This is a genomic window from Streptomyces sp. NPDC001514 (assembly GCF_053597075.1).
Genome location: NZ_JBSFHO010000004.1, coordinates 128,135 through 185,805, shown reverse-complemented (window position 1 = coordinate 185,805; position 57,671 = coordinate 128,135). Strand labels below are relative to the sequence as shown.

Here is a 57,671-nt window from a genome sequence, read left to right as displayed (position 1 = left end):
ATGTCCATGACCTCGCGGAACAGCCGGTCCTGCACCTCCGGCGCGAGCTGCGCATCGGTGGCGAAAAAGGTGAGCAGCGTCGCCATGTCCGGCTCCAGCATGCCCACCCCCTTGGCGATACCGGTGATCGTCGCCTCGCCTACGCGGGCCGTGGCGATCTTGGGGTGGGTGTCGGTGGTCATGATGGACCGCGCGGCCGCCTCGAAGCCCCGGTCCTCCGGGAACGGCCACCCGAGCGTGGCGACATGGGCCCTGATGCTCTCCATCGGAAGATGACGGCCGATCACGCCGGTGGCGGCGATGAGCAGTTCATCGGGCGGCAGGCCGAGCGCCTTGGCAACACTGTCCCGTACCTCCAGGGCGTTGGCCGCACCCTGCGCGCCCGTGGCGACGTTCGCGTTCCGCGCCACGACCACCACGCCTCGTGCGGCGCCGTCGGCTGCGGCCTCACGGGAGAGGAGCACGGAGGGACCGGCGAACCTGGACCGGGTGAACACCGCGCTGACCTGTGCAGGCTCTGTGGACAGCAGCACGGTGAAGTCGTCCCGGCCGTCGTCACCCGCGCCGACCGGCGCCACATGGACAGCGAACCCCCTGGGCGTAGCGACCATGAGTCACCCCTCCGTATAGCCATGCGCTTGTACTCATACCAATGCAGTCTGGTGTGAGCCTATACGGTGACCGTCCCGGGGGCCTCTCGTTTGCCGTTCTGCGCGCCGCGAGCCGTCCGGCCGCCGCCGGTGCCCGACTCCCGTATGGCCTGCCCCAGGGCCCGCCCCTCGTCGCCGGGCGGGCCGGCCGGCAGCCGGCGTGCCGCGCACTCGATGAGCAGCGTGGCCGCGGCCATTTCCAGATGTGGCGTCACCTCCGCCTGCTGCGCAGCCCCCTTCACCGGCGACGGCGGCTCGTCCGTATCGGCGCAATCGGCGAACGGATCGGCCGCCGCTTCGAGAGCGCGCCGCGCCCGGCCGACGAACGCGGACCGCAGCTCCTGGTCGGCGCCGTCCGCCTGTCCCAGCGCCAGCGGCAGCGCTGCCCCGAATGCGCGGAGGATCGACTCGGCGTGGTCCCGGAGAAGAACGGACGCCGCATTCGGCCTGCGTGCCGGCTCCGGATCGGTCCTTCTCGGTACGCCACGGAAGCTCATCTCCCTCCCCCAGGAACGCGCCTGGGTCCGTGCCCTCCTCGCCCGCCGCCCGGCAGTCCGTTGGGACCGGCTGCTGTTCAGCGCCAAGGAGAGCGTCTACAAGGCGTGGTACCCGCTGACCGGGCGCTGGCTCGACTTCGAAGAGGCCGTCATCACCCTGGACCTGCGCGCCGGGACCTTTCGCGCGGGCCTCCTCGTCCCGGGCCCCGAGGTCGACGGCGTACGGCTGACGGGCTTCGACGGCCGCTGGCGCGCCGGTGCCGGACTGGTGGTGACAGCGGTCGCGGTCCGCCCGGTGCCGCGCGAGCGCTCGGCTTCGCTCCTCCACCGGGCCCCGGCACACACGACCGCGGACGCCGGCGGCTGAGCGGCTGAGGCGGCAGAAGCGACCGAGATCGAGAGCACCCGCGAGAAGGTGTACGTGTGCGGCGGGCGCTCTCAGTCCGGGGCGCCGGGGGTGAACGTGACGGGCAGGCTCAGGGGGCCGCGCAGTCCGCCGGGCCGCCACCGGAGCTCGCCCGGAGGTACGGCCAGGGCGAGCCCGGGCAGGCGGCGCAGGGCGGTCCCGATGGCGACCTGGCCCTCCAGGCGGGCCAGCGGCGCCCCCAGGCAGTAGTGGATGCCGTGCCCGAACGCGAGGTGGGCGTTGTCCCGCCGGGTGATGTCCAGACGGTCGGGGTCGGGGAACCGCGCCGGGTCGCGGTCGGCGATGGCCGAGGCGATCAGCACGGTCGCGCCGCGCGGGACCGTCACGCCCGCGATCTCGACGTCCTCGCGTGCGAACCGGGCGATGCCGGGACTGACCGGCCCGTCGTAGCGGAGGAACTCCTCGATGGCGCCCGGCAGCAGCTCCGGATCGGAGCGCAGCAGCTCCAGCTGGTCGGGGTGCGCGAGCAGCGCGGCGATACCGCCGCCGATCAGGTTGACCGTGGTGATGTAGCCGGCGACCAGCAGCAGGAACGCCATGGCGATCAGCTCGTCCTCGTTCAGCTGCTGCTCCTCGTCCCGGGCGGTGATCAGTGCGCCGAGCAGGTCGTCCCCGGGTCGCGCCCGCTTCGTCTCCAGCAGCTTGTTCAGATACGTGCGCATCTCCTGCCAGGCCGCGTTCATGACGGCCGGGTCCGGCATCTCGGCCCCTCGCATGATCATGTCGTCGGTCCACCGCTGGAATTCGTGCCGGTCCTCCACCGGCACGCCGAGCAGTTCGCTGATCACGGTGACCGGGAGCGGCAGCGCGAAGTCCGTGACGAGGTCGGCGCGGCCGGTCGGCACGACGGCGTCGAGCAGTCCGTCGGTGATCCCCTGGATGCGGGGCCGCAGCTCGGCCACCCTGCGCGCGGTGAACGCCTTCGAGACCAGGCGGCGCAGACGGGTGTGGTCGGGCGGGTCGGAGCGGAGCATGTTGCTCAGCATCGACTCCCGCTCCGTCTCGGGCAGCTGCTGCAGGAGCCGGTGGTCCGACGCGTCGTGTACGTCGCTGCTGAGCCGGGGGTCGGACAGGGCCGCGAGTCCGTCCTCGTAGCGCGTGACCAGCCAGGCCTCCAGGCCGCCCGCGATGACGGCGCGGCGCACGGGGCCGTCCTCGCGCAGCTGCCGGTAGAGCGGGAAGGGGTCCGCGACGAAGGCCGGGTCGGCGTAGGGGAGAAGGACCGGCTGCTGGCTCATGATGCCTCCCGGAGTACGTCGCCATCCCCGCGGCGACTTATCAGAGCCTGAGGGTATATGTCCCAGTGTGGTAGATCCCGGGATTTCGCCGAAGGGAGGGGGCGCGATGGAGCGGACCACGTGCTGTGTGGTGGGGGGCGGCCCCGCCGGAATGGTCCTCGGCCTGCTGCTGGCCCGGGCAGGCGTGGCGGTCACGGTCCTGGAGAAGCACGCCGACTTCCTGCGGGACTTCCGCGGCGACACCGTGCATCCGTCCACCCTGGCGCTGCTGGACGAGCTGGGACTGGCCGAGCGGTTCGCACAGCTGCCGCAGCGGCGGGTGAGGACGGTCCAGCTGCCGCTCGGCCCGGACCGTTCGCTGGTCACCGTCGGCGACATCGGTGCGCTGCCGGGCAAGTACAACTACATCGCCATGGTGCCGCAGTGGGACCTGCTCAACCTCCTCGTGGACGAGGCCGGGCGGGAGCCGTCCTTCTCCGTGCGGATGAACACCGAGGCCACCGCCTTCCTGTACGAGTGCGGACGGGTCACAGGGGTGCGCTACCGCACGTCCGACGGCCGCACCGGCAACCTGCGGGCCGGCCTGACCGTGGCCTGCGACGGACGGGGCTCGCTGGCCCGGTCCCTGCCCGAACTGGGACTGCGGAGTTTCACCTGCCCGATGGACGCCTGGTGGTTCCGGCTGCCGCGGCGCGACGGCGACCCGCACGGGCTCGTGGGAGCCGTCGGCGACCGGTTCTTCAGCGCCATGATCGACCGCGGGGACTACTGGCAGTGCGCCGCGCTCATCCCCAAGGGCACCGACGCCGCGCGCCGCGCCGCGGGCCTCGAACGGTTCAACGCCGAATTCACGGCGGCCGTCCCCTGGCTCGCGGACCGGGTCCACGCGATCAGGTCGTGGGACGACGTCAAGCTGCTCGACGTACGGCTCGACCGCCTCCGGCGCTGGCACCGCCCCGGCCTGCTGTGCATCGGTGACGCCGCGCACGCGATGTCGCCGGTCTTCGGCATCGGCATCAACCTCGCCGTCGAGGACGCCGTGGCCGCCGCCCGGTACCTCGTCGGACCGCTGCGCCGGGGGGTGGTCGGCCTACGGCACGTACGCGCCGTCCAGCGCCGCCGCTGGCCGACCACGGCCGTGACCCAGGCGCTGCAGCGGACCGCCCATGCGCGCGTCATCGCACCGCTGCTCGCGGGCCGCCCGCCCGTCGGCAACCCCAGGCGGGCGCAGCGGCTGACCGAGCTGCTCACCACCTCGCGATGGCTGAACCGGGTGCCGGCGTACTTCCTCGCCTACGGCGCCGTGCGCGAGCGACCGCCCGCCGCGTCGCTGCGGTGAGCGGCGGCCCCGACCGGTGAAGGGCGGCCCGGCCGGTGAGCGGCGGCCCCGGCCGGTGAACGGCGCCCCGAACGCCTGTGCAGAGCCCCGGCACGGTGGGGCAGGCGCCGAGCCGGGGCGCGGTGTATTCAGGACATATGGTTCCTCGACGGCTCCGCGGAGCTCATCGCCTGTCATGGGAGCCACACCATGCCCTGCTGGCGGTACCGATCGCGCTGATCGCCCTCGTCACGGTGGTCGACATCCTGGCCCCGCCGGAGGTTCACCTCGGCCCCTTCCTCGTCGCTGCACCCGCCGTCACGGCGTCGTTCGCCGGAGCCCGGACGACCGCGTTCGTCGGTGCGCTCGCCGTCCTCGCCCAGGTGGTGGTCGCGATGGCGCGCACCAACCTCACCGATCTGAACCACTCGTTCCAGATCATCGCCCTGATCCTGATCTCGGGGTTCGTGACGTTCTTCGCCCACCTGAGAGAACGCCACGAGAAGGAACTGACCCAGCTGCGCACGGTGGCCCAGGCGACACAGCAGGTGGTACTGCGACCGCTGCCGCAACGGATCGGCCCGCTGCGCATCGCCTCCGTCTACCTGGCTGCCGAGAGCGAGGCGCAGATCGGCGGCGACCTGTATGCCGCGGCCCGCACGGCCGACGGAACCCGGTTCGTCATCGGTGACGTACGGGGCAAGGGCCTGGAGGCGATCGGGGACGCCGCCCTCCTCCTCGGCGCCTTCCGGGGCGCCGCCCACCATCAGGCCGACCTGTCGGTGCTGGTGGCGCACCTGGAAGGAACCGTCTCCTCGGACCTGGACGACCCCGGAGCCTTCGGTGACGACATCGAGGACCGGGGGGAGGCGTTCATCACCGCGGCCGTCCTGGACGTCCCGGACAAGGAACCGGACCTTCGACTGATCAACTGCGGTCACCCCCCGCCGCTGCTGCTGCGCGACGGCCTGGTCGTCCCGCTCGACGTGCGCCACCGGGTGCCGCCGCTGGGCCTCACCGAATTCGTGCAGTGCGACCTGTCCGAGGAGACGTTCGCCTTCGAGCCCGGCGACATCGTCCTGCTCTACACGGACGGCGTCATCGAGGCCCGCGACCGGGCCGGAACGTTCTATCCCCTGGAGGAACGGGTGATCACCTGGTCCGCCAGGGGCCCCCATGCACTCCTGAGCCGTCTGTGCAGCGACCTGCTGCGCCATGCCGGCGGACATCTGGGGGACGACGCCGCCATGGTGGCGATCGAGCGCATGCCGGAGTGAGGCGTATCAGCGGGCCGTCGCAGACCCCAGCGTTGCCGCGACCAGCTCCGCCACATCCCGCGTGCGGCCGTCGAGGCAGAAGTGCCCGCCGGGAAACATCCGGAACTCGCCCGGCACAGCGGAGTGCTCCAGCCAGCCCCGCGCGTCCCCGGCCGGCACAACCGGATCGGAGTCTCCCACCAGCACCGTGAACGGGACGTGCAGCGGCGGCCCCGGCACCCACGCGTACGTCCTGAGCGCCCCGTAGTCCGCCCGCAGCGCGGGCAGCACCATCTCCAGCAGTTCCGGCTCGTCCAGCACCCCGCTGTCGGTGCCGCCCAGCCGCCGGATCTCCGCGATCAGCGCGGCGTCCCCGAACAGCCGGTCGCTGCTGCGCGGCCCTGGGGTCGGGGCGCCCCGACCCGACAGGAACAGCCGCACCGGACGCCGTACGGCCTCCCGCGCCTCCGCCTCCAGCAGGCGGGCCGTCTCGTACGCGATGGCCGAGCCCATGCTGTGCCCGAAGAACGCGTACGGACGCGCGTCCTCGTCGAAGGAGGCGATCAGCTCACCAGCGATCAGCTCCGCCAGCCCGGTGATCGACTCGACCGGCGGTTCATGCCGGCGGTCCTGACGGCCGGGGTACTGGATCGCCACCACCTCGGCCGCCGTCGCCAGCGCGCGGGCGAGCGGAACGTACGTGCTCGCCGCGCCCCCCGCGTGGGGGAAGCAGAACAGCCGGTGCCCGCTCGCCGAGGCCCGCTGGTACTGCCTGAACCACTGGCTCCTCAGGACACTCACACCCTCACCTCGGCCGCCGGGGGAAGCCCGCCCCGACGAGGAATTCGACGTGCTTCTCGAAGAGCCACGCTCCGACGTATCGACCGGCTGTCGGAAGGACTCGTTGTCGAAGGGCATCATCGCGAAGGATTCCAGCAAGGGCAGCGTCACATGGCCGGGATCCGACTCGACGCGCCGTCGCCAGGCATCCGTATCGGCCTTCTTCGACGGCGCGTCACGCGCAGCACGACGACGGCTGCACGCCCCACCCCAGCTCCGCGCCGTGCCGAACGCGGCTTCGAAGACCTCGTCCCCGAGAGCCCGTTGTGTGCGTCGGTCGCAAGTCTGCACCCGGCCTTCACCTCCGGTATGTCCAGGATTTGACTGGCGATCGGATGCGGGTCGCCCGGCTCGGCGGTAATGGCCGACGGCCCGTGCGATGACACCACCACCGCCACCGGGCTCCCGCGCATCCGCGTGCCGCGCAACACACCCCGGAGGACGTGTGCCACCTGCTGCCGAGGCCGTGCCCGCCCAGAGCGAGCGCGTGAGTCCCACAGGCGAGCGACCCGAGACGGCGGACGAGGCCACGGGCGAAAAGCCCGGAGGCCCCGGCGCCCCGGGCGGCCCCGGTGGCGTGCGGGGGCTGATGCTGCGGTCCCGGCGCAGTGTGCGGCTGCGGGCGTCGGCCGGTGCCGCCCTGCTGACCTGTGTCGTCTTCTGCCTCGGCGGACTGCTGGCCGGCAGCTATCCCTTCGGGCCGACCACCCGCAACATCGTCGACCTCGGCCAGCAGTACCTGCCGTACCACGCGTACTGGCGGAGGATGCTGCTCGGCGGCGCCGAGGGCGACATGTTCCTGAACTGGACCTCGGGCTTCGGGTCCAATTTCCTCGGTGACTTCGGCACCTATCTGAGCAGCCCGTTCGACCTGATGGTCGTGCTCTTCCCGGCGGACCGGATCGAACTCGCCCTCTACGTCATCACCGTCGCCAAGATCACCGCGGCCGGTGCCACGATGTCGGTCCTGCTGCTGAAGCTGCGCCGCGGCCCGTGGCCGGTGGCCGCCGTGCTGGGGACCGCGTACGCGCTGTCCGGCTGGACCTTCAACTACGCCGCCACCGTCCCGATGTGGCTGGACGGCCTGCTGGCCTTCCCGCTGCTGTGCCTGGTCGGCGAGTGGGCACGTGCCGGACGCCGCCCGGTGCTGGGCCCGCTCGTCGTGGCACTGGCCTGGGTCGCGAACTTCTACACCGCGTACATGGCGACCATCGGCGCGGCCGTCGTGCTGGCGGTCCGGCTGCTCACGGCCGACGACAGCGGCCGCCGTCGCCTGGCCGGCCTGCTGCGTGCCGCGCGCGGCGTGGCCGTGGGCATCGGCCTCGCCGCACCGCTCGTCGTGGTCGTCTACATGGGCACCCGCGTCGCGGATCCGACGCCCGAGGTGACCTTCTCTGCCGTCGCCTGGGCGGATGTCGTCGCCCGCCTGCTGCCGGGCACGTCGAGCGTGGCGACGCCCGCCCTCTACATCGGCACCCCGGCCCTCGCGCTGGCACTGACCCTGCCCTTCAACCGGGCTCTGGCCCCCCGGGTCCGCATTGCCTGGACGGCCGCGATCTGCCTGGTGGCGCTGTCCCTGCAGTGGGAGCCGACCCATCTGCTCTGGCACGCCGGCGCATCGCCCAACGGCATCCCCTACCGCCAGACGTTTGTGCTCTGCGGCCTGCTCCTGATCGCGGCCTGGGTGTCCACCGCCCGGGGGCTGCCCCGGACGTCGGCGCTGCTGGGCGCCGGCGCGCTGCTTGCCGTGATGGTCTTCGCCACCCGGGGGACCCCGGACATCGACCGCTGGACCTACCCCGCCTTCGGCGCCGCAGCCGTGCTCGCCGTACTGGCCGCAGTGGTCGTCCTGCTCGCCAGGCGGTACGGCGTCGGCGCACGGGTCCTGCCGGTCGTGGCCGTCGCCCTCCTCGTCGTCGCCCAGGCCGGCGAGACCGCGATCTCGGGGGCCCGTATCGAGCAGCGCCAGCTGGAGCGGGTCTCCTGGGTCCCGCGGCTGGGCCCCTGGCACGAGGACATGGCACAGGCGACCGAGCAGAAGGATGCCTGGCCGCAGCACCGCACCGATCCCGGAGAGGTGCCGGGCGGCAATGACGTCCTGCTGGTCGGCGGACAGGGTGCCGACTACTACAGCAGCCTGACCTCGGAGGTCTACACCCGCACGCTGGCCTCCCTGGGCTTCGGCTACTACGCCAAGGGGCGGCACCCGGTCAGCCTGGACAACCCGGTGACCGACGCGATCTTCTCCATCGGCACCCGTATGCACTCGTCACCCTCAGCGCCGGTGCGGGTGGACACGCTCCCCGAGGCCGCCGTCACCTCCACCGACATGGCGGTGCCGCCGCTGGTCACCGTCCGCCCGGGCCTGCCGCCCGCCGCCCGGGGGATCCGCTTCGGTGACTCCGTCTTCGCCAACCAGGAGTTGCTGCTCGGCGCCACGGTCTACGACGTTCCGGAGGACCTGAAGCGCACGAGCGAGTCCACCGAGTCCGAGGACACGGTCACGCTGACGGCCACATGCCCTGCCGGCTCACAGGTCTACTTCTGGGCCCCCGAGTACCAGGGCACTGCCGCGCTGCGCGGACAGCGGCCCGTCACGTTCTTCGGCAAGCTGCCGGCCGTGCAGGGCGCCATGCAGTCCCTCGGCACGGTCCCGGCGTCCGGCTCGGTACGGATGGACCTGAACCCCTCGGCCAAGGTGGTCCTGCCGCGGCAGCCGGTCGGCTGTCTGGTCCGGGACCGGCTGGACTCGGCCGTACGACAGCTGACGGCGACCGGCGCAACCGGCGTCCGCGTCTCCGGCCACACCATCTCCGCCGAGCTCCCGGCCGGCAGCACCGGAACCGCCGTCATCGCCGCGCCGCGGATCTCCGGGTGGACGTGCGCCGCGGGCGACGCGGATCCTGCGCCCGCCGAGCGGTATCTGGGCCTGCTGGCCGTCCAGCTCGACGGCAAGGCGACCTCGATCAGCTGCACGTTCCGGCCGCCGGGGCTGCGGTTGGGCGGCGCGGTCGGTGCCGCCGCTCTGCTCTCCCTGCTTGCCATCGGATTCTGGCACCGGCGCTCGCGCAGGCCCTCGGGGGCGGGAGCGGGGGCGGGGGCGGCCCGGGAGTGAGGAAGCCGACCCGGAAGCCGACAGCGGTTCCTTCGGAGGACGAAAAGAATTCACCTGGAATGCAAATCCGGCTCGTTCTGCCGGATAGCAGGGTGCTTACTCTGCAGTCAAGACTGGTGTTCGAGTGTTGGGAATCTGTGTGCCGAAATTGTCCGTCATAGTCCCGCTCCACAATGTCGGGATCTATGCGCCCGACACCATGCGCAGCCTCGCGCGCAATGCGGATCCGGACTTCGAGTTCCTGCTGGTCGACGACTGCTCGACGGACGCCACACCGGAAGTGCTCGACCGCTGGCAGAGCCGGATTCCCAACGCCAGGGTGATCCGTCACGAGACGAACCGCGGTGTGGCCCAGGCGCGCAACACCGGTCTGGACGCGGCGACCGGGGACTACATCACGTTCCTGGACGGCGACGACTGGTACGCCCCCGGCCATCTGCGCGCCATGGTGCAGGGCATCGAGAGACTGGGCTGCGACTTCGCCCGTACCGACCATGTGCTGGCGACCGGCAAGTCGCGCAGCATCCGCTACGCGCCTGCCAAGCTGCGCGACACGGTGATGGACCCCCGGGACGGAATCGCCCCTGCCACGATGGTGACGATGGTGGACTATCCGTTCGTCCCGTTCGGTATCTACAGCGCTCGCCTTTTCGCCGACGGCGAGTCGCGGTTCGAGACGAAACTGCGCACCGCGGAAGACCGCCTGTGGATCTGGCGCCTGCACCTGAAGGCCACGTCGTACGCGGCTCTCTCACTGCACGGGGCCTTCTACCGGCGCGGTGTCACCACGTCTCTCACGCAGATCACGGACAACCGCCAGCTGGACTTCATCCCGTCCTACGACATATTGCTCGAGGAAGTGGCCCAGGACGCCGAGGCCGACCGCTTTCTCCCGAAGGCCGTTCGGACCTACTGCGCCATGATCGCTTTCCATATGGCCAAGGCGGACCAGTACGAGCCGACCGTGGCCAAGCGGCTCAAGCGCAACGTCACCGAGGCGCTCGGGCGTATGCCCCAGCAGGTGCTGGACCGGACCCTGGCGACGATGGACACCAAACGCAGCACGATGCTCCAGAGTCTGCGCGATACGAGAAGGGCCGCCTGACCCATGGACACGCACCGGATGGACACGCACCGGCGCACGCAGATCTTCGAGGTGTCGACGCTCTACGGAGCGGCCACCCTGGCGGCGGCACTCGACACCGGGCAGTTCGGCCCGCGCGAGGAGGTCCGCCGGCTCCTGCTGGTCTCGAACAACGCCGAGGTACCGGAAACGGCACTGCGGCTCGACGCGATGACCGGCTACGACCGTATAGCCGCCCGGTTCGACGAAGTGATCGACTGGAACGAGGCCATCCGGCCCCAACACCCGGGCTCCTGGGGGCCCCGCACCGACGAGGCACCGCTGTGGCAGCGGGCCTTCCGGACGACATGGGGACTGGGCAGCGGCCCTGTCGAGCTGATCGTCGAGTCGATCCAGGTCAACCCGGCCCGTGCGCTCGCCGCCATCTTCGCCGAGAGCCCCGTCCAGGTGTACGCCGACGGTCTCATGAGCTACGGCCCGACACGCGACGAGCTGCCGCAGCAGATCGCGTGCCGCATCCAGCGGCTCCTCCACCTCGACCTCGTCCCGGGCCTGCGTCCGCTGCTCCTGTCCGAGTTCGGCGTCGAGCCGGAGCTCGTACCGGACGACGCCTTCCGCAAGGTGCTGGCGGAGATCGCCGAGTCCGCCGCAGAGGACCGGCAGCTGACGCAGGCGGTCGAGGCCGCTCCCACCGCCCTGCTGCTCGGCCAGTACATGGCCGCGCTGGGCATCATCACGGGCGAGGAGGAAGAGGACCTTCACGTCCGCATGCTGCGCGGGGCCGCGGCGGCCGGGCACCGGTCGGTGATCTTCAAGCCGCACCCGACCGCGCCCGCCCGTTACTCCCTCGCCCTCAACGAGGCGGCCGCGGAGACCGGCGTGAAGCTGACCGTCCTGGACGGCCCGCTGCTCGCCGAGACCTTCTACGAGCGCTGCCGTCCGCAGCTCGTCGTCGGCTGCTTCTCCACCGCGATGCTCACCGCCGCCGTGTACTACGACATCCCGGTCGCGCGGGTGGGCACCGAGACGGTCCTGGAGCGGCTCACGCCGTACGAGAACAGCAACCGGATGCCGCTGGTCATCGTGGACCACGTGGTGCCGGACCTGGAGCTGGGGGTTGCCCCCGCCGTTCCCGGGGCGGCGCCCGACACTCTGGAGCCGCTGGTCCGGGCGGTGGGCTACTGCATGCAGCCGAATCTCCACCGCGGCCTGCGGGGCGAGGTCGTCGGCCTCCTGGACGAGGGCCGCGGCGACGAGAACACAGGTCGCTACTTCCCGCGCGCCCGGCTGACCGACCTCGAGCTGCCGGGCGGCGCCGCTCCGAGCCCTGCATCCCGCCTCCGCCGGACCCTGGTACGGGGCAAGCGGGGCTGACCTTCTCCGACCCGTACGACGACTACGAGTACGAGTACGAGTACGACTACGACGACGCGGCCTCGGCCGGCTTCAGGGCCTGCCGGGGCCGCGTCGTCGTGATTCCACCCTCGTCTGTCAAGCCCCGAAAAGTAGCGGCGTGACGCGATCCGAGGGCCGGGGCCTACTGGAGACGCGGGCTCACGTAGAGCAGGTGGCCCTTTTTCTCACCGGAGGAGACTGACCATGATTCACGTGGAGCCCATAATGGATGTAGAGAGGGCGGACGCGAATAAACATCATCTTCCGGATCCCCTACGTTCGGGGAGAGCGTCGTGAGCTCCATACCTCCTTCATCCGAACGCCCCACCGGTCCTCCGTCGGGCCCGCTGTCCGGCCGGCCGACGGATCCGCAACTGCCGGGGCCGCCGCCTCCACCGCCACCGTCGGTGCCGCCGCCCCCACCAGGACCTCCCGGTCCGCCGGCCGACTTCGGCGGACCGGGTGAGCCGGGCGAGCCGGGCGAGCCGGGAAAGCGGGGCCGCCGCCGCAGAGGAGGACGGTCCTGGTGGCGGTCGCGCGGCACCCTGGCGAGTGCCGGCACTGCGATTGTTGTGGCGCTGGCGGTGATCCTCGCCTACACCTTCGTGGGCGGGAGCAAGGCCGAAGGAGTCGTCGTCCTCCAGAGCACCTTGTCGGCCGGCTCCGATCCGTTCACCCCGTCGACGGCCACGAACGCGGAGACCGCCGCAGCCCATTCCACAAGGCCCGGCACGTCCAAGGCCGGCGCGAACGGCACGGGCACCCTCGAGGTCGACGGTTCGCACCCGGGGCTGTACGGCGGCACGCCGAACGTCGCGAGCTGCGACGTCGAGAAGCAGATCACGTTTCTCATGCAGAACAGCGAGAAAGGAACGGCATTCGCCGCCGTCCTGGGGATCCAGCAGTCCGAAATCCCCGCCTATCTGCGGTCATTGCTGCCCGCTCGGCTGAGCTGGGACACCCAGGTCACCAACCACGGGTACAAGGACAACGTGCCCACCAGCTACCAGGCGATCCTGCAGGCCGGCACCCCCGTCCTGATCGACGCCCGCGGCGTACCGCGCGTCCGCTGCGCCTGCGGCAACCCCCTGACTCCGCCCGCCGAGATCAAGGGCGAGCAGAAGATCACCGGTCAGAAGTGGTCCTCCTTCAAGTCCTCCAACATCGTTGAGGTCAAGCCCGCCGAGAAGCCGATGAAGACCGTCGCGATGTTCGACCACGACCGAAAGGTGTGGTTCGAGCGCTCGAGCGGAGACGTGCAGGGCAGGCAGGACCACGAGGTTCCGCCCCCGAAGGGCCAAATCCCCGGATCGTCGTACCCGACTCTGCCCTCGCCCGAGGAGGGAGCAGAGGAGGAGGAGACGGGCAAGGACGAGAAGAGGGACGAGAAGAGGTACGAGGACGAGGAGGACCCGGAGGAGGAGAAGGGCAAGGACGAGAAGAGGTACGAGAACAGGTACGAGGACAAGGAGGAGAAGAAGGAGGAGAAGAAGGAGGAGAAGAAGGACGAGAAGAAGGACGAGAAGAAGAAGAACGAGAAGAAGAACGAGAAGAAGAACGAGAAGAAGAAGGACGAGAAGAAGAAGGACGAGAAGAAGAAGGACGAGAAGAGGTACGAGAACAGGTACGAGGACAAGGAGGAGAAGAAGGAGGAGAAGAAGAAGGACGAGAAGGTGACGGAGGAGAAGAGGAAGGAGGAGAAGAAGGAGGAGAAGAAGGACGAGAAGAAGGACGAGAAGGTGACAGAGGAGAAGAGGAAGGAGGAGAAGAAGGATGAGAAGGTGACGGAGGAGAAGAAGGAGGAGAAGAAGGAGGAGAAGAAGAACGAGAAGGTCCCGGACCAGCCGGTGGCTCCGGACAAGCCGCAGGCCCCGCAGCCGAAGACCCCGGACCAGCCGGTGGCTCCGGACCAGCCGGTGGCTCCGGACAAGCCGGTGGCTCCGGACAAGCCGCAGGCCCCGCAACCGCAGGCCCCAGATCAGAAGCAGGCCCCCGATCAGAAGCAAGCCCCAGATCAGAAGCAGGCCCCCGACCAGAAGCAGGCCCCCGACCAGAAGCAGGCCCCCGACCAGAAGCAGGCCCCAGATCAGAATCAGGCCCCCGGCCAGGCGCCGCAGGGCTAGCGTGCCTGCACGACGTCTACGCCTCGCCCGCTAGGGTCCCCCAAGGCGCTGGGCGCCACCGTCCGTGCACCGGGGTGAGGGCAGTGTGTCACGCGGGGGTCAGTGTCACTTCGACTTGGCCGACCTTGGCCGTCCATCGCTCTCCCCGTTCCAAGGCCGCGCGACCATCGCTGAGCATCTGGGCGCGGATGGTTCGCACCGATTCACCCAGGGCCGCAGCCTCCACCGGGGTCATGGCGCGTTCCTGAATCCGCTGCACCGACTGATCGAGAGCCGCTACAGCGCCCTCGATGTCGTCGAATTCCTCACCCGCCGAGGTGATTGGTGAGACGCCCCAGGCCATCCATAGAGCCATGGTCGAAGCGTAGGAGCAGGCCGGGGAGTACGCACTGTGTGCAACAGGAGCCGCCGGTCGGATTCACCGCGGCCGTCGTAGCGGGCGCGCCGACCGGAGACGCTCCACCCGAGGTGGCCACGATGGCGATGGACGTCGCGGAGGTCCGACAGCCTGAGGAAGACGCCGAAAATCAGTGGCGCGAGCTGTTTTTCCACACGGCTCAGCTTCACCCATCGCTGACGAGAATTCTTCGGGAGCACATCAAAAGGAGGGCTGAAGCGGGGCGATCTCCTTTTTCAGGGCGAGAAGGGCGAAATGTTGGCGGGCTCGGTCATCCGCCGAGCTTGGCGCAGCACCCGAGAGAAGGTACTCGCCCCGGAGGAATTCGCGTCGTCGCTCGGTAAGCGGGTGAACGACCTGCGGCACGCCTGCCTGACGAACTGGCTCAACGCCGGCACCCGGCCGCGCAGGTCGCCGGATGGGCGGGCAGCAGTGTCCCCGTTCTGCTGGCCATCTACGCCTGGTGCATCTCCGGGCACCTCAGGGACCTCAAGCAGCGCATCATGGCCCGTGAGGGCCTCCCCGAGGTGCCCGGCCCGCTGACGGAGCCCGAAAGCGCCACCGCGTATCCACCGTGGCCACCCGCAGAAACCCGGTGACAGCCGGACAACGCCGGAGCCTTCCCAAGATCCATAAGGGAGGGTCCGGCGCTTACGCGTCCTCTACGCCTCGCCCGCTAGGGTCCCCCTGACCAGCAAAAAGGCCCTCCTCGTCGGAGGGCCGATCGGTCGCGCGACGTGTGCGCCCCCGGCAGGACTCGAACCTGCGGCCAAGCGCTTAGAAGGCGCCTGCTCTATCCACTGAGCTACGGGGGCCGGATGTGGCCTCGGTGGCCTGGAGCCCCTGGTGGGTCGTCCGTTGACCTTGCCGGGACAAGGATAGGGCTCCGATCGCCTTGACCCGGATGCTTCACCTGCGTGGCACGATGTGGAGGTTCGGTGAAGCGAACCGATAATCGCAGGCAGGTGCGATTCTCGCAGCGCTTTTTTCGTCTCACGCCTCGGGTGTTGTGCACTCGTTATGCCTGTGCCCCGCTCGTCCCGTCTGTCCCGTCTGCCTGATCGGCGCGCGCAGGGGTGCCAATACGCTTCAAAAAGCCGCCAAAATTGGGCATTCTTCGCATGTGGTGACCATGGAAGTACGGCCTCAGCTGATCGACGCACTCTCCGCCCTGCGCGACCGTGTCGCTGCGGTGCGTCTTCCACTCCCCCTTCCAGGTGCTCCGCGGGCGCGGCGGACCAGGGACGAGCTGCTCGCGCAGCTCGACGACTATCTGGTGCCCCGGCTGAAAGACCCCGAAGCCCCGCTGCTCGCGGTGGTCGGCGGGTCCACGGGGGCCGGGAAGTCGACGCTGGTCAACTCCCTTGTGGGGCGGCGGGTGAGTGAGGCCGGGGTGTTGCGGCCAACGACGCGGACGCCCGTGCTCGTATGCCACCCGGAGGATCACCACTGGTTCGCGGGCATGCGCGTGCTGCCCAACCTCACGCGCGTGTGGCTGCCGCAGCAGGAGGAGATCGAGGCCGCGGGCGGTGAGCGCGGGCCGGTGGAGGACAACGCGCTGCGGGTCGAGACCGCCGGGTCGCTGCCCCGCGGGCTCGCCCTGCTCGACGCGCCCGACATCGACTCGCTCGTCGTCGGGAACCGCATGCTGGCCGCCGAGTTGCTCTGCGCCGCCGACATCTGGGTCATGGTCACCACCGCATCCCGGTACGCGGACGCCGTCCCCTGGCACCTGCTCCGTACGGCGAAGGAGTACGACGCCACGCTCATCACCGTCCTCGACCGGGTGCCGCACCAGGTGATCGCGGAGGTGTCCCGGCAGTACGCGGCCCTCCTCACGAAGGCCGGCCTCGGGGACGTACCGCGGTTCACGATCCCGGAGCTGCCCGAGTCCGCGGGCGGCGGCCGGGGGCTGCTCCCGGACTCCGCCATCGCCGCGCTGAGGGACTGGCTGGCACACCGGGCCATGGACCCCGCCGCGCGGCAGCAGACCGTCGTACGGACCGCCGCCGGCGTCATCGACTCGCTCAACGCCCGCATGCCGGAGCTCGCGGGAGCGGTCGCCGCGCAGTATGCCGCCGCCGTACGCCTCTCCGGCGCGGTCGAGGAGGCGTACGCGCTGGAGGCCGAGCGCGTACGCAAACAGCTCGGCCGCGGCGCTGTGCTCGCCGGGGACGCCCGCACCCGCTGGCGCGGCTACCCGCGTGACAGTTCCGCCGCCGAGCTCCTCGACGCCCTCGCCGAGAGCCTCATCGCGCTGCTCCAGTGCGCCGTGGCCGCCGCCGACGAGCGGCTCCAGGAGGCGTGGCGGCGCGAGCCTGCCTCGGGAGCGGTCGGCGGCGGGTACGCGGCGGCCGACAGGGAGGCCGCCGAGCGCATCGGGATGGCGGTACGCCGCTGGCGGCGGGTCCTGGAGGAGCTCGCGGAGGAGGTGGTGCGGGGCATGGAACGTTCCGTCGCACCCGACTCCGAGACCGTCGCCGCACTGCTCGCCGCCTCCCTGCTGGGTGGCCGCCGCGCCCGCGCCGCGGGGGAGCTGCTCGCCGAACGCATCGGTGCCCAGGGCGCGCTGCGGCTGCGCGACAAAGGCGGCGAGCTCGTGACGGCGTACGTCGAACGCGTACTGCACGAGGAGCGCGACCGGCGGCTCGCCCCGCTCGACGCCCTCGATGTGTCCCCGGAGCCGCAGGCAGAGCTGATCGCCGCGCTGTCCGTACTGCAGAAGGAGAGGTGACCGCCGGTGACCGCTGTCGCTGGGGAGACCGAGGGCCACCCGGAGGCCGGTTCCGAGGCCGCTCAGGCGGAGGGGGCCGTGGAGGGGTCCGCCGACGGCACTGCCGTGGGGCCCGCCGAAGAATCCGTGGACCAGGTGGAGCAGCCCGTGGAGGAGCAGTCCGTGGAGCATTCCGTAGAGCCGCCCGTCGTCGAGCCCGCCCCGAATGCTGACGAGGCGGCCTCGGGCGAAGAGCCCGTCGCGGAGAGGGAGAGGGAGAGGGAGAGGGAGAGAGTGGGGGTGGGCGGAGACGCAGGTGGGTCCGCCGGTCCGGGCGAGGCCCGCTGGGACGACGGCCTCATCGCCCGCCGCGCCGCCGAGCCCTCCGACTTCGACGAGGACACGTCGGCCGAGGAGCCGCACGTCCCCATCGGAGGCCCGTACGCCGCCCCGCTCCGCAACCGTCTCGAGGCCCTGCGCGAGCTCATCGGCCTCTCGTGCACCCGGCTCGACGGCCGGACCCTCGCCGAGGCGGGACGGGTCCTGGACGAGGCGGCCGCTCGGCAGCGGCTGTCGTCGCAGCACACCGTCATCGCCATCGCGGGCGCCACCGGCAGCGGAAAGTCCACGCTGTTCAACGCCCTGGCCGGGGTGCCCATTTCGGAGACCGGGCTGCGCAGGCCCACCACCTCGGCGCCGATCGCCCTCAGCTGGTCCGAGGGCGCCGCCGGGCTGCTCGACCGGCTCGCCATCCCCGGGCGGCTGCGCCGCAGACCGCTGGCGGGCGGATCGGGGGACGACGATCTGCAGGGGCTCGTCCTTGTGGACCTGCCCGACCACGACTCGGCGCTGACCGTGCACCGGGAACAGGTGGACCGGGTGCTGGCGCTGGTCGACGCGGTCGTCTGGGTCGTCGACCCGGAGAAGTACGCCGACGCCGCCCTGCACGAGCGCTATCTGCGGCCGCTCGCCGGGCACGCCGAGGTCACCTTCGTCGTCCTCAACCAGATCGACCGGCTGCCCGGCGAAGCCGCCGACCAGGTCCTCGACGATCTGCGCCGGCTCCTGGACGAGGACGGAATCGCCCTCGGTGAACACGGCGAGCCCGGCGCCACGGTCCTCGCCCTCTCGGCCCTCACCGGCGAGGGCGTCGGCGATCTGCGCGAGCTGCTCGGCCGCTTCGTACAGGAGCGCACCGCCGCAGCCCGGCGCATTTCCGCCGACGTCGACGCGGCCGCGGCACGGCTGCGTCCGGTGTACGTCGCCGACGGACGGCCCGGACTCGGCGAGCGGGCCCGCGAGGACTTCAACGCACGGCTGGCGGGCGCGGTCGGTGCCACCGCGGTCGGTGAGGAGGCCGAACGCCAGTGGCTCAGGAACGCCGGGCGTGCTTGCGGCACGCCATGGCTGCGGCTGTGGCGCTGGTACGAGCGCGTCCGTACGCCGGGCGGGGGGCTGCCGCAGCCACCGGAGCCGGTGGAGGAGGAGTTGACGGCACGGCAGCGGGTCGAGCAGGCCGTGCGCATCGTCGCGGACGGCGCGGCACACGGGCTGCCCGCGCCCTGGGCGCAGGCCGTGCGCGAAGCGGCGGTGCGCGGGGCGGAGGGGCTGCCCGAGGCGCTGGACGAGCTCGCGGCCACGCTGGGCACACCGAAGGCCCGGCCGCCGCGGCCGGCATGGTGGCCGGTCGCGGTTCTTGCGCAGGCCGCCATGACACTGCTGCAGATCTACGGCGGGCTGTGGCTGACGGGGCAGATCATCGGGGTCCTGGAGCCGATGCTGGTGCCCCCGGTGCTGCTGATGCTCGGCGGGATCATCGGCGGGCCGCTCGTGGAGTGGGCGTGCGCGGCTGCCGCGAAGGGGCCGGCACGGCGGTACGGGCAGGACGCGGAACGGCGGCTCAAGGAGGCCGCTGCGGGCTGCGGGCGGGCGAGGGTCCTCGATCCGATCGCAGCGGAGCTGATGCGGTACCGGGAGGTGCGCGAGCAGTACGTGGCGGTGTCCGGACGCTCGCACCGCTGACCCGGCCGGCCCTGGCCCCGGTGACCCCGCCACTCGTACGGGTGGCGGGGTTTTCCCCATGTGCGGCGCCTTCCACAGGCGTCGGCGGGAATCCGCGTGCGGGACCAGCATGGGATCAGTCAGTCGGGACCGGTCAGTCGGGACCAGTCAGTCGGGATCAGTCGGGATCAGCCGGGATCAGCCGGCTGGGATCGGCCCGCTGGAACCAGTCGGTCGAACGGGAGGGGAGCGGTCATGAACGAGGCGATGGTGACGCTGGTCGGCAATGTGGCGACCGGCGTGGAGTACCGGGAATCCGCGAACGGGGGGTATGCGCGGTTCCGGTTCGCGGTGACCTCGCGCCGCTGGGACCGGCAGCGGGAGCTCTGGGCGGACGGGCCCACCAGCTTCTACACGGTGTGGGCGTGGCGCGCACTCGCGCTGAATCTGGCGGCCTCGGTCTCGGTGGGTGAACCACTCGTGGTCCACGGCCGGTTGAGGGTGCGGGAGGAGGAACGGGACGGGGTGCGGCGGACGTCCGTCGACATCGACGCGGTGTCGGTCGGGCACGACATGGCGCGCGGTACGTCCGCGTTCCGGCGGGTGGCGAAGGGGGAGCCGTATCTGACGGACCGTCCGGGCGGTGGGGCGGGCGACAGTCCCGATGACGGGACGGGCGACGGTATGAGCGGCGGAGCGGGTAACCGGACGGGCCCGCCAGGACTGTCCCCCGTCTCCGCCGGTCAGGGCAGTGCTGACGGCCGCGACCGCGTGTCCGCGGCGGGAGCGGCCACCGCATCCGTCCCCTGACCTGCGGTTGTGGAGATTTGTCGATAGTTCGTCAGGGGTGCGGAGGCCGCGATAACGATTCCGATTCGGAATGGTTATCTCATGGCATGACGGGGCATCGGGTCGCGCTGCGTCCCTAGGATTCCCCAGTACTCACGGGGCACTTGAGTCTGCTGGCGAGGCACTCCCCCCACGCATCCCACGCGAAAGCGCCTCGCCCGGAGGGGAATTCTGTGTTTTCTGCGTTCTCTGTACGTGGGCGGGGAGCCGCCCGTACGGCCGTGGCGGCCCTGGTGTTCGGGCTGTCCGCGGCGGGCTCGATAGTCAGCGCGGGACCGGCCGTCGCCGACGAGGCCCCCCAGCATGCGGGCGGAGCCTCCGCCACCCTCGACGGCCTGACCACCTTCGACCGCGCCGTGCTGCATGACGGCGGCCGCGACCAGGAGCTGCCCGCCGGCCTCTTCGAGATGACCGTGGACGGCGGCGGCAAGCTCAAGACGTACTGCATCGACATCCACAACCCCACCCAGGAGCAGGCCAAGTACCTGGAGACCCCCTGGGACCAGACCTCGCTCGGCGCCAACAAGAACGCCGGCAAGATCCGCTGGATCCTGCAGCACTCCTACCCCCAGATCGACGACCTCACGGGGCTTGCCGACCGGGCGGGCACCGGTCCGCTCAGCGAGCGGACCGCCGCGGCGGGCACCCAGGTCGCCATCTGGCGGTACTCGGACGCTGCCCAGGTCGAGGCGCTCGACCCGGCCGCCGAGAAGCTCGCCGACTGGCTCGAGAAGGAAGCGCGGAGCGTCGAGGAGCCCCGCGCCTCGCTCAGCCTGGAGCCGAACGCCGTCTCCGGGAAGGCCGGCGGACGGCTCGGGCCGGTCACGGTCCGCACCGACGCCAACAGTGTCACGGTGACCCCGCCCGCCGATGCCGCCGCCAGTGGCATCAAGGTGACGGGCAAGGACGGCAAGCCGGTGACCTCCGCGGTCAACGGCAGCGAGCTGTACTTCGACATACCCTCCGGGACCGCCGACGGCTCCGCCTCGCTGACCGTGCAGGCGACCACCTCCGTGCCGGTCGGTCGGGCGTTCGCCGGGGTGACCAAGAGCCAGACCCAGATCCTCGCCGGGTCCAGCCGGTCGACGGTCTCCGCGACGGCCACCGCCACCTGGGCCAAGACCGGCCCGATCCCTGCGCTGTCGGCGGAGAAGAACTGCGCCAAGGGCGGCATCGACATCACGGCCACCAACAAAGGCGACGAGGCGTTCACCTTCGAGCTGATGGGGTTCAAGCACTCCATCGCCGCAGGCGAGTCCCGCACGGTGACCGTCCCGGTTCCCGAGGACCAGGCGTACGACTTCACGATCACCGGCCCCGGCGGGTTCTCGAAGAACTTCAAGGGCGTGCTCGACTGCAAGACCACCGGAAGTGCGGGCCCCACCCCCAGTCAGCCGTCCTCCCAGCCCAGCCCCGCCTCGGCGGGCGGCACCTCGGGCGGTGACGAGAACCTCGCCGAGACCGGCACGTCGAACGCCACCCCGGTCATCGCGGGCATTGCGATCGCCCTTGTCGTGATCGGCGGCGCCGCCGTCTTCCTCGTCCGCAGGAAGAAGACCCCTGCCCCCGAGGCGGCATCCGCCACGGAGGCGTCCTCCCCGCAGGACTGAGCGACGCACGGTGAGCGCCCGGTGACGGTGCGCTCGCGACGGCCCCGGATCGCCTGCGAGCGCCGGGGCCGTCGGTGTCGAGCCCGGTCATCGTGCGACCGCCACCGGGGATAGCCTTCCCATCCGTTCCCAGGTCCCTGGAGGCTCCCCGTGCACACCACCGTTTTCCTGCTGCGGAGCGCGCTGGGTCTGGGTGGCGGTCTGGTGGGCGCCTGGGAGCTGACCCGCCAGGCTTCAGGGCCGGGCTGGAGGAAGCCGCGGTTCTTCTCCGCGATGGCGGCTTTGCTTCTCGCCGCGCTGCTCGGCGTCTAGGGGGTGTCCGGCGGATCTTGCTGGGCTCCCTGCCTCAAGATCCCTGTCGGGGTTCGGAGGAGGGCCCGGGGCGTCTGCGGGCCGTCTCGGAGCGACCGGGCCCGACCGACGGCGACCGGCGATGACGGTTCGTAGAGGGGCAGGTCCAGGTCGGCGGCGTGAGCCGGGCCACTGACCTACTGGTTCGCTCCCAGGGGTGGCGGTCAGGCAAGATGGGGTGTATCTGCCCACTCACATATTGCCGGACGGTTTCTCTTGGCTGAGTACATCTACACCATGCGCAAGACGCGCAAGGCGCACGGCGACAAGGTGATCCTTGACGACGTCACGCTGAGCTTCCTGCCCGGTGCGAAGATCGGTGTGGTCGGCCCGAACGGCGCCGGTAAGTCCACCGTGCTGAAGATCATGGCTGGTCTGGAGCAGCCGTCCAACGGCGATGCCTTCCTCTCGCCCGGCTACTCGGTCGGCATGCTCCTTCAGGAGCCGCCGCTCGACGAGTCCAAGACCGTCCTGCAGAACGTCCAGGACGGCGCGGCCGAGATCATGGGCAAGCTCCACCGCTTCAACGAGGTCGCCGAGCTCATGGCGACCGACTACTCCGACGCGCTGATGGAGGAGATGGGCAAGCTCCAGGAGGACCTCGACCACGCCAACGCGTGGGACCTGGACACGCAGCTCGAGCAGGCCATGGACGCGCTGGGCTGCCCGCCCGGCGACTGGCCCGTCACCAACCTGTCCGGTGGTGAGCGCCGCCGCGTCGCGCTCTGCAAGCTGCTGCTCGAGGCCCCCGACCTGCTGCTGCTCGACGAGCCCACCAACCACCTCGACGCAGAGTCGGTGCAGTGGCTGGAGCAGCACCTCGCCAAGTACCCCGGCACCGTCGTCGCCGTCACCCACGACCGGTACTTCCTGGACAACGTCGCCCAGTGGATCCTGGAGCTCGACCGGGGCCGCGCCCACCCGTACGAGGGCAACTACTCCACGTACCTGGAGAACAAGGCGTCCCGACTCAAGGTCGAGGGCCAGAAGGACGCCAAGCGGCAGAAGCGGCTCAAGGAAGAGCTGGAGTGGGTCCGCTCCAACGCCAAGGGGCGCCAGGCCAAGTCCAAGGCCCGTCTGGCCCGCTACGAGGAGATGGCGGCCGAGGCCGACAAGATGCGGAAGCTGGACTTCGAGGAGATCCAGATCCCGCCGGGCCCGCGTCTGGGCAGCGTCGTCGTCGAGGTCGAGAACCTGAGCAAGGCCTTCGGCGAGAAGGTCCTCATCGACGACCTCTCCTTCACGCTGCCGCGCAACGGCATCGTCGGCATCATCGGCCCGAACGGCGCAGGCAAGACCACGCTGTTCAAGATGCTCCAGGGTCTGGAGAAGCCCGACGCCGGTCAGATCAAGGTCGGCGAGACCGTCAGGATCTCGTACGTCGACCAGAGCCGCGAGAACATCGACCCCAAGAAGACGCTGTGGGCCGTGGTCTCCGACGAGCTGGACTACATCAACGTCGGCCAGGTCGAGATGCCGTCCCGCGCCTACGTGTCGGCGTTCGGTTTCAAGGGGCCGGACCAGCAGAAGCCGGCCGGGGTCCTCTCCGGCGGTGAGCGCAACCGCCTCAACCTGGCGCTCACCCTCAAGCAGGGCGGCAACCTGCTGCTCCTCGACGAGCCGACCAACGACCTCGACGTCGAGACGCTGTCCTCCCTGGAGAACGCGCTGCTGGAGTTCCCCGGCTGCGCCGTGGTCGTCTCCCACGACCGCTGGTTCCTCGACCGCGTCGCCACGCACATCCTGGCGTACGAGGGCAACTCCAGGTGGTTCTGGTTCGAGGGCAACTTCGAGTCCTACGAGAAGAACAAGGTCGAGCGGCTCGGTGCGGACGCGGCTCGTCCGCACCGCGCCACCTACAAGAAGCTCACCCGGGGCTGAGGCTGTCAGTGGCTCGGCATATTTACCAGTGCCCCCTGCGCTGGTCGGACATGGATGCCTTCGGGCACGTCAACAATGTGGTCTTCCTCCGCTATCTGGAGGAGGCCCGCATCGACTTCATGTTCCGGCTCGCGCCCGGGGACGGTTCACCGTCGTTCTCCGGCGGGTCCGTCGTGGCCCGGCACGAGATCGACTACGTACGGCCGCTGGTCCACCGGCACGAGCCGGTGACCGTCGAGTCGTGGGTGACGAAGATCGGCGCGGCGTCGCTGACGATCGCGTACGAGATCAAGGACCCGGACCAGGTGTACGTCCGGGCCTCGACCGTCGTCGTGCCCTACGACCTGGCGGCGGCGCGCCCGCGCCGTATCAGCGCCGAGGAGAAGTCCTTCCTCCAGGAGTACCTGGACAACGGCGTGGAGGGCGCGCTAGCGGCATGACAGCGCCCGTGCAGACCCTGCGGCTCGCCGACGCGAGGGAGGCGGCGGATCTCGCCGCCTTCCTCGGCCGGCTGATCCACTACGACCGGGCGGCCGCCGTCCGGATCCAGGCCGGCGGCGGCGCGCTCGCCGTGTTCGGCAGGCCGCCGTCGTTCGACGTCCTCGCGATCCGTACGGCCCGGCTCGCCGGGCCCGACGATGCCGTCCGGCTGGATGTGACCGTCTCGGCCGGCGAGCTGCTGGAGTCCGTGCAGGGCGCCGAGCTCGCCGTCCCGGCCGCGGTCACCGGACCGCCCTGGGCGGGGGTGCTGCCCCCGCGCGGCGGCTGGCGGGAGCTGCAGGGACTGCCCGGCGTCACCGAGATGCGGGGCGCGGTCGCGGCAGCGGTCGCCGAATTCCGCGCCCGCGACGAGGCGCTGCCGCACGAGCGGCGCACCCGCGCCGAGCGCGACCGGATCGGCCGCGAGATCTGGTCCCGCACCCTGGGCGACACCGACCTGCCGCTGCGGGCCGTGCACGCCGCCCAGTCGCTGGGCTTCCTGCGCCCGACGCCGGAGGGCGTGCCCGGGGCGGCGCTGCTCGCGGCGGGCAGTTGGCTGCGGCTGCGTACGCCGTTCGGTTCGATCGCCGTACGGACAGCCGGACTCGGCGGGCTGACGGTCACCCCCACCTGACACCCCCCACCTGACACCCCGACCGACCCTCGCCCGAGACTCCACCTGAACCTCGCCCGGGCCCAGCCCGGAACCTCCTGAGGAAACTCGTCCGCATAAGGTCTTCCGGACCGGGCAGATGAGCCGTCAGCGCGATCCGTGCAACGGGAGTGCGCCATGCGCAACATCTGCCTCAGGGGGCCCCTTGCGATGACGGACAAGGCAAGTGCCGTGCAGTCGGTGGACCGTGCCGTGAGCGTCCTGGAGAGCCTGGCCAGGCACGGCGAGGCCGGGGTCACCGAGATCGCCGACGAGCTGGGCGTCCACCGCTCGACCGCGTTCCGCCTGCTCGGCGTGCTGGAGAACCGCGGCCTCGTCGCCCAGTCCAGGGACCGCGGCAAGTACTACCTCGGCGCAGGGGTGCTGCGGCTCGCCGGGGCCGCCGCAGTCCGGCTCGACATCTCCCAGGAGGGCGTGCCGCTCTGCCGCGAACTTGCCGACGAGATCGGCGAGACCGTGAACATCGCCGTGCTCGACGGCTCGGCCGCCGTCAACATCGCCCAGGCCCGCGGCCACGCCTCGGTCACCACGTACAACTGGCTCGGCCGCCGCACCCCGCTGCACGCCACCTCCAGCGGAAAGGTGCTGCTCGCGCACGGCCCGGCCGCGGTCAGGGACGAGGTACTCGCGGGCCGCCTCGAGCGCTTCACGGAACGCACGGTCACCTCACCGCAGGCGCTGAAGGAGCAGCTGGCCGCCACCGCCGAGCATGGATTCGCCACCGCGGTGGAGGAGCTGGAGATCGGGCTGAACGCCGTCGCCGCACCCGTGCGCGGCCACGACGGAGCCGTGCTCGGTGCGCTCAGTACCTCCGGGCCCGCGTACCGCCTGGGTGAGCAGCGGCTGCCGGGGCTGGCAGACCGTACCGTCGCAGCGGCGCGTGAGCTGTCGCGCCGTCTCGGCCACAGCAGCTGAACCCGGCACCGGGCCTGTCGCGGATCGCCCCCCGCCCGGTCTCCGACGATCCCCGTCGGCCATTTACAAAGGGTTAACCCACGACTCTTGACGGTCACCGCGCCGCGTTCCCACTATGGCTCCCATCGTCTCCCATCGCGCAATCCGTCGTGCACTACGCAACAACGGAGGGGTGTGATCGTGCCCAGAACGCGAGTGGTCGTCATCGGTGCCGGGATCGTCGGCTGTGGGCTCGCGGACGAGCTCACCGCACGCGGCCGGTACCACGTCACGGTCCTGGAGAAAGGCGCGCTGCCCACGCCGGGCGGCTCCACATCCCACGCCCCCGGACTGGTCTTCCGCACGAATCCGTCCCGGACGATGAGCGCGTTCGCGGGCCGCACCATCGAGAAGTTCACCGAGCTCGGAGCCTTCGACCCGGTCGGCGGCCTCGAGGTCGCCACCACCCCGGCCCGGCTGGCCGACCTGCATCGCAAGGCGGGCCTCGCCGCCTCCTGGGGAGTGCGAGGCGAGATCATCGGGCCCCGGCGCTGCGGCGAGCTGTGGCCTCTGCTCGACACCGACCGGATCCTCGGCGGCTTCCACACCCCCGACGACGGGCTGGCCCGCGCCGTGGACGCGGCCGACGCCATGGTGCGGCGGGCGGCGGCCCGCGGGGCCCGCATCCTCGACCGCCACACCGTCACCGGCATCACCCAGGACAACCACCAGGTCACCGGCGTCGTCACCGACCGGGGCAGCTTCCCCGCCGACATCGTGATCTCGGCGGCCGGGTTCTGGGGGCCGGTGATCGGGGCGATGGCCGGGGTGACCGTACCGCTGCTGCCGCTCGCCCATCAGTACGCCACCACGGTGCCCCTGCCCCAACTGGCGGGCGCCACGAACGAGTTGCCCATCCTGCGTCACCAGGACCGCGACCTGTACTTCCGCACGCACGGTGACCGCATCGGCATCGGCTCGTACGCACACCGACCCATGCCCGTGGACCCGTTCACCACCGATGGCTCGGAACTCCCCTTCACCGACGAGGACTTCGCTCCCAGCTGGGACGACGCCGCCGCGCTGCTGCCCGCCCTGCGCGAGGGGGCAGGGACAGGGGACGGGGCCGGGGCCGTCGACCACGCCTTCAACGGGATCTTCTCCTTCACCCCCGACGGCATGCCGCTGCTCGGCGAGTCCCGCGAGCTGCGCGGATTCTGGCTCGCCGAAGCCGTCTGGGTCACCCACTCCGCCGGAGTCGCCGAAGCCGTCGCCGGTTGGCTCACCGACGGCTGCCCGCCCCTCGACCTGCACGAATGCGACCTCGCCCGCTTCGAGACCGCCCAGCTCACACCCCCGTACATCGCCGGGCGCAGCGCGCAGAGCTTCATCGAGGTGTACGACATCGTCCACCCCCTCCAACCCCCCGAGCAGCCGCGACCGCTGCGCACCAGCCCCTTCCACCCGCGCCAGCGTGAACTCGGCGCGTACTTCCTGGAGGGCGGCGGCTGGGAGCGGCCGCACTGGTACGAGGCCAACGCCCCGCTCGCCGCCGGACTCACCCTCCCCGCCCGCGACCCGTGGTCCGCCCGCCACTGGTCGCCCACCGCCGCCGCCGAGGCACTGGCCACGCGCGAGCGGGTCGCGCTGTACGACATGACACCGCTACGGCGCCTCGAGGTCACCGGACCCGGCTCGCTCGGCCTCCTCCAGCGCATGACGACGAACCAGCTGGCCCGCAGGCCCGGCGCCGTGACGTACACCCTGCTCCTCGACGAGGGCGGCGGGATACGTTCCGACCTGACCGTCGCCCGGCTCGGCCCCGACCGCTTCCAGATCGGCGCCAACTCCCCGGCCGACCTCGACCGGCTGGCGCACCACGCCCCCGACGGCGTCCATGTCCGCGACATCACCGCCGGCACCTGCTGCATCGGAGTCTGGGGCCCGCTCGCCCGCGAGCTCGTCCAGCCGCTCACCGACGACGACTTCTCGCACACCGGCTTCGGCTACTTCCGCGCCAAGGAGACATACATCGGCCATGTGCCGGTGACGGCGCTGCGCGTCAGTTATGTCGGTGAGCTGGGCTGGGAGCTGTACACCAGCGCCGACCTGGGGCTCCGCCTCTGGGACACGCTCTGGGACGCGGGCCGGGACCTCGGCGTGATCGCCGCGGGGCGCAGCGCCTTCAACTCCCTCCGCCTGGAGAAGGGTTACCGGGCCTGGGGCCAGGACATGACCGCCGAGGACACCCCGTACGAGGCCGGACTCGGCTTCGCCGTCCGTCCGGACAAGGGGGACTTCATCGGACGCGACGCCCTTGAAACACAGCGGATCCGCCGCCGCCTCACCTGTCTCACCCTCGACGATCCCGCCGCCGTCGTCCTCGGCAAGGAGCCGGTGTACGTCGACGGCGAGGCCCGCGGTCACATCACCAGCGCCGGTTACGGCTGCACCATCGGCCGCTGCGTCGCGTACGCCTGGCTCCCGCCGCTGCCGACCGGCACCTCCGTCCACATCGAGTACTTCGGTGAGAAGATCGCCGCGACCACGGCCGAGGAGCCCCTGGTCGACCCGCAGATGGACCGTATCCGCAGGTAGAGGAGTACTCCGTGGCACCGTCAGCGTCCTACGACGTGATCGTCCTCGGCCTCGGCGGCATGGGCAGCGCCGCCGCGCACCATCTCGCGGCACGCGGCGCCCGCGTCCTCGGCCTGGAGAAGTACGGCCCCGCGCACAACAAGGGCTCCAGCCACGGCGGTTCGCGCATCACCCGCCAGTCGTACTTCGAGGACCCCGCCTACGTACCGCTGCTGCTGCGCGCGTACGAGCTGTACGAGCGGTTGCAGCGCGACAGCGGCCGGGACATCGCCACCCTCTGCGGCGGGGTGATGATCGGCCGCCCCGAGTCCCGGCCGGTCGCCGGGGCGCTGCGCTCGGCCCGGCAGTGGGATCTGCCGCACGAACTCCTCGACGCGAAGGAACTGCGCGACCGCTTCCCGACGTTCACACCGCAGGACGACGAGGTCGCCCTGTACGAGGCGAAGGCCGGGCTGCTGCGGCCGGAGAACACCGTCGCCGCCCACCTCCAGCTCGCCGCTCGCGGCGGCGCCGAGCTCCACTTCGAGGAGCCGGCGACGCGCTGGCAGACGTACGGCGAGGGAGTGCGCGTCGACACCGCCGACAGCGTCTACACGGCGGGACAGCTCGTCATCTGCCCGGGCGCCTGGGCGCCCGAGCTGCTCGCCGACCTAGGGGTGCCGATCACCGTCGAGCGGCAGATCATGTACTGGTTCCAGCCCACCGGAGGCACCGGCCCGTACACCCCCGACCGGCACCCCATCTATGTGTGGGAGGACGCCGACGGGGTGCAGATCTACGGCTTCCCCGCCATCGACGGCCCCGAGGGCGGCGCCAAGGTCGCCTTCTTCCGCAAGGGCACCGTCTGCACCCCGGAGACCATCGACCGCACCGTCCACGACGACGAGGTACGGGCCATGGCGAACCAGCTCGCACCCCGTGTCCCCACCCTCCCCGGCACCTTCCTCAAGGCCGCCACCTGCATGTACTCCAACACGCCCGACGAGCACTTCGTGATCGCCCGCCACCCCGCCCATCCGGAGTCGGTGACCGTCGCCTGCGGATTCTCCGGACACGGCTTCAAGTTCGTCACCGTGGTCGGCGAGATCCTCGCCGACCTGGCGCTGACCGGCGCGACCGCGCACCCCATCGACCTGTTCGCTCCAGGGAGGCCGCTATGACCGCCATGACGTCCGGCCCCAGCCTCATCGCGACGCTCCCCGGGCGGGCGTACACCGACCCCAAAACCTTCCGCCGCGAACAGGAGCGGATCTTCGAGGCCCTGTGGTTCTGCGCGATACGCTCCACCGAACTGGCCGGGCCCGGCGCGTACCGCACGGTCCAGGTCGGCACCGAGAACGTCCTGATCACCCGCAACGCGGACGGCGCGCTGCGCGCCTTCCTCAACGTCTGCCGGCACCGCGGCGCACGGCTGTGCTCCGAGCCCGCGGGTGAGGTCCGGCGCACCCTGCGCTGCACCTACCACGCCTGGACGTACGACCTCGACGGCACGCTCGTCGCCGCGCCCAACCTGGCGAGGATGAAGGACATCGACCGCGAGGCGTACGGGCTGCGGCGCGTGGCACTGCGCGAATGGCTCGGCTACGCGTGGGTGTGCCTGGCCGACGAACCCCCCTCCTTCGAGGACACGGTCATGGAGGCGGCCGTGGAACGGCTCGGCGAGGCCGCGGCGATCGACCGCTACCGCACCGAGGAGCTCGTCGTGGGCCGCCGCATCCGCTACGACGTCGCGGCCAACTGGAAGCTGATCGTCGAGAACTTCATGGAGTGCTACCACTGCGCCACGATCCATCCCGAACTCACTGATGTGCTCCCGGAGTTCTCGCGGGGGTACGCCGCCCAGTACTACGTCGGACACGGCGCCGAGTTCGCCTCCGCGGCGCAGGGCTTCACCGTCGACGGCAGCGAGGGCTTCGGCCGGCTGCCGGGGCTCACCGATGCGCAGGACCGGCGCTACTACGCCGTCACGGTGAAGCCGCAGGTCTTCATCAACCTCGTGCCCGACCACGTCATCGTCCACCGGATGTTCCCGGTGAGCGTCGCCCGAACGCTCGTCGAGTGCGACTGGCTGTACGCGCCGGAGGTCGTCGCTTCGGGGGCGGACGTGTCCCGGTCGGTGGAACTGTTCCACCGGGTGAACGTGCAGGACTTCGAGGCGTGCGAGCTCACGCAGCCGGCGATGGACTCCCGTGCGTACCGCGCGGGCGGGGTGCTGGTGCCCAGCGAGCACCACATCGGCGCGTTTCATGAATGGGTGACCGGGCGGCTGGGGTAGGGGCGGGCCTGCGGCGGGAACCTGGGCTTCGCCCCAGACCCCCGAGCGCGCCCGGTACCGCCGGGTGGCCCGCTTGTCCGTCCTCGAACGCCGGACGGGCTCAAAATGAAGGGCCTGCCCCAAGCGGCTAGCGGGAGGCGTCGTCCGGCCACACGCCGATGTGGTCCTGTTCCAGCTCCAGCATCACCCGGTGTTCCATGCCCAGCGCCGCCGTGTACTCGGCGGGCAGCTGGAGCCGCCCCGCCCGGTCCAGCGTCGCGTATTCGCGTGCCACCACCGACTCCCTGCCCTCCGCGTCGATCTCCGTGCGGCGCAGCACCTCCGAGGACGTCCGGCCGTCACGGATCGCGACGGTGCGGCGGACCTCGCTCGCGACCGCCTGGTCGTGCGTGACGATCACGATCGTCGTGCCGAGCTCCTCGTTGGCCCGGCGGAAGGCCGCGAAGACCTGTTCACCGGTCGCGGAGTCCAGCTCGCCGGTGGGCTCGTCGGCGAGGAGGACGGCAGGGGAGTTGGCGAGGGCGACGGCGATCGCGACGCGCTGCTGCTGGCCGCCGGACATCTGCTGCGGGCGGCGGTCGCGGCAGTCGGCGACACCGAGCATGGCCAGCAGCTCCTGTGCGCGTTCGGCCTTCTTCTTCGTACGGCCGCGCAACTGCATGGGCAGGGCAACGTTCTGGGCCGCCGTCAGGTAGGGGAGGAGGTTCCTGGCGGTCTGCTGCCAGACGAAGCCGACGACGTCGCGGCGGTAGCGGAGCCGGGCCTTCGCGTCCATCGCGAGCAGGTCGCAGCCCGCGACCTGCGCGGCGCCCGCGGTGGGGACGTCCAGGCCGGCGAGGATGTTCATCAGCGTCGACTTGCCGCTGCCGGACGCACCGACCAGGGCCATCAGCTCGCCCTCCTGGACGAGCAGATCGAGCCCCTGGAGGGCCTGCACCTCGACGCCGTCCGTCCTGAAGATCCGTACGAGCCGGTCGCAGGCGATCAGCGCGTCGTGTCCGTACGCGGGCCGGTCGCGGCGCGCCGCCGCCCGCTGCTCCAGCTCCGCGAGGCTGGTGTCGGTCATCGCATGTCTCCTGCCCTGAGTTCGGTGATCGATCCGCGGCGCCCCGCCCACCATGCCTGCCCGGCGGCCACCGCCCCCGCCAGCGCGACCACGCCCGCCGCGGGCAGCGCCAGCGACCACGGGTCGGCGCGCAGCGACGCGCCGTCCACCGGTGCGACGCCCGGTGCCGTGGCCAGGGCGAGCCTGCCCAGGTCGATGCCCGGGGCGAGGAGCAGGATCGTGGCCCAGCCGACGAGGATGCCGCCGCCGGCGGCGAGCAACGCCTGGGGCAGTGACTCCAGGCCGAGCAGCTGACGGCCCTGGCGGGTGGTGAGGCCCATGGTGCGCAACCGGGCCAGCAACGCGGCCCGTTCCGGTGCGGTCTGCAACAGGGAGAGCAGCAGGGCGAGTACGGCGTAGCCGGCACCGGCCGCGATGGCCGCCGCGTAGATCCGCTCGGCGCCCGACTGGAGGGGCGAGTCGGTGAACGCCGCTCGTTCCTGGCTGCGGAGCGCCACGGAGAGGTCCGTGCCGGAACCGCGCACGGCCGCCGCCCGCAAGGCCTTCGCCTCCAGACCCTCGCCCGTGACCAGCAGCGTGGTGGGGGCGGACGGCTTCAGGGCCGCACCGTCGACCAGCAGGAAGTCCGATCCGGGCGCGGCCGGGGTGCCGGGGCGCACCGCGACGATGCGTACGGTGACGTCACCCGCCAGGGACGTGATCCGGCGCGGCGCCGTGCCGAGTCGCTCGGCGACGCCGGGTGAGGCGACGGCGTCCAGCACGCCACCGGTGCTCTTCAACGCGTCGGGCGGGAAGGCCCCGAGATCCAGCTGCCGGGCCAGCCCGGCGTACGGCCCGGGCTCCACCCCGATCAGCGTGAGGGGCTTCCTGTCTCCGGCCCCCTCGTCGGGCCCACCGCCGGCACCGGGCTCGCCGGACGCGAGCTCCGCCATGCGGTCGATCCGTACGGCCGTCACGTCCTTCACGCCCGCGACCTCCCGCACCGCACCTTCCGCCCCCGCGGGCAGCGGCGTCGTGTCGCCGGGACCCGAGACCCGCGCGTCCGCGCCCGTCGCCAGCAGCGCCGCCCGGTCGCGGGCGTCCGCGACCCCCGCGAGTACGGAGCCGCCGAACGCCGCCGTGGTCAGCGCCATCAGCAGCGCCAGCAGCGGCAGCGCACCCGTCGCCGACGAGCGGCCCGAGCGGGCCAGCGACAGGAAACCGACGGCTCCGCGCAGCCGCCCGGCCGGACCGGCGGCCCAGCGCAGCGGCAGCGGACAGAGCCGTACGAGCACGAGCGCCGCGATCAGCCCGACCAGCACCGGAGCCGCGCTGACCAGGTGGTCCCCAGCGACGGCCGTGCCGCGCCGCCGCAGCGCCACCACCGCGCCGACGGCCACGACCAGCAGGGTCAGTTCGGCGACCGTACGGCGCTTGCCCGGCCTTGCGTGGGCGAGGTCGTCGCGCTCCCCGTGCGCCCGTGGTCTGCGGTGCAGCACGATCGCCCGCACCGGCAGCGCGGCGCAGGCCAGCAGCGCCACCGCGCCCGCACCGGCGACCGCGGGCAGCAGCCGGGCCTCGTCCACGGCGAGGACGGCGAGCAGCAGACCGGCGGCGGCCGCGGGCAGCGCGACCACGGCGGTCTCGCCGAGAAGCCGCCCGCCGATCCCGCGCAGTGAGCCGCCGCGGGAGCGCAGCAGCGCGAGCTCGGCGGCACGCCGCGCGGCGAGCAGCCCGCCGGTCATGGCCAGGACGACCGCGGCGACCGCGCCGATCCCGAACGCCGCCACCGCGACGACGGGCGCGATCGCCTCGCGCATCGTCGTGTACGAGCCGAGGACCGTCTCCAGGCCCGTGCTCAGGGCTGCTGTGCCACCGGCGATGTCCCGCAGCTTCAGCAGCTCCGGCCCGCCTTCGAGGGACGCGACCCGGTCGACGAGCTCCGGCACGTCCTGTGCGGTGAGCTGTCCGGAGGCGGGCGCGAACCGCCAGTACGCCTCCGGCTGTGCCTGCGTGCCGAGGAGTGCGGGAGCGGCGTCGGGTGCCAGGAGCAGGGCTGCCTCCCAGTAGTACTGGGGCGGCTTGGACGGTACGGCCGCCATACCCGGTGCACGGAGCACGGGCTCCGCCGACCAGTAACTGCCCTGCGGCTGACGGGGTTCGACGATCCCGGTGATGTGGACGGCCAGCGGGACGGAACCGTCGCCGGCGACGTGGACGACGGAACCGATGCCGAGGTGCAGTGCCTGGGCCGTCGCCACGGTCGCGGCGCCCTCCACGACCTTGGTGTCCGACGTCACTTTCCCGGCGGCGACGGGCAGCCGGCCCATCCGCAGGGTGGCGTGGGCGGCAACGTCCGACTGTGCGGCCAGCGTGAAGCGAGGCGGCAGCGCGTCGGGGCGCGGCAGCCATTTGTCCGTACCGACCAGCGTCTTGGAGGTCCGCACCCCGAACGCCGACTGTCCGGCATCCGCCCGCACCGGCGCGGGCAGCGCCTCCATCGCCTCGCGGTGGACGGCCGCGAGCGCATTCGGCCGCACCACCTCGTCCCGCGCGGCCTGCGGCAGTTCCAGTCGCGGCTGCGGCGAGGTCAGCTCCAGCACCGTGTTGCCGGGCGGGGCGCTGCCGACGTCGTGCCGGAGCCCTTCGGCCTCGTACGCATCGACGGCCCGCGGCAGCACGGCGGCGAGGAACGCCGTGACCAGCACGAGCATCCCAAACGCGACGGCCGCCACGGGCGCGGTCCGCAGCCGCGTGCGGATCCACGGCGCGACACTGCGCTCACGCGCCATGACGGCCTCCCGTGCTGCGGCGCGCCGACGCACGGCCGAGGCCAGGACCGCGGAGGTCAACAGGGCGCAGGATCATGTCAGTTGTCCCCCTGGTGGCGGAGTGAGACGGCGGGATCCGCGCGGCGGACGGCGATCGCGGCGGCGATCAGCAGCGGGAGTGCGGCGACACCCGCGAGGAGCAGGGCCACGTGGGAGACGGGCAGTTCGACCAGGACCCGCGGCACCGGCTTGGTGGCCTGCCCGGTCAGGAGGACCAAGGGCACGACGGCCCGGGTGAGGACGGCTCCCAGGCCGAGGCCCACGAGCAGACCGATCCCGATCAGCAGACTCTGCTCGGCGGCGACCAGCCGGGCGAGGCCCCGGCGCGGCGCGCCCAGGGCGCGCAGCACGGCGAGTTCGGCGGAGCGCTCACGGAGCGAACCGGTCGCGCTCACCCCGAAGCCCACCGCCGCCAGCGCGGCCGCGGCCAACGCGACCGCCATCAGCGCCGCGCGTGGACCTGCGCCGAGCGGATCGTCCAGCAGCTCGGCGGCGACCTCGTCGCGGACGAGGACCTGGTCCGGATCGATGTCAGGGCGTGCCCGCAGCGCGGACGCGACCTGCGCGGCCTTGCCGGGGGCGGCGCTCAGCCACCACTCGTTGGGGCCGAGCGGGGTGCTCGCCCGATCGGCGAACACGGCGTTGACGGTGCGCAGATCGAGCAGCAGCGCACCCCCGTCCTTGGCGCCGGGCCCGCCACCGGCGTCGGATCCCGCTCCGGGTCCTGTTCCGGTTCCCGTTCCCGCCCCGGCCCCGGCTCCCGGCCCCGGTCCGGTCGTCGGGAGCTCCCGTACCGTCTTCACGATCGTCACACGCAGCTGTTCCCCGGCCAGCGTCACATCGATGCTGTCGCCCCGCTGCGCCCCGGCCGCCTGCAGAAAGCCGTCCGTCGCCACGGCCGGGATCCGCGCCGGGGGAGCGGTGCGCACGACGGCGGTGCGGACACTGAACTCCGTCGGCTCGGGGAACCAGTCGTCGGGCGTGGGCGCAGTGAGCCCTGTGCCGTACGTGACCGTCAGCGGCACCGTCTCCGAGGCAGCAGCACTCAGGGCCACCGGCGGGCGGGCCTCCCCGCCCTCCGTCTCGTGCTTGCTGCCCTGCCAGCGCACCCCGGAGGACGCGGGGACCGGGCGGGCGGTCCCGCCGGGGCCCGTGGCCAGCAGCCGTTCGACGCGCAGCAGGTGCCGCTCGGACTTCCTGTCCGGGGCCCGGCAGTCGAGCTGCAGCCCGCTCAGTGCCAGCGGCCCGGCGGGTGCGGTACGGGCCCCGGACGCGGACACGTCGAGATCGAGGGTGACGGGATGGACACGCCCGTCCACGGGCACCTTCCCGGCGCTCAGCCGGTACGGGATGCCGTAGCGGTCCTCGACGACGACGGTGACCAGCGGTGCGAGCCCCGCGCGGGAACGGCCGGACGGCGCACCCTCGTCGGTGATCCGCAGGTCGAGCGTGAGCCGCCGGGTGCCGTCCGGAAGCGGGACCGCGCGAGAGCCGGCGGGGGCCTTGGGCGGCGCGACCGCCCGGAGCAGCCCCTGCGCCGGCTCGTCCGCGAGATCGCCCCGCAGCAGCATCCCCTCGTCGGCGCGCGCGGTGTCGAGCGCGAGCACCGTCGCCGTACGGTCGCCGGGCAGGTCCACCGTCGCGCGATGGGCGGGCGCGGCCTCGCGCACCCCGGGGAGCGAGGTGTACAGCCCGGCCTGCCCCGGCCCGCCGGGCCTGCCGTCGAGCACCCGTACCGAAGCGCCCGTACCGAAGTCCGCCTGGTCGCCCTGCGACCGCTCCCACGACGCGCTCTGCCCGATCGCCAGCATGCCCATCGCCACGGCGAGCACCAGCAGCAGCACCGGCCCCGCCCCGCGCAGCGGCCGGCGGCTGAACTGCCAGCCCGCCAGCGCCGTCGGCAGCCCCCGGCCGCTCGCGGCGCGCCGTTCCGCGAGCCGTGCCGCGGGCGGCAGCAGACGCAGCGTCAGCACGGTGCCGGCGAGCAGCGCCAGGGCGGGCGCCGCGACGAGCAGCGGATCGATGCCCAGGTCGCCCTCGCGGTCACCGCTGAGCGCGCCGGTGCCGGACGAGCCGGTCTGCCGGTCCAGCTGCCAGTACGCCACCGCCGCGATCACCAGCAGGCCGACATCGGCCCCGGCGCGCACGGGCGCGGGCAGCGCCGCGGCACGTACGCGCCGCAGGCGCCCCGACGTGTCCGCCGTCGCCGCGAGCGCGGGCGCGACGACCGCCGCCGCGCAGCACACCGCGACCCCGGCCGCGACCAGCCAGACCTGGCCCGTCGGTGCGTCGCCGAGCCGCAGCCCGATCCGGTCGAGCGAGGACGTCCGCGCGAGCAGCCGGGTCAGCGGACCCGACAGCAGCGGGGCGCACACCGCGGCCGGTACGGCCAGCAGCAGCGCCTCCAGCGCGGCGAGGCCGGCGATCCGGCGGCGCGAACCCCCGCGCGCCCGCAGCAGATCGGTCTCGCCCGCCCGTTCCGTACTGAGCAGCCGGGCCACCAGCAGCAGCGCGTACCCGGCGAGCAGCACCAGCTGCACGGCCACGATCATCAGCGTGGACCGGGCCACGAGCAGCGCCCGCCCGGTCCGGTCGAGGACGGTCGGGAGCGCCGTCGTCACGGTCGCGCCGCCGCCGAACGCCGGGTCCTTGTGCAGTGCTTCGGGTCCGCGCGCGGACGCCTCGCGCAGCGCGCCGATCCGGTCGGTGGTGATGCTCCGGTAGTCGGCGCCCGCCACCCAGGCGGTGGTGCCGGCGGAGGTGCGGCCGGAGGCGAGGACGGACGGGTCGGTGAGCAGCGGGCCGTAGGTGGTGAAGACGACGGTACGGACCCCGCGCCCGCCGAGCGTGTCCAGCTGCCAGTACGGATCGCCGGTGTCGGCGGCCCGGTAGACGCCGGTCACCCGGACCGTCAGCGCCGCGCCGCCCAGCCGGTCGGTGAGCGCGATCAGCGCACCGGGGCGCAGCTTCAGCCGCTCGGCGGCGGCTTCGGGCAGGGCGACGGGTACAGGGGCGTTCCCTCGCGGCCCGGGGCCCGGCAGCGTGCCCGCGACGAGCCTGATCCGGGACCGGTCCAGGGCGGCGAAGTGGGTGAGGTCGGGCTCGCCCTTGCGGGCATCGGAGGTCCGGAGGGAGCGCGGCAGCGCGTACGGGCCGGAGCGCTCCAGCTTCCGCACGGTCACCGGCAACCCGTCGAAGGTCTGCCGCGCGCCGCGGACCGCGGCCTCCTGGGCCGCGTCCCGCCGGTCCCGCGGCACGTCCGCGCTGATGACCAGCGAGGCGGAGGCGGCGGCCGGGCCGCGCAGGACGTGCCGGAGCGCCGCGTCCCCGACCGAGCCCTGGAGCGCGGCGAGGGCGGCGAGGACGGACGTCGTCAGCAGGACCGCGAGGAGCGCGGCCGCGAGCAGCAGCCGGTGCGCTCCCACGCGCAGGAATATGAACCCCGTCACCCGTCCCCCCGTCCAGCCCCCGTCGAACGCCCCCCGTCGAACGTTCATCGGATGCTTTCAGAGGGCACCCGGACGGGAAAACGCTTCCACGGCGATACGGGCCGACCTTGACGCGATCGTGATCAGTGCCGGGTGTTCAGCCTGCGGTGTTGACCATCGACGCGGCCGCGTAGGTGAGGTAGTTCCACAGCTGCCGCTCGTGCTCCTCCGAGAGGCCCAGCTCGCCGACGGCCACCCGCATGTGCTTCAGCCAGGCGTCGTGCGCGGCCTTGTCGACGGTGAACGGCGCGTGGCGCATCCGCAGCCGGGGGTGGCCGCGGTGATCGCTGTAGGTGCGCGGGCCGCCCCAGTACTGCACGAGGAAGAGCGTGAGCCGCTCCTCGGCCGGGCCCAGATCCTCCTCGGGGTACATCGGGCGCAGCAGCGGGTCCTCGGCGACACCCTCGTAGAAGCGCCGTACCAGGCGCCGGAAGGTCTCTTCGCCGCCGACCTGCTCGTAGAAGGTCTGCTCCTGAAGTGTGCCCCTCGGAATCTCGTTCACCGTTCCATGGTCTCAGACCGGTCGGCGGAGGACCCGGGCCCTAGGACTACGCGCCAGGTGCTCGCCTCCCGCGCGGGCGCGCAGGAAAGTGGAGATATGGGTGCACAACGGGACGCTCCTCCGGCCCGGGATCCCTTCGCGGGCCCCGCCGCCGAGGTGCGGCGTGCGCTGGTGCGGCGCATCGCCGCGACCGGCGCGCTGGAGGACCCCGCCTGGCGGGCCGCCTTCGAGGAGGTGCCGAGGCATCTGTTCGTGCCGTACTACTACGTCTCCACCTTCGCCGGGTACGAGCGGCTGTGGTGCGCGGACCGCGACCCGGAGCGGCGCGAGCGCTGGCTCAGGGGTGCGTACGCCGACGGGCCGCTCGCCACCCGCGTACGGGACGGACAGCTCGTCTCCTCCAGCAGCCAGCCCTCGCTGATGGCCCGCATGCTGGCCGCCCTGGACGTACGGGACGGGCACCAGGTCCTGGAGATCGGCGCCGGCACGGGCTACAACGCGGCCCTGCTGTCGCACCGGCTCGGCGACGAGCTGGTGACGACCGTCGAACTCGACCCGGAGATCACCGAGTCCGCGCGGGCCCATCTCGCGGCGGCCGGCTACCACCCCACCGTGATCACCGGCGACGGTGCGCGCGGCTGCCCCGAGCGCAGCCCCTTCGACCGGATCATCGTGACGTGCACCCTGCCGTCCGTACCGCAGGACTGGCTCGCGCAGTGCCGCCCGGGCGCCCGGATCCTCGCGCCGCTCGCCACCGGGCTGGTCGCGCTGCGGGTGCGGGACGCCGACCATGCGGAGGGGCGCTTTCTGCACACCGCTGCGTACTTCGTCCCGCTTCGCGGCGGCAAGCCGGTGCGCTCGCCGGTCCCGCACGCCGCGGGGCTGCCGCGGCGGGTCGCCGACAGTGAGCTGTTCCACTTCCTGCTCGCGCTGACCGCGGGCAGCCTTGATCCGCACGAAGCGCTCTCGCTCTGGCAGCGCGAGAAGCTGCCGGAGCGGGAGCGCTTCGGTGTCACGGTCAGCGGCGGACGCCAGTGGGCCTGGCTGGACGACCCTGAAGGGCCGTACGCCTGGTCCCTCGGCGACGCTACTGCCCCCGACGAATGGTGATCGTCGTCCAGGCGCCGACGTGCACCCGGTCGCCGTCCCTCAGCGGGACGGGCACGTAGGGCTGGATCGGCTCCTCGGCGCCGTTCACCGTGGTGCCGTTGGTGGAGTTCTGGTCGACCACCGCCCAGGTGCCGTCCGGCTGCTGGACCAGGACCGCGTGCTGGTGCGAGACGCCCGGGTCCTCCGGCGGGACGGAGAGGTCGATGTCGGGCGACTCACCGGTGGAGTGCCGGCGGCGGCCGATGGTGACCTGGTTGCCGGAGAGCGGACGCGTCTGCTCCGGCGAGTACGCGGGCAGATTCAGGCCGGCGGCCTCGGGGCCGCTGCGCTGCATCATCGCCATGAAGTACTCGCGGTCGGGCGCGAAGACCGCCGTCCAGCCCGCCGGGGGCTGGTACTGCTGCTGCGGCGGCCCCTGCTGGTGCATGGACTGCGGCGGCTGCGGTGGCTGCGCCTGCGAGGGCGGCGGGAGCACCCAGTCGTCCCCGCCGCCCTGCGGCTGCTGGGGCCCCGGCGGCGCCGGGGCCGGGACGGCCTGCGGGAATCCGGGCTGGGAGGGCATCGCGGGCTGACCCGGCTGCTGGAACGCCTGCGGCGGGGCGGGCGGTCCTGGCTGCTGGAACACCTGCGGCGGTGCCGGCGGACCGGACTGCTGGAACGCCTGCGGGGGCGCGGGCGGCCCCGGCCGGTGTGGCTGCGGGGCCTGCGGCGCCGACGGGTCGCCGGTCAGCGGCTCGGCAGGCCGGTTCATCTGCGAAGGCCGGGAGCTCTGGTACTCGAACGGGTCCGGCGGGCGCGGCGGCTGCTGCGCCTGGAAGCCGGGCGGAAGGTTCAGCCCCGGCACCGGACCACCGGGTCCACCGGGACCACCGGGACCACCGGGGGGACGGCCGGGCGGGGCCAGCGGCGTGTACGACGTCGCCGTGTTCGTGAGGAAGTTCCAGCGGCACTCCTCGCAGAACGGCGCCATCGCCTCGCGCGGCGTACGGCACTGCGGGCACAGCTCTGCCTGGGCCGTGGCACCGGGGGCGCCGGGGCCGGGGTAGCCGTATCCCGGCGCGGGCGGGGAGGGAGCCGGCGGCGGGGGTGGCGGAGGCGGCACCGCGCCCGCCGGAGCCCCCGCCCCGGCCATGCGATGGCCGCAGACCTCGCACCAGTCGTCGGAACCCGACTGGTGTCCGTTCGGGCAGGTCGGCATGTCGGTGCTTCCCCCTCTCCTTACGTCAGGCCCGCGCAAGGGCCGGACACGTCCTACTGCTTCGCGTTCTGCTGCAACGCGTTGCGCTTCATGTCTACTTCTTGACGCGAACTGTCTTCGTGGAGCGCGTTTCGAGGGTCATCTCGTCCGCCTCCGCAACCTTCGCCTTCAGTCGCACAGTACCCGTCGCCACATCGACGACGTCCACCACCTTCGCAAGCAGTTTCGCAGTCCCCTCGTTCCCCGAGGCCGCCGCCAGCTGTACGGCACGGCCCAGTTTCGCCGTCGCGCCGTCGATGTCCCCCGACTTGCGGGCGTCCAGCCCCTGCTGGATGACCTGTGCCAGTTCGGCCTGCCCGGTGTAGTGCGCGACCTGCGGATTGATCGACGTCGACGCCGCCATGTCGTCCGTCCACACCGCCCGCACCAGACCCTGGGCGAGGGCCTGCGGGGTGCCGCCCGCCGGATCGGGGAGGATCAGCGACACCCGGGCCGCGAGCATCTCCTGGCCGATGTTCGCCTGCGGCACCTGCACACACACGTGATAGTCACGGGACTCGTCGCCCCACGAGCCGGTGGGGTAGTCCCCGGCACGGGGACCGGCCTCCGTGCGCCGGGCGGTCAGCTCCTCGACCGTCGGCGCCACCTGCTTCACGAACTTGATTTCCACGCCGACGGGCGTCCACAGCCGCAGCGACACGTCCGCGACCTCCTTGCCCATCGCGTTCTCCATCATCCGCGTGAAGTCCGCGGCGAGACCGGACGGGTCGGCCACGATGTCGGCGCTGCCGAGGAGCGCCGAGGCGATGCCGGTGACCTCCTTGACCTCCCAGTCCGTCCCCACGCCGCGGGCGTCACAGGTGAAGCGGCCCGCGCAGACGTCCAGGGCGGCCCTGAGGTCCTGCGGCGACTCGTGCTCGTTGCGGCCGTCGGTGAGCAGGATGCCGTGGCGGATCGTGACGTCCTCCGCCTGCAGCAGCCGGTCGGCCAGGCGCAGCCAGGTGCCGATCGCGGTGCCGCCGCCCGCGCTCAGCTTGCGCAGGGCCTCCTTGGCCTGCGCGCGCGTCGTCGCATCGGCGACCGCGAGGCCGCCACCGCCCGGGTAGACCTCGCTGGCCACATGCGTACCCGCGACCACGGCGAAGGCGGTGCCGTCGCGCAGGGTGTCGATGGCGGCGGCCGTGGCGTCGCGGGCGTTGCGCATCTTCGTCGGCGGGTAGTCCATCGAGCCCGAACAGTCGACCATGAGCACCACGGCGGCGTTCGGCCCCCGCCCCGGTACGGACGAGGGCGAGGCGGCCGCCCCGGTGAGTGGGACACCGCCGCTCGTGCCGCCTCCGGTGGAGGTGACCGTGACGATCGCGTTCACCTCGCGACCGCCCTCCGGCAGGAACTCGTTCTGGTACACCTCGACGGAGAACTGCGGCACGTTCGACTTCGAGAAGTTCGCCATCTGATCTGGCTCCTTGAGCTCCACGTAACAGACAGAAATGACAAAGGGGTTGCCGGACGGGCGAAGCGGACGAGGGCCTTGTTCAGGCCGATCCTGCCCCTTGCTCCGGGACGGCGAACGGGAGCAGGGCCACTGTTACGTTGTCGTGGCCGCCGCCGTCCAGCGCATGACCCACCAGAACCTGGGCCGCGCCCAGTGGGCGGCCCGCAGCGTCCGGCGGCAGGATCTGCGCCATCTCCTCCGCGGCCTCCGCGTAGTTCCAGAGGCCGTCCGTGCAGACGACGACCACACCGGGGCGGTCCGGCTTGAAGGCGGCGGTGTGCGGCTCCAGTTCGTACGCGTCCGCTCCGAGCCAGCCCGTGATGGCGTGGGCACGCTCGTCCGCGTACGCCTCGGCCTCGCTCATCAGGCCCGTGGCGACCATCTGGGCCGCCCACGAGTCGTCCTCGGTGAGACGGGCCGGCGGGCCGCTGCGGTCGTCGGGCACCCAGTACGCCCGGCTGTCGCCGACCCAGCCCACGACCAGCAGACCGGCCGCGACGACGGCTCCCACGAGCGTGCACGCCGGTGCGTTCTGATGGCGGTGCGGATCGTGCTCCATCGCACCGGCGGGCTCGGCCGCCAGCGAGTTGACCGCCTCGGCCGCCGCGACGATCGCCTCGTGCATCGCCTGCTGCGGGTGGGTACCGCGGGGCAGCGACTCCAGCAGCGACTCGTTGGCCGCGCAGGCGGCGGCCGCCGAGGCGTCGTCCGGGCGGGTGGCCGACGACACGCCGTCGCAGACGATCGCGATGACGGCGGGCGAACCGTCGGGCAGCGCCGTCGAGGAGACCGCGAACGAGTCCTCGTTGCGGTGGTGGCGCAGGCCTCGGTCGCTCACCGCGGCCACCGCGCCGAGCTCCTGCTCCATGTGGTCCCGCTCGCGGGGCTGGGCGTGCCCGCAGTTCTCGCAGTAGCCGTCGGAGTCGACATGGCCGGCGCGGCAGGCGACGCAGACCTTCGTCCCGGCCGGAGGTGTCGCGTGCGCCGTGACCGGGACGGCGGTGGCGCGGGGGTCGGGGGCGGCGAGCTCGAAGTCGCCCGAGGCGGAGGCGGTGTTCGCGGCCGGGCCGGCGGGGGCCGGGGGCGGTGCGGCGTCCGGGCCGTCGAAACGCACTGCCGTCGAGGGCAGCGGACGGCCACCCGCGCCCGTGCTCGGCGGCTCAGCGGGCGGCTGCGGACGCGCCGGGGCACCCGAGCTGTCCCTACCGGCGGCCTCCGGCTGCTCCACCGGAGTGCCGATGGCGATCGTGGGGTGGTCCTGCGGTGGCTCCGGTACGGCCGACAGGTCGTACCCGCAGGCACCGCAGAACAGGTCGGTCGACTCCAGAGGCTCCTCGCAACTGGGGCACGCGGAGAGCTGGTGCATCCGGTCCATCACTCACACCCACGTCCGGGGGCGGAAACGGTTGGCCCGCTCCACCAGTTCGATGCGCTCCTCGCCGTGCTGGGCGAGCCGGGCGAGCACCCGGAACGAGCGTTCAAGTCCGAAGCGCAGTCCGCGCTCGTCCAGTTCGCTGCCGAGCAGGACTGTCGCGGCGGGCCGGGCCCCGGGACTACCGGAGAGTACCCAGTCCAGCGCCGTGCCCAGCACCTCTGCGGACAGCCTCTCGCGGCGCACCGCGTCCAGGCCGAACCCGTGGAGTGCCGTGACCTGGTCGGCGGCGGCGGTCAGATCGTCGATCAGCGGATCGTGCGCGGCGCGCCTGCGCAGCCTCGCGCGGACCGCGGCCACCCGCGCGGCCGTGTAGTGGATCGACGCCTCGGGCACGGACTCCAGCGTCCGTACGGCCCCGATGCGGTCGCCCGCGGCGAGCTGCACGCGGGCCAGGCCGAACGCGGCGCTCACATAGCCCGGGTCCGTCGTCCACACCAGCCGGTAGTACTCCGCCGCGTTGTCCAGCTGGCCCAGCACCTCGGCGCAGACGCCGAGCGCGAGCTTCGGCGCGGCCTCGCCCGGGAAGGCGTCGTAGATCGCGTCGAAGGACAGCGCGGCCGTCTCGTTGTCACCGGTCGCGAGGGACGCGATGCCGCGGTACCAGACGACCCGCCAGTCGTCGGGATGCCGGGCCTCCAGATCGGCCAGCGACGTCGTCGCGGAGCCGAGGTCGCCCATCTCGAGGCGGGCGCGCAGCTCCCGCAGCCGCAGCTCCACGGAGCTCGCGGGCGCGGCGTGCAGCGCGGCGATCAGCTCCGCGGGGGCGGAGGCCATCAGGCCCGCGAGGAACCCCGCGTTCGGATCGTTCGGGTCGACCCGCGGCACCGGGAGCGCCAGCGCGGTCGCCCGCGCATCGAGCGCGGCGAGGTGCGGCTGCGCCGCGGCGGCGATGTGCGATGCCGGCATCTCGATACGGGGCGAGGGCAGCGCGGCCTGCGTCGGCGCGTACGCGAACGCGTGCACTCCGGGACCTCCGGCCCCGCCGTTCCCGGCTCCGGCACTCCCGGCTCCGCCGGGCACGATTCCGACGCCTCCGGCGCCCAGGGCTGCGGCGGACAGCGGGCCCGCGGGCGCGGCCTGATACCCGGCGCCTCCGGCCCCGGCACTCCCGGCTCCGCCTGCCAGTTGCCCGGCGGCTCCGCCGCCGAAGGTGGTGGCCAGGCCCCGACCAGCGGTGCCGCCGCCCGAGGGTGCGCCGGAAGCGCCCGGCCCCGCGCCACGACCGCGGCGGAAGCCGACCTTGCTGGCGGGGGTGGTCCGCGCCCCCAGCACCGACACCTCGCCGTCCAGCTCGGCGAACAACTCCGTGTCCGTCACGCGCAGTTCCGTGCCGAACAGCGTCGACAGCGACGGCCGGGGCCGCCCCGTCTGCAGCGCGACGACCTCCCGCAGAACGCCCGTCAGCTGGTCCGCCATCTCCTGCGCGGAGGCGAACCGGCGCGCCGGATCCGGGTCGGTCGCCCGCACGAGCAGCCGGTAGAAGGACTCGTAGGTCCGGAACACCTCGATGTTGTCCGGGTCGGGGAGGGAGTCCACGAACACGTTCGTATAGCCCTGGAAGTCGAACGTCAGCACCGCCAGCGTGCGTGCGACCGTGTACAGGTCGGAGGCGACCGACGGGCCCACCTCCGCGACCTCGGGGGCCTGGTACCCCACGGTGCCGTAGATCGCCGACTCGTCGTCGTCCATCCTCCGCACCGCGCCCATGTCGATGAGCTTGAGCTGGTCCTCGGTCTGGATGGCGTTGTCGACCTTGAAGTCGCAGTACAGCAGGTTGCGGCTGTGCAGATGGCCGAGCGCCTCCAGGGCCTCGATCCCGTACGCGCAGGCCTGCTCGACCGGCAGCGGGTCGCGCTTCCCGTCGGGGGCCCGGCGCTCGTTCGCGATCTCCTTGAGGGACTTGCCGCCGACGTACTCCATGACGATGTAGCCGTCGAGGGAGCCCGTCCGCTGGTCGAGGTGCTCGACGAAGTTGTAGATACGGACGATGTTGGAGTGCTCGATCTCCGCGAGGAAGCGGCGCTCCGAGATCGCCGCGGCCATGGCGTCCTGATCGCCCGTGTCCAGCAGGCCCTTGAGGACGACCCAGCGGTCCGAGACGGCCCGGTCGATGGCGAGATAGATCCAGCCGAGACCGCCGTGCGCGAGGCAGCCGATCACCTCGTACTGCCCGTGCACGATGTCGCCCGCGCGCAGCTTCGGCACGAACGAGTACGGGTGGCCGCACTTGGTGCAGAAGCCCTCCGTGCGGCCGGGGCGGTCGCCGCGCGCACGCCCGACCGGCGCGCCGCAGTCACTGCGGCTGCAGTACCGCTTCCGCTCGGGGACCTCGGGATTCTCCATCACCGCGGAGCGAGGGTCGGGGCGCGGCACATCCGGCACCGTGACCAGGCCCGCGCCCAGCCGGTTGCGCCCGGACGCCGCGGCGGTGGAACCGGAGCTGCGGACCGACACCGACCGGCCGGTGCTGCGGCCGGACAGCGAACGCGACAGCCGCCCCGAGACCGACCGCCGGGACGTCGAGGAGCGCGACGACCGCGAGGACCGGGACGACGACCGGGCGGACGACCGCGAACCACTCCTGGCCGAGCCGCTGTTGCCGCCGTTGGCGCCACCGCCGGTGATCCCGGTGGGCGGTGACGACAGCGAGCCGGTCACCGAGACGACCGGGGCGAGGCCGCAGGTGTCGCAGTACAGCTCGCCCCCGCCGACGTCCTCGTACGACCCCTCGCACCCGGGCCGCTGGCATGCGGGCAGGGCGCCGCTCGCACCGCCGCCCGCGCCGGCCCCGGGGGCCTGCGCGGTGTCGGGCGCGAGCCCGCAGGTGTCGCAGTACAGCTCGCCGCCGCCGACGTCCTCGTACGACCCCTCGCAGCCGGGGCGCACGCACTTGTTCATGGCACTCACGATTCCCCCTGTTGGCCAGTACGGTCCCTGGGTCCCGTCTGCCGCGGCACCAGGACATCCGCCGCCGCCCGCTGATAGCGCAGCACCGCATGCTCGGCGGCGCGCAGATCGCAGGGCGCGCTCCACAGCATGCGGCGCGCCGCGTCGTAGCGCTCGATCAGCAGCGGGTCCTCCGCCATACCGTGGCGGGCGACCTTCGCCTTGTACGCGTCGAGGCGGCCGCGCAGCTCCGCGCGGACCGCGAGTGGGGCCGTCACCGCCGTCAACGACTCTCGGGCGCGCAGGAGTTCGTCCTCGGCGTCCCGCTCCAGCGACTCCAGCAGAGGTGAGAGCCGGTGCCACTGGGCGTGCCGGCGGTACTCCGCGGCCGTGGCCAGCCGTTCCTGCAGTGCCGTCGGGGGGCCGCTGACCGCGGGGACCTCGGACGCGGCGATCTTCGCCAGCACCTCGCCGCGGGCGGCCCGCGCCTCCGCGAGGGTGCGGTCCGCGCGCGAGAGCACGTCCCGCAGCCGGATCAGCCGCTCCTCCGAGTCCTGCCGCACCGCGAGAACCGCCTCGATCTCACGCCGTACGTCCTCCAGGGCGCGGGCCGCCCGGTCGTAGCGGTCGGTGTCGGGGCGGCCGCCGCCCGGCGCCGAACTCGCCGGCGCGGGCGCCCAGAACGCCAGCGGATCCGACACCACCTGCCCGCGCAGCGCGGCCAGTTCGTGCGTGATGGACTCCAGATCGTCGCCGGCCGGATGCTCACCCGGCCGCACGCCCACCGAGTGCGCGAGGGAGCGGGTGCGCTGCAGCTCGGCGGCGAGCAGATCTATCCGGGCGGGTAGTGCCGACCAGACCGCGTCGGCGGCCACGACCATGTCCAGCGAGCGCGCGTACAGCTGGTTCATCCGGCCCACCAGGGCCTCCAGCGTGAACCGCTCGGAGAGCTTGGCCGGTCCGGTGATCGAGGGGGACGGGTGCGCGGCGGAGCTCGCGATCGTGAGACTCGGGCCGCGCAGCCGGTCGGTCAGCTCGACCAGGTCGTCCCGGTTCGGCCAGCGGCGCCGCGCCCGCAGGTCACGCGCGGCGGTGAGCGCCGCGGTGTACGCGTCGAAGTAGCTCCACAGCAGCGTGATCGCCTGCTCGGTGGAGGCCCAGCGGTCCTTGGTGACACCCGTCAGCTCGGCGCCCTCCAGGAGCCTGCGGCCCGCGTGGTCCTGCAGGGCGAGGAGCGAGGTCTCTATGGCCTCGTGCTCCTCCCCGAGCCGCGCCAGCGCACGGTCCACCTCGTCCCGGTCCATTACCGGCCCGGGGGGTCCCGCGACGCCCATCGATCACCTCTCCGCTCATGCTGTCGGATCCACTGCCGCGCATCGTCCCGGCCGGTCCGAGTGGTCCGGCCGGTCTCGGTCGATCCGGTCTCAATCGGTCCGGTCTCAATTGTTCCGGTACTTCGGCGCCGGCGGGCCGGATATACCGGGGAGGTCCGCCTTCAGCCATTTCGTGTACGCCGTCATCCAGGGGCCCTTGCGGTAGTCGTCGAGCACCTTGTTGACCCGGCGGACGAGGTCCTCCTTGCCCAGTTTGGCCGCCACGCCGTAGTACTCGGTGGTGAAAGGCTTGCCGCCTTTCAGTTCGACGGCCGGGTCCTGCGCCGCCTGGCCGGCCGCGAGGGCGGCGTCCGTCACGACCGCGTCGACCTCGCCGAGCTGCAGCCGGACCAGGCAGTCCAGCTGGTTCGAGACCGTGAGCCGGTCCTTGTCACCCGGTCCGCCGTCGTCCTCGTCCTTGAAGACCGCGCCGAACGACTCCTTCTCCAGCGCCTCGTAGGCCGTTGAGCCCTCGGCCGAGCAGACCCTGCGGCCGGCCAGGGACTTGTCGTAGCCCGTGATGGGGGACTCCCGGGGGGCGAGCACCTGCTGCCCGGTCTGGAAGTACGCGGTGGAGAACGCGACCTGCTTGATCCGGGCGCAGTTGATGGTCATCGTCCGCACGACGAGGTCGACCGTGCCGCTGTTCAGCGCGGCGATGCGCTGGTTGGTGGGAATGGCACGGAAGATGATGTCGTCGGGACTGCCGAGAATGTCCTCGGCGACGGCCCGGGCGAGATCGATGTCGAAGCCCTCCAGCTTGCCGTCCGCCGTGCGGTAGCCCCACCGGTAGCTGTTCTGGTCGACGCCGACGATCAGCTTGCCGCGCTGCTTGATCGCGGCGATCGCCGGCCCGTCCGCGGTGGACGGGGTCAGCGACCGCTCCGGTTCCGTGCAGTCGTCCGCCTTCGCGGGCACCGCGACGGCCGAGCCCGCGCCCGACACATCGGGCGACGTGGCGGGCGGGCCGCCGTGCGAGAGCGGCAGCAGAGTCAGGGACGCGGTCAGCGCACAGGCGACCGCCATCCCGGCGACGCCGCCCCAGCCGCGGAGCCTGCGAACCAGCCGCGCCGCCCCGGCGGACCGGGTCCGCTCGCGCGACGGGACCCTCGCCCCGCGCGCGTCGTGCGCGGCGACGGCGGGCGTCACGTCGGGCATCTCGCCGGACACTCCGTCCCTCATCTCTCCCCCTCTCACCGGTACTCCGAAAGCCTGCGGCCGATGCCCAGGACCGCGCCCACCGCGCCGAGCACGGCCAGCACCGCCGCTCCGACCGGCAGACCCGTCAGGGCACCGCGGCCGTCCTCGGCGGACTTGGTGAACTCGGCCTGCTCATGCGCGAGGGCCTGCTCCAGCGCCCTGTCCACGCGGTCGAACGACTGGCCCGTGGACTCCTTGTCGCCGATCACCTTCGCCAGGGCGCCCTCGTAGTCACCGGCCTTGTCGGTGTCGCTGGCCGACTTGTGGCGGGCCCGCCACTCGGAGACCGCGGAGACGGCGGCGGCGACCGGGGTGCGGCCCTCGCCGTCGTCGGCCAGGCCCTCGGCGCGGCCGAGGGAGGCACCGAGCCGGTCCATTCCCGACGTGTAGTCCGTCTCGTACTTGTCGCTTTTGCCGTCGGCCGTGAGCACGGCGCCCCGCGCGACCAGCGTCAGGTTCTCGTTGGCCCGGGCCTTCAGGCTGTTGATCCGGGCGTCGTTGAGGACGTTCAGCGACTCCTGGCCGTGGGCCCGCGCGTCGTTCAGCTCGGTCCTGGCCACCGTGTGTCCGACGGCCAGCCACAGCAGCACCACCGTCGACGCGGCGGTGGCCGCGAGCAGCCCGTGGTTGAACACCCGGTTCGTCCGCAGGTAGTTGCGGCGCTGCGCCCAGACCAGAACGCCCAGCGCGGCCACGCCGATGGCCAGTGACAGGAACGGCCACAGCCTGGCGTCGCCGTGGTCGTCGTCGAGGCGGGCGGTCTCCGCCTCGTACAGCTTCTGGGCGGCGGGGAGCAGCTCGGTCGTCATCTGCTGGTTCGCGTACCGCAGATACGCGCCGCCGAGGGGGAGGCCCTGGCGGTTGTTGGCCCGGGCCCGCTCGATCAGGCCCGTGTAGCGGGGGAGCTGCTCGTTGAGCGCGGCGATGAAGCGACCCGACTCGGTCGAACCGTCCGTGTTCGCCGCTGCCTTGACGAGCAGCCGCGACGCGTTGGCGATGTCCTTGTGATAGCGCTCGCGGACCTCGGCGGGCTCCTGCGCGCCGGCCAGGAAACCGCTCGCCGCGGCCGTGTCGGCGTCGGCCAGCGAGCGGTAGATGCTCGCGGCGTCGGCGCTCAGCGGCTGGCTGCGGCTGACCACGGCGTCGGCGGCGGACGCCCGGTCGGCGATCTCGAAGGCGGTGACGGCGCCGAACGCCACGACGAGAGCGGCGAGCACGGCCCCGATGATCCGCAGCCTGCCCGGCTCCGTCGTCGCCGCGGCGTGCAACTGCGCCGTCGTCTCGGCCCAGGCGCTGCGGCGTGCGAGCGTCCCCGGAGGCGGCGCGGACTGGTCCCCCGACGGCCGCGAGCTCTCGTACCCCGGCTGCGCCGGGACGGGCGCGCCCGGCGGCACCGGTGGCGCGGGCGGTCCCGCGCTCGGTGTGTAAGTCACCCTGACCTCCCCCTCGGTCACTGACGGCGTCCCGCACCCCGCGGGGTCGGGGGACGGCTGCCCGGCCAGCAGTATGGCCGCAGGGGCGGACATCCACACCCAGGATTGACTGGATCTTGAGCTATCTCGCCTGTTGCGTCAATGCTGCCAATGTGCCCCCTGCCCCGAGCCCCCACCATGAATACGCCGCCCGCGCCTGATCGGTTCCCGTTCCGGGCGCATGAACTCTGCGCCGATTCCGCCGAACCCCCGGGACCTGATCGGTACATGCGGTGGGCCTGCGTGTCCGTCCTCAAGCGCAGGACGGGCTCAGAGGGAGCCCCGCCGGCGATTGAGACGCGGGGTCCCGGGGGGGGCGGAGCCCCCGAACGGGGTCTGGGGCAGAGCCCCGGTTCGGGAAGGGGCGGGGTGGGGCTGTGTCGATGTGCGGCTCCAGCCCGCCGCAGGCGCCCCGCCCACCCCCCTACGCGTAGTGCGCCCGCACCCGTTCCCTGGCCTTCGCCGGGGCGCCGATGTGGTCCAGGCCCAGGAGGGCCGCGCCGAGGACCGGTGGGGACGTGACAACGGACAGCGTCGCCTTCGGCGCGCGGGCCGAAAGGAGTTCGGCGATGCGCCCGCCCAGCCGCGGATGCCGCGCGGCCAGCACGCTGCCGCCCAGCACGACGGGCGCCTCCTCGTCGAGGAGCCCGAGCCGGGCCAGCGCGACCGTGGACATGGCGACGACCTCGTCCGCGAGCCGGTCGACGATCGCCGCGGCCACCGGGTCGCCAGCCGCGCCGGTCGCGAACAGCACCGGGGTCAGCTCGTGCTTGCGCCCGGCGGGGATGCGGCCCAGATGGAGCGCCTCGATGAGCGCGTACATCGACTCGAGACCGAAGTGCGCCGGAAGAGCCCGCGCCAGCTCCGTCGGCTCGCCACGCCCGTCCTCGGCCCGCGCCGCGAACCACAGCGCCTCCTCCGCGAGTCCGGCCCCGCCGCCCCAGTCCCCGGAGATCTTGCCGATCGCCGGGAAGCGTGCGGTACGGCCGTCGGGCAGCATGCCCACGCAGTTGATGCCCGCGCCGCACACCACGGCCACGCCCCGGGGTTCGTCGACGCCCGCGCGCAGGATCGCGAAGGTGTCGTTGCGCACCTCCGCCGTGCGGCCCCAGCCACGCGCCCGCAGCGCGGCCGTGAGCTGTTCCTCCTCGACCGGGAGGTCGGCGTTGGCGAGGCAGGCCGACACATGCTCGACGCCGTCGAAGGCCTCACCCCGGGCCCTGGCCTGCTCCAGCGCCTCGCCGACCGTCGAGGCCAGCGCGTCGAACGCCGCCTCGACGCCGACGTACGGCGGCTGGAAGCCGCCGCCGCGGGCGGAGGCGAGCACCGACCCGTCCGCCCCGACGAAGGCCACGTCGGTCTTGCTGTTGCCCGCGTCGATGGCGAGGATCCGGGGCCCGGCGGTCACGCCCACGCGAGGTGCTCCCGGTTGTGCGCGACCAGCTGGTCCGTGAGCGCCTCGGCGTACTCGTACTGGCCGATCAGTGGGTGGGACAGCAGCGCCTTGAAGACCCGGTCGCGTCCGCCGCGCAGCGCCGCCTCCAGGGCCAGCTCCTCGTACGCGGTGACGTTCGCGATCAACCCGCTGTACAGGGGGTCGAGTTCGGGCACCGGCAGCGGCGTGGCGCCCTGCGCGCCGACGGCGGCCTGCACCTCGATCACGGCGTCGTCGGGGAGGAACGGCAGCGTGCCGTTGTTGTACGTGTTGACCACCTGGTACGGGCTGCCGCCCCCGCCGAGCAGCGAAGCGGCCAGATCGACCGCCGCCTCCGAGTAGTAGGCGCCGCCCCGCTTGGCCAGCAGCGCGGGCTTCTCGTCGAGCCCCGGGTCCCCGTACATCTCCAGAAGCTGCTTCTCCATCGCGGCGACCTCGGCGGCCCGCGACGGCTTGGTCCGCAGCTCCTGTACGACCGCGTCGTGCGCGTAGAAGTAGCGCAGGTAGTACGAGGGGACGACGCCGAGCCGGTCGAGGATCTGGCGGGGCAGGCGGAGGTCGCCGGCGATGGTGTCGCCGTGTTCGGCGAGCAGCTTCGGCAGGACGTTCTCCCCCTCGGGGCCCCCGAGGCGCACACCGGTCTCCCAGGTGAGGTGGTTGAGACCCACATGTTCCAGATGCACATCGCCCGGTGTCACACCGAGCAGCCCGGCGAACTTCCGCTGGAGGCCGATCGCCACGTTGCACAGCCCGACGGCCTTGTGACCGGCCTGGAGCAGTGCCCGCGTCACGATGCCCACGGGATTGGTGAAGTCGATGATCCAGGCGTCCGGGTTGGCGCGCCGCACCCGTTCGGCGATGTCCAGCACCACCGGCACCGTGCGCAGCGCCTTGGCGAGGCCGCCGGCACCGGTGGTTTCCTGGCCGATGCAGCCGCACTCCAGGGGCCAGGTCTCGTCCTGCTCGCGCGCGGCCTGCCCGCCGACCCGCAGCTGCAGCAGGACGGCGTCGGCGCCGGCCACGCCCGCGTCCAGGTCTCCGGTGGTCGTGACGACCGCGGGATGTCCCTGCCTGGCGAGGATCCGCCGGGCCAGGCCGCCGACCAGCTCCAGCCGCTCGGCCGCCGGGTCGACGAGCACGAGCTCGCCGATGGGGAGGGTGCCCCTCAACCGGGCGAAGCCATCGATCAGTTCAGGTGTGTAGGTGGATCCGCCACCCACGACTGCGAGCCTCATTACGTGTCAGCCCTTCACTCCGGTCAGTGTGACGCCTTCGACGAACGCCTTCTGGGCGAAGAAGAAGACGACGATCACGGGGGCCATGACCAGCACGGTCGCGGCCATGGTCAGATTCCAGTCCGTGTGGTGGGCGCCCTTGAACGACTCCAGGCCGTAACTCAGCGTCCACGCGGCCGGGTTCTCCGATGCGTAGATCTGCGGCCCGAAGTAGTCGTTCCAGCAGTAGAAGAAGTGGAACAGCGCGGACGCCGCGATCGCCGGCCTGGCCATCGGCAGCACGACCTTGATCATCGTACGGAACTCGCCGCAGCCGTCGATCTTCGCGGCCTCGGTGTACTCGCGGGGGATCGTCAGCAGGAACTGGCGCATCAGGAAGATCGTGAACGCGTTGCCGAACGCGAACGGAATGATCAGCGGCCAGAGCGTGCCCGCCAGGTCCATCTGCTGGGCCCAGAACAGATACATGGGCACGATGATCACCTGCGGCGGCAGCATCATCGCCGCGATCACCAGCATCATCATCACGTTCCGCCCCCGGAAGCGGAACTTCGCGAGCGCGTACGCCACCGGGAGACTGCTCGCCACGGCGAGCACGGTGCCGAGCCCCGCGTACAGCAGGGTGTTGCGCCACCACGTCAGGAAGCCGGGCGTGTTCCACACGGTGGCGAAGTTGCCCCACTCCCAGGTGTGCGGCCACAGATCGCGGGTGAGTGCCTGGCTGTCGCTCATCACCGCGGTCAGGAACACGAAGACGAACGGCAGCAGGAAGAACAGGGCGGCGGCGACGGCCAGCGAGTGGACCGCGATCCACTCCAGGGCGGCCCTGCGCCGCGCCGCCCGCCTGGCCGCCGTACCGCTCGTCACGGCGGACGCCGCCTGCCCGGACTTGTGGAGCGGAGAGAGTGTCGTACGGGTCTGTGTCATCGTCGGTCAGTCCTCCGCCGCCATGAAGCCGCTGTGTCGGCGCATCAGGAACCCGGTGAAAATCATGGCGAGCACGAACAGCACCAGCGCGACGACACACGCCGCCCCGGTGTCGAAACGCTGGAAGCCCAGGTTGTAGACCACCTGCGGAACCGTGAGCGTGGACTTGTCCGGGTAGCCGGGTTCGAACTGCTGTCCGGAGCCGCCGATCACTCCACTGGCGACCTTCGCCGCCACCAGCGGCTCGGTGTAGTACTGCATCGTGGCGATCACCCCGGTGATCACCGCGAACAGCACGATCGGCGAGATGTTGGGCAGCGTCACGTACCGGAAGCGCTGCCAGGCGCTCGCGCCGTCCAGTTCGGCGGCCTTGTACTGCTCCTTGGGCACATCGAGCAGCGACGCCATGAAGATGACCATGAGGTCGCCGATGCACCACAGGGCGAGCAGCGTGAGCGACGGCTTCGACCAGGTGGCGCTGTTGAACCAGTCGGGCTCGCCGAGACCGAGCGTGCCCAGGATGGTGTTGGTCGGACCCGTGCCCGGGTTGAGCAGGAAGACGAACGACATCGTCGCCGCCACCGGCGGGGCCAGATAGGGCAGATAGAACAGGGTGCGGAAGAAGCCGGCCCCGGTCCTGATCTTGGTGATCAGCAGCCCGATGCCGAGCCCGAAGGCGACCCGGCACGTGACCATGACCAGCACCAGCCAGAGCGTGTTGCGCAGGGAGGGCCAGAAGAAGGGGTTGTCCTGGAAGACGTACGCCCAGTTCTTCAGCCCCACCCAGCGGGGCGCGGTGAACCCGTCGTACTCCATGAAGGAGAAGTAGACGGTCGAGACCAGCGGGTACGCGAAGAACACGCCGAACCCGACCAGCCAGGGCGAGAGGAAACCGAGGGTGCGCAGTGCTCGTCGAGCGCGCACCGCGCGCGGGGCACTCCGCGTGCGCTTCGCCATCGGCCCCGGTGACACGGACACGGGAGCGGTGGTCATCTCAGCCGGCCTGCTCGTTGTCCTTGTCGACCTGCTCGTCGTTCTTCTTCAGCAGCGCGGCCAGGTCCTTCTCCGCGCCCTTCTCGTACGCGAGCCCGTTGTCCTGGAGCGTCAGCAGGAACGCGCCGCCGTTCACGGACGAGGGGGCGTGCGAGCTCTTGGGGTGCTGGGCGATGTCCACGAACGTGCGGTACAGCGGGTCGTCGTTCAGCTTCGGCGAGTTCAGCGCCTCGACGGTCGACGGAACGTTGTGGATGGCGTTGGCGAAGGAGACGACCGCATCGGTGTTCGTGGAGAGGTACTTCACCAGCTCCCAGGCGGCGTTCTTCTTGGGGCTGTTGCTCGCGATGCCGAGGATCGTGCCGGACAGATAGCCCTTGCCGTAGTCGGCGATCTGGCGGTCCGGCACCGGGAACGGGGCCGCGCCGATCTCGAAGGGCAGCTTGGCGTCCGACGCCATCTTGCCGCGCCACTCGCCGTCCAGCTGCATGGCGACCTGACCGGTGTGGAACGGGTGCTTCGGGCCCCACTCGTCGCCGAACGAGGCGCGGAACCTGTTGAGCTTCTGGAAGCCGCCGAGATCGTCCACCAGCTTCTTCTGCCAGGTGAACAGGGACTTGACCGCCGGGTCCTGGGCGGTGTTCGACTTGCCGTTCCCGTCCAGGTACGTCACGCCGAAATTGCCGGCGTAGTGCTCGACCGTGGTCTCGTAGCCCCCGAAGAGCGGCATGAAGCCGAGCTGCTCGAAGCCCTCGCCCTTGGTCCTGGTGAGCTTCTTGACCACCGCGTCGAACTCGGACAGCGTCTTCGGCGGTGCCTTGATCCCGGCCTTCTCGAAGGCGTCCTTGTTGTAGTAGAGGCCGTACGCGTCGCCGAGCAGCGGCACCGTGCACCGGGTGCCGTCGTGCTCGGTGTACTTGGCCATCTGCGGCAGGAAGGTCTTCTCCGGGTCGATCTTCGACTTCTCCAGGAACGGTTTCAGATCGGTGAGCGCCCTGGAGGAGCAGAACCGTCCCACGTTGTCCGTGGTGAAGGACGACACCACGTCCGGGGCGTTCGAACCGCCGGTGCGCAGGGCCTGGTTGAGCTTGTCGTCCGTGATGCCCTTGACGACCTGGACCTTGATGTTGGTGTGCTCGGCCTCGAACGCCTTGATGTTCTCCTCGATCGCCTTGACCTCGCTGGAAGCGCTCCAGCCGTGCCAGAAGGTGAGCGTGGTCTTCGCATTCGGGTCGTCGTTCGCACCGGAGTCGTTCGACCCCGTACAGGCGGTGGCGAGCAGGGCTATCGAGGCGGTCGCGGCGGCTGCGACGGCCGCTTTCCGGCGGATTCCGGGCATGACGGGATCTCCCTGTGGCGGGTCCGAGGTGCGGGGCGGGCGGTTCTCCGGTACGTGCGGGGGTTCAGCGTGAGGTGTCGAAGACTTCGTCGCGGGTGGCTGCCAGAGCGCTCTCCAGTGCCCCGCGCAGCACGGGATGTTCCTGTACGTCGCCGATGACGAGGCGGGGCCGGGTCGCGGCCAGTTCGGTGAGCTCTGCCTGGACGCGTTCGCGCAGCGGCTCCCCGCCGGCGAGGATCAACTGGCCGGAGAGGACGACGAGCTCGGGATCGAGCACGGCGACCATGGAGGCGAGACCGGTGGCGAGGCCGGTGCCGAAGGTGTCGAGCAGGGTGCGGTACGGCGCCGAGGCCCCGGAGTCCGCGCCGGCGTCCGCCGTCACCGCCGCCGCGGCGCGCTCCAGCAGCTCCGCCGCCACCTCGGCGTGCGGGCCGTGCCCGACGCCGCCTATGCCGAGGTCCCGGGCGAGGCGGGGCACCATCTGCGCACCGGCCAGCTCCTGGAAGCCGCCGCTGCCGGCCTTGGAGACCCGACGCACCAGCGGCGTGCCCGGCACCGGCAGAAAGCCGACCTCGCCGGCGCCGCCGGTGAATCCCCGGTGCAGCCGGCCGCCCATGACCAGGGCGGCGCCGAGGCCCTCCTCGTTCCACAGCAGCACGAAGTCGTCGTGACCGCGGGCGGCGCCGAGCCGCTGCTCGGCGACGGCGACCAGATTGACGTCGTTCTCGTACTCGACAGGCATCGGCAGCACCGCCGCCAGCTCGTCGAGCAGCGTGGGGGAGTGCCAGCCGGGCAGATGGGACGCGTACCGGAGCCGCCCGGTCGACGGGTCGAAGGCGCCCGGCGTCCCGATGACGAGGCGGTGCACCTCGGCACGGGTGATCCCGGCGGCCTTCACGGCCCCGTCGACGGCCTCGGTGACCTGGCGTACGACACTGTCGGCGCGCCGCCCCGGGGTCTGCACGACGAACTCGCCGACGGTCGCGCCCGTGATGTCGGCGACGGCGGCGCGGATGCGCTGCGGGGTCACATCGAGGCCGCC

Annotated in this window: 43 protein-coding genes and 1 tRNA gene (2 of these 44 running past the window's edge); 21 read left to right on the top strand and 23 right to left on the bottom strand. The window is 72.1% G+C overall.

Features of this window, described 5'->3' with window-relative positions; genetic code table 11:
- Together argJ and ACWCXB_RS06920 are read right to left on the bottom strand one after the other, a co-directional pair.
- Positions 1 to 611, bottom strand: partial view of a bifunctional glutamate N-acetyltransferase/amino-acid acetyltransferase ArgJ gene (gene argJ, locus ACWCXB_RS06925; protein WP_450719788.1) — the 5' portion only. The gene continues 550 nt to the left of window position 1, outside the view; only the first 611 of its 1,161 coding nucleotides appear in the window; it begins with the start codon at positions 609 to 611; its stop codon lies beyond the left edge, outside the window.
- Positions 612 to 670: 59 nt separating this feature from the next.
- Positions 671 to 847, bottom strand: coding sequence for a hypothetical protein (locus ACWCXB_RS06920; RefSeq protein WP_450719786.1), 177 nt, complete (start codon positions 845 to 847; stop codon positions 671 to 673).
- On the opposite strand from ACWCXB_RS06920, the gene ACWCXB_RS06915 reads away from it, so the two are divergent.
- Positions 834 to 1,514 (top strand): 4'-phosphopantetheinyl transferase family protein, encoded by a 681-nt coding sequence (locus tag ACWCXB_RS06915; protein WP_450719785.1) that lies wholly within the window; start codon positions 834 to 836, stop codon positions 1,512 to 1,514. The genes ACWCXB_RS06920 and ACWCXB_RS06915 overlap by 14 nt on opposite strands.
- A 71-nt stretch (positions 1,515 to 1,585) precedes the next feature.
- On the opposite strand, the gene ACWCXB_RS06910 is transcribed toward ACWCXB_RS06915, so the two are convergent.
- The gene (locus ACWCXB_RS06910) at positions 1,586 to 2,812 is read right to left on the bottom strand and encodes a cytochrome P450 family protein (protein ID WP_450719783.1); all 1,227 of its coding nucleotides are present in this window, start codon (positions 2,810 to 2,812) and stop codon (positions 1,586 to 1,588) included.
- Between the two features lie 106 nt (positions 2,813 to 2,918).
- Here ACWCXB_RS06910 and ACWCXB_RS06905 point away from each other — a divergent pair, with 106 nt between their 5' ends.
- Together ACWCXB_RS06905 and ACWCXB_RS06900 are read left to right on the top strand one after the other, a co-directional pair.
- On the top strand, positions 2,919 to 4,151 hold the full coding sequence (locus ACWCXB_RS06905) for an FAD-dependent oxidoreductase (RefSeq protein ID WP_450719781.1): 1,233 nt from the start codon (positions 2,919 to 2,921) through the stop codon (positions 4,149 to 4,151).
- 137 nt (positions 4,152 to 4,288) lie between these two features.
- Complete coding sequence (locus ACWCXB_RS06900; RefSeq protein ID WP_450719779.1) at positions 4,289 to 5,407, top strand: PP2C family protein-serine/threonine phosphatase; 1,119 nt, start codon at positions 4,289 to 4,291, stop codon at positions 5,405 to 5,407.
- A 6-nt stretch (positions 5,408 to 5,413) separates the two neighbouring features.
- On the opposite strand, the gene ACWCXB_RS06895 is transcribed toward ACWCXB_RS06900, so the two are convergent.
- Complete coding sequence (locus ACWCXB_RS06895) at positions 5,414 to 6,187, bottom strand: thioesterase II family protein (protein WP_450719777.1); 774 nt, start codon at positions 6,185 to 6,187, stop codon at positions 5,414 to 5,416.
- 526 nt (positions 6,188 to 6,713) lie between these two features.
- On the opposite strand from ACWCXB_RS06895, the gene ACWCXB_RS06890 reads away from it, so the two are divergent.
- The 4 genes from ACWCXB_RS06890 to ACWCXB_RS06875 all read left to right on the top strand — a co-directional run bounded on the left by ACWCXB_RS06890 (position 6,714) and on the right by ACWCXB_RS06875 (position 13,943).
- Entirely contained in the window at positions 6,714 to 9,341 is a 2,628-nt protein-coding gene (locus ACWCXB_RS06890) for a YfhO family protein (protein ID WP_450719775.1), read from the top strand.
- A gap of 139 nt (positions 9,342 to 9,480) precedes the next feature.
- A complete protein-coding gene (locus ACWCXB_RS06885; protein ID WP_450719773.1) occupies positions 9,481 to 10,446 on the top strand; it encodes a glycosyltransferase family 2 protein in 966 nt (321 codons plus the stop codon).
- 3 nt (positions 10,447 to 10,449) lie between these two features.
- A complete protein-coding gene (locus ACWCXB_RS06880) occupies positions 10,450 to 11,799 on the top strand; it encodes a polysialyltransferase family glycosyltransferase (protein WP_450719771.1) in 1,350 nt (449 codons plus the stop codon).
- 593 nt (positions 11,800 to 12,392) lie between these two features.
- The gene (locus ACWCXB_RS06875) at positions 12,393 to 13,943 is read left to right on the top strand and encodes a DUF6777 domain-containing protein (RefSeq protein WP_450719769.1); all 1,551 of its coding nucleotides are present in this window, start codon (positions 12,393 to 12,395) and stop codon (positions 13,941 to 13,943) included.
- A gap of 88 nt (positions 13,944 to 14,031) precedes the next feature.
- Here ACWCXB_RS06875 and ACWCXB_RS06870 read toward each other — a convergent pair whose 3' ends face one another.
- Both ACWCXB_RS06870 and ACWCXB_RS06865 read right to left on the bottom strand, forming a co-directional pair.
- Positions 14,032 to 14,298 (bottom strand): hypothetical protein, encoded by a 267-nt coding sequence (locus tag ACWCXB_RS06870; RefSeq protein WP_450719767.1) that lies wholly within the window; start codon positions 14,296 to 14,298, stop codon positions 14,032 to 14,034.
- Between the two features lie 784 nt (positions 14,299 to 15,082).
- Positions 15,083 to 15,155 (bottom strand) — tRNA-Arg (locus ACWCXB_RS06865).
- 317 nt (positions 15,156 to 15,472) lie between these two features.
- Between ACWCXB_RS06865 and ACWCXB_RS06860 the strand changes: the two genes are divergently transcribed.
- The 12 genes from ACWCXB_RS06860 to ACWCXB_RS06805 all read left to right on the top strand — a co-directional run bounded on the left by ACWCXB_RS06860 (position 15,473) and on the right by ACWCXB_RS06805 (position 30,665).
- On the top strand, positions 15,473 to 17,074 hold the full coding sequence (locus tag ACWCXB_RS06860; RefSeq protein ID WP_450720092.1) for a dynamin family protein: 1,602 nt from the start codon (positions 15,473 to 15,475) through the stop codon (positions 17,072 to 17,074).
- 273 nt (positions 17,075 to 17,347) lie between these two features.
- The gene (locus tag ACWCXB_RS06855) at positions 17,348 to 19,075 is read left to right on the top strand and encodes a GTPase (protein WP_450720090.1); all 1,728 of its coding nucleotides are present in this window, start codon (positions 17,348 to 17,350) and stop codon (positions 19,073 to 19,075) included.
- A gap of 234 nt (positions 19,076 to 19,309) precedes the next feature.
- Entirely contained in the window at positions 19,310 to 19,864 is a 555-nt protein-coding gene (locus ACWCXB_RS06850) for a single-stranded DNA-binding protein (protein WP_450719765.1), read from the top strand.
- A gap of 212 nt (positions 19,865 to 20,076) precedes the next feature.
- Entirely contained in the window at positions 20,077 to 21,513 is a 1,437-nt protein-coding gene (locus ACWCXB_RS06845) for an LAETG motif-containing sortase-dependent surface protein (RefSeq protein WP_450719763.1), read from the top strand.
- A gap of 150 nt (positions 21,514 to 21,663) precedes the next feature.
- Entirely contained in the window at positions 21,664 to 21,825 is a 162-nt protein-coding gene (locus tag ACWCXB_RS06840; protein ID WP_450719761.1) for a hypothetical protein, read from the top strand.
- A 255-nt stretch (positions 21,826 to 22,080) separates the two neighbouring features.
- Positions 22,081 to 23,745 (top strand): energy-dependent translational throttle protein EttA, encoded by a 1,665-nt coding sequence (gene ettA / locus ACWCXB_RS06835; RefSeq protein WP_450719759.1) that lies wholly within the window; start codon positions 22,081 to 22,083, stop codon positions 23,743 to 23,745.
- 8 nt (positions 23,746 to 23,753) lie between these two features.
- Entirely contained in the window at positions 23,754 to 24,185 is a 432-nt protein-coding gene (locus ACWCXB_RS06830) for an acyl-CoA thioesterase (protein WP_450719757.1), read from the top strand.
- On the top strand, positions 24,182 to 24,859 hold the full coding sequence (locus ACWCXB_RS06825) for a hypothetical protein (protein WP_450719755.1): 678 nt from the start codon (positions 24,182 to 24,184) through the stop codon (positions 24,857 to 24,859). The genes ACWCXB_RS06830 and ACWCXB_RS06825 overlap by 4 nt, the downstream gene beginning before the upstream one ends.
- Before the next feature lie 189 nt (positions 24,860 to 25,048).
- A complete protein-coding gene (locus ACWCXB_RS06820; protein WP_450719753.1) occupies positions 25,049 to 25,813 on the top strand; it encodes an IclR family transcriptional regulator in 765 nt (254 codons plus the stop codon).
- Positions 25,814 to 25,993: 180 nt separating this feature from the next.
- Entirely contained in the window at positions 25,994 to 28,390 is a 2,397-nt protein-coding gene (locus ACWCXB_RS06815; protein ID WP_450719751.1) for a GcvT family protein, read from the top strand.
- A 59-nt stretch (positions 28,391 to 28,449) separates the two neighbouring features.
- Entirely contained in the window at positions 28,450 to 29,550 is a 1,101-nt protein-coding gene (gene solA / locus ACWCXB_RS06810) for an N-methyl-L-tryptophan oxidase (RefSeq protein WP_450720088.1), read from the top strand.
- Positions 29,547 to 30,665, top strand: coding sequence for an aromatic ring-hydroxylating oxygenase subunit alpha (locus tag ACWCXB_RS06805; protein ID WP_450719749.1), 1,119 nt, complete (start codon positions 29,547 to 29,549; stop codon positions 30,663 to 30,665). The genes solA and ACWCXB_RS06805 overlap by 4 nt, the downstream gene beginning before the upstream one ends.
- 127 nt (positions 30,666 to 30,792) lie before the next feature.
- Here the strand turns inward: ACWCXB_RS06805 and ACWCXB_RS06800 are convergent, their stop codons facing one another.
- The 4 genes from ACWCXB_RS06800 to ACWCXB_RS06785 form a co-directional block, all read right to left on the bottom strand.
- Positions 30,793 to 31,731, bottom strand: a complete 939-nt coding sequence (locus ACWCXB_RS06800) for an ABC transporter ATP-binding protein (RefSeq protein WP_450719747.1) — start codon at positions 31,729 to 31,731, stop codon at positions 30,793 to 30,795.
- Complete coding sequence (locus ACWCXB_RS06795) at positions 31,728 to 34,502, bottom strand: ABC transporter permease (protein WP_450720086.1); 2,775 nt, start codon at positions 34,500 to 34,502, stop codon at positions 31,728 to 31,730. The genes ACWCXB_RS06800 and ACWCXB_RS06795 overlap by 4 nt, the downstream gene beginning before the upstream one ends.
- A gap of 77 nt (positions 34,503 to 34,579) precedes the next feature.
- Positions 34,580 to 37,990, bottom strand: coding sequence for an FtsX-like permease family protein (locus ACWCXB_RS06790; protein WP_450719745.1), 3,411 nt, complete (start codon positions 37,988 to 37,990; stop codon positions 34,580 to 34,582).
- Between the two features lie 136 nt (positions 37,991 to 38,126).
- Positions 38,127 to 38,531 carry a globin gene (locus tag ACWCXB_RS06785; RefSeq protein ID WP_450719743.1) on the bottom strand — a complete coding sequence of 135 codons (405 nt, stop codon included), beginning with the start codon at positions 38,529 to 38,531 and terminating at the stop codon, positions 38,127 to 38,129.
- A gap of 96 nt (positions 38,532 to 38,627) precedes the next feature.
- Here ACWCXB_RS06785 and ACWCXB_RS06780 point away from each other — a divergent pair, with 96 nt between their 5' ends.
- Positions 38,628 to 39,641 carry a methyltransferase domain-containing protein gene (locus ACWCXB_RS06780; protein ID WP_450719741.1) on the top strand — a complete coding sequence of 338 codons (1,014 nt, stop codon included), beginning with the start codon at positions 38,628 to 38,630 and terminating at the stop codon, positions 39,639 to 39,641.
- On the opposite strand, the gene ACWCXB_RS06775 is transcribed toward ACWCXB_RS06780, so the two are convergent.
- From ACWCXB_RS06775 to ACWCXB_RS06745, 7 genes are all read right to left on the bottom strand, one after another.
- Entirely contained in the window at positions 39,619 to 40,839 is a 1,221-nt protein-coding gene (locus ACWCXB_RS06775) for an FHA domain-containing protein (protein ID WP_450719739.1), read from the bottom strand. The genes ACWCXB_RS06780 and ACWCXB_RS06775 overlap by 23 nt on opposite strands.
- Before the next feature lie 94 nt (positions 40,840 to 40,933).
- A complete protein-coding gene (locus ACWCXB_RS06770) occupies positions 40,934 to 42,292 on the bottom strand; it encodes a VWA domain-containing protein (RefSeq protein ID WP_450719737.1) in 1,359 nt (452 codons plus the stop codon).
- Between the two features lie 82 nt (positions 42,293 to 42,374).
- Entirely contained in the window at positions 42,375 to 43,709 is a 1,335-nt protein-coding gene (locus ACWCXB_RS06765; protein ID WP_450719735.1) for a PP2C family serine/threonine-protein phosphatase, read from the bottom strand.
- A gap of 3 nt (positions 43,710 to 43,712) precedes the next feature.
- The gene (locus tag ACWCXB_RS06760; RefSeq protein WP_450719733.1) at positions 43,713 to 46,667 is read right to left on the bottom strand and encodes a tetratricopeptide repeat protein; all 2,955 of its coding nucleotides are present in this window, start codon (positions 46,665 to 46,667) and stop codon (positions 43,713 to 43,715) included.
- 5 nt (positions 46,668 to 46,672) lie between these two features.
- Positions 46,673 to 47,989, bottom strand: coding sequence for a hypothetical protein (locus ACWCXB_RS06755; protein ID WP_450719731.1), 1,317 nt, complete (start codon positions 47,987 to 47,989; stop codon positions 46,673 to 46,675).
- 105 nt (positions 47,990 to 48,094) lie between these two features.
- Positions 48,095 to 49,210, bottom strand: coding sequence for a glutamate ABC transporter substrate-binding protein (locus ACWCXB_RS06750; protein ID WP_450719729.1), 1,116 nt, complete (start codon positions 49,208 to 49,210; stop codon positions 48,095 to 48,097).
- An 11-nt stretch (positions 49,211 to 49,221) separates the two neighbouring features.
- The gene (locus tag ACWCXB_RS06745; protein WP_450720084.1) at positions 49,222 to 50,496 is read right to left on the bottom strand and encodes a hypothetical protein; all 1,275 of its coding nucleotides are present in this window, start codon (positions 50,494 to 50,496) and stop codon (positions 49,222 to 49,224) included.
- On the opposite strand from ACWCXB_RS06745, the gene ACWCXB_RS06740 reads away from it, so the two are divergent.
- Entirely contained in the window at positions 50,453 to 50,656 is a 204-nt protein-coding gene (locus tag ACWCXB_RS06740) for a hypothetical protein (RefSeq protein WP_450720117.1), read from the top strand. The genes ACWCXB_RS06745 and ACWCXB_RS06740 overlap by 44 nt on opposite strands.
- Positions 50,657 to 51,124: 468 nt before the next feature.
- On the opposite strand, the gene ACWCXB_RS06735 is transcribed toward ACWCXB_RS06740, so the two are convergent.
- The 6 genes from ACWCXB_RS06735 to ACWCXB_RS06710 form a co-directional block, all read right to left on the bottom strand.
- A complete protein-coding gene (locus ACWCXB_RS06735) occupies positions 51,125 to 52,114 on the bottom strand; it encodes an N-acetylglucosamine kinase (protein WP_450719727.1) in 990 nt (329 codons plus the stop codon).
- Positions 52,105 to 53,370, bottom strand: coding sequence for a 6-phospho-beta-glucosidase (locus ACWCXB_RS06730; protein WP_450719725.1), 1,266 nt, complete (start codon positions 53,368 to 53,370; stop codon positions 52,105 to 52,107). The genes ACWCXB_RS06735 and ACWCXB_RS06730 overlap by 10 nt, the downstream gene beginning before the upstream one ends.
- A 6-nt stretch (positions 53,371 to 53,376) precedes the next feature.
- Positions 53,377 to 54,297 carry a carbohydrate ABC transporter permease gene (locus tag ACWCXB_RS06725; protein ID WP_450719723.1) on the bottom strand — a complete coding sequence of 307 codons (921 nt, stop codon included), beginning with the start codon at positions 54,295 to 54,297 and terminating at the stop codon, positions 53,377 to 53,379.
- A 6-nt stretch (positions 54,298 to 54,303) separates the two neighbouring features.
- Positions 54,304 to 55,254: a carbohydrate ABC transporter permease gene (locus tag ACWCXB_RS06720; RefSeq protein WP_450720082.1), complete on the bottom strand. Its 951-nt coding sequence runs from the start codon at positions 55,252 to 55,254 to the stop codon at positions 54,304 to 54,306.
- Between the two features lie 37 nt (positions 55,255 to 55,291).
- Positions 55,292 to 56,629 carry an ABC transporter substrate-binding protein gene (locus ACWCXB_RS06715; RefSeq protein WP_450719721.1) on the bottom strand — a complete coding sequence of 446 codons (1,338 nt, stop codon included), beginning with the start codon at positions 56,627 to 56,629 and terminating at the stop codon, positions 55,292 to 55,294.
- A 64-nt stretch (positions 56,630 to 56,693) separates the two neighbouring features.
- Positions 56,694 to 57,671: the 3' portion of an ROK family transcriptional regulator gene (locus ACWCXB_RS06710; RefSeq protein WP_450719719.1), read on the bottom strand. 255 nt of this gene lie beyond the right edge of the window; the window shows 978 of its 1,233 coding nt (coding positions 256-1,233); its start codon lies beyond the right edge, outside the window; its stop codon occupies positions 56,694 to 56,696.

Excerpts from the sequence above, each read along its gene's own strand:
- ACWCXB_RS06920 (WP_450719786.1), bottom strand. The coding sequence starts at position 847 with ATGGCCGCGGCCACGCTGCTCATCGAGTGCGCGGCACGCCGGCTGCCG.
- ACWCXB_RS06725 (WP_450719723.1), bottom strand. The coding sequence starts at position 54,297 with ATGACACAGACCCGTACGACACTCTCTCCGCTCCACAAGTCCGGGCAG.
- ACWCXB_RS06805 (WP_450719749.1), top strand. The coding sequence starts at position 29,547 with ATGACCGCCATGACGTCCGGCCCCAGCCTCATCGCGACGCTCCCCGGG.
- ACWCXB_RS06750 (WP_450719729.1), bottom strand. The coding sequence starts at position 49,210 with ATGAGGGACGGAGTGTCCGGCGAGATGCCCGACGTGACGCCCGCCGTC.
- ACWCXB_RS06765 (WP_450719735.1), bottom strand. The coding sequence starts at position 43,709 with ATGGACCGGATGCACCAGCTCTCCGCGTGCCCCAGTTGCGAGGAGCCT.
- ACWCXB_RS06860 (WP_450720092.1), top strand. The coding sequence starts at position 15,473 with ATGGAAGTACGGCCTCAGCTGATCGACGCACTCTCCGCCCTGCGCGAC.
- ACWCXB_RS06740 (WP_450720117.1), top strand. The coding sequence starts at position 50,453 with ATGATCCGCAGCCTGCCCGGCTCCGTCGTCGCCGCGGCGTGCAACTGC.
- ACWCXB_RS06800 (WP_450719747.1), bottom strand. The coding sequence starts at position 31,731 with ATGACCGACACCAGCCTCGCGGAGCTGGAGCAGCGGGCGGCGGCGCGC.
- ACWCXB_RS06780 (WP_450719741.1), top strand. The coding sequence starts at position 38,628 with ATGGGTGCACAACGGGACGCTCCTCCGGCCCGGGATCCCTTCGCGGGC.
- ACWCXB_RS06910 (WP_450719783.1), bottom strand. The coding sequence starts at position 2,812 with ATGAGCCAGCAGCCGGTCCTTCTCCCCTACGCCGACCCGGCCTTCGTC.
- ACWCXB_RS06760 (WP_450719733.1), bottom strand. The coding sequence starts at position 46,667 with ATGAACAAGTGCGTGCGCCCCGGCTGCGAGGGGTCGTACGAGGACGTC.
- ACWCXB_RS06770 (WP_450719737.1), bottom strand. The coding sequence starts at position 42,292 with ATGGCGAACTTCTCGAAGTCGAACGTGCCGCAGTTCTCCGTCGAGGTG.
- ACWCXB_RS06870 (WP_450719767.1), bottom strand. The coding sequence starts at position 14,298 with ATGGCTCTATGGATGGCCTGGGGCGTCTCACCAATCACCTCGGCGGGT.
- ACWCXB_RS06825 (WP_450719755.1), top strand. The coding sequence starts at position 24,182 with ATGACAGCGCCCGTGCAGACCCTGCGGCTCGCCGACGCGAGGGAGGCG.
- ACWCXB_RS06755 (WP_450719731.1), bottom strand. The coding sequence starts at position 47,989 with ATGGGCGTCGCGGGACCCCCCGGGCCGGTAATGGACCGGGACGAGGTG.
- ACWCXB_RS06880 (WP_450719771.1), top strand. The coding sequence starts at position 10,450 with ATGGACACGCACCGGATGGACACGCACCGGCGCACGCAGATCTTCGAG.
- ACWCXB_RS06905 (WP_450719781.1), top strand. The coding sequence starts at position 2,919 with ATGGAGCGGACCACGTGCTGTGTGGTGGGGGGCGGCCCCGCCGGAATG.
- ACWCXB_RS06720 (WP_450720082.1), bottom strand. The coding sequence starts at position 55,254 with ATGGCGAAGCGCACGCGGAGTGCCCCGCGCGCGGTGCGCGCTCGACGA.
- ACWCXB_RS06900 (WP_450719779.1), top strand. The coding sequence starts at position 4,289 with ATGGTTCCTCGACGGCTCCGCGGAGCTCATCGCCTGTCATGGGAGCCA.
- ACWCXB_RS06850 (WP_450719765.1), top strand. The coding sequence starts at position 19,310 with ATGAACGAGGCGATGGTGACGCTGGTCGGCAATGTGGCGACCGGCGTG.
- ACWCXB_RS06730 (WP_450719725.1), bottom strand. The coding sequence starts at position 53,370 with ATGAGGCTCGCAGTCGTGGGTGGCGGATCCACCTACACACCTGAACTG.
- ACWCXB_RS06715 (WP_450719721.1), bottom strand. The coding sequence starts at position 56,629 with ATGCCCGGAATCCGCCGGAAAGCGGCCGTCGCAGCCGCCGCGACCGCC.
- ACWCXB_RS06820 (WP_450719753.1), top strand. The coding sequence starts at position 25,049 with ATGACGGACAAGGCAAGTGCCGTGCAGTCGGTGGACCGTGCCGTGAGC.
- solA (WP_450720088.1), top strand. The coding sequence starts at position 28,450 with ATGGGCAGCGCCGCCGCGCACCATCTCGCGGCACGCGGCGCCCGCGTC.
- ACWCXB_RS06775 (WP_450719739.1), bottom strand. The coding sequence starts at position 40,839 with ATGCCGACCTGCCCGAACGGACACCAGTCGGGTTCCGACGACTGGTGC.
- ACWCXB_RS06795 (WP_450720086.1), bottom strand. The coding sequence starts at position 34,502 with ATGGCGCGTGAGCGCAGTGTCGCGCCGTGGATCCGCACGCGGCTGCGG.